Raw genomic sequence first — 57,671 nt, forward strand, 5'->3', positions numbered from 1 at the left:
ATTGATCGCTTCGATAGCAACTTTGAGCGCGCGGCGGCGATGATTGATCGCTTCGATAGCAACTTTGAGCGCGCGGCGGCGATGATTGATCGCTTCGATGACATCTTGAGCGCGCGGCGGCGATATGGTATTTTTCCAATCAAGAATAGCCCGACGAATGTCGGGCTATCTTCTGATATCATTAATAAATTAATTGGAGAAACTCTTCTTTTGTAATACCGCCCAAATATGTAGGAATGTCTACCGAATTGAGTGCGTCACTCATTGACTGCTTGTCGTATTGGACGCCTTTCAAACTTTCTTCAAGAACGGCTACATCGCCGACGCCGAAAAAGTCGCCGAAAATATTGACGTCTTCAATCAGTCCTTTATTCACTTGGAGACGCACATCGATGCCGCCTACCGGGAAACGGTGGGAATGTTGCATATTAAAATTCGGAGATTTACCGTAATTCCATTCCCAGTTGCCGTAGCGTTTTTTCGAGAGTGCACGAATATTTTCCCAATCTTCTTCCGTTAACTCCATATAGTTGATGTTTTCATTGCCATCGAAAATTGAATTCAGTACTTCCAAACGGAACTGTTCAATCGTCATCGGCTCTTTTAGGAATTCGGTAATGTTGGCCACACGGCTGCGAATCGATTTGATGCCTTTCGATTCGATTTTATCTTTTTTCACTTTGAGTGCCGAAACGACGCGCTCGATTTCTGTATCGAACATGAGCGTTCCGTGGCTGAACATACGGCCATTCGTTGAGAATTGCGCGTTACCTGAAATTTTACGACCATCTATCAATAAATCATTACGGCCGAGAAGTTCCGCTTTCACGCCCATGTTTGCAAGTGCTTCAACAACAGGTTCCGTGAACTTTTTGAAGTTACGGAACGAATCCCCATCATCTTTTGTGATGAAACTAAAATTCAAATTGCCTAGGTCATGATAAACAGCACCGCCGCCCGACAAACGGCGTACAACGTGAATACCATTAATATCGACGAAATCGGTATCTATCTCTTCAATCGTATTTTGGTTTCGCCCGATAATGATTGATGGTTCGTTAATGTAGAAAAGCAAAAAAGAATCTTTATCGATATCCATCGTCTTCAATACATATTCCTCAATCGCAAGGTTAATGCGTGGGTCTGTAATACCTTTATTATCAATGAAATACATACAAATCGCTCCTTAAAAATAGGTTCTTCTATATATGTTGACATAAAGAATCCTCTCAACAACGCTCGGCGCTCGGGGATGCCTCCCACAATAAGCCAGCAACAAGACCGCTGTCAGTCTTATTGCTTCGGCTACCCCTATGAGGCGCCTTCGCTGGAAATTTTATAGAATCATTCGTTCAACTTATATAGTTTATCATTTTTACTCATGAAACACCTTACAAAAAACTTTTCAGAATAAATCATCGAATTGGTTGACATTTATCCAACTGTTATAATACACTAGTAATAATACTTCTCGTTATAGTACAAAACTGAAAGGGAAAACGTGACGATCATCTAAAGTGGTAGTTATTTCCTCTAAGGTCAACTTGCAAAACAGATGGCAATGAAATCGAAACGCGTCATGATTGATACAGCAAAAATTGTAACATTCCTCACTTTTTTTTGGACAGTCTGTACTATTACAAAGAAGGAAATGAACGGCGTACTAATACAATATGGAATGGAGTTGAATAACTTATGGAAAACGTGATTGAGTTCTTTAAAAACTTACCTGCCAAGTCTTGCGCTACTTGTGGAGAAAAAATCGAAGAGCAACATGAGTGCTACAGCAATAAATGCGACAAGTGCAATATTATCTAATTTTTTTGCATAGACTGTACTATTACAAATTATTTTTATTGGTCAGTACTACTACAAAACGGATAGGAGATGAACGTAATGATGGAAAATGTTATCGAGTTTTTCAAAAATCTACCCCCGAAGACTTGTACCGCTTGTGGTGAAGAAATTGAAGAACAACATGAGTGCTACAGCAATAAATGTGACAAGTGCAATTGTCTATAATTGAATGCAAAAACAACCGTAGGAGCCATCATGCTCCTACGGTTGTTTTTTAATTTCCCGATCAAAACAGTTTTTTCACGACTTCTTTCATCGCCGCTACTCCTTGGTCAATGCAATCGGGTAAACCGACGCCATTGTACGAAGCGCCCGCCAGCAACACAGTCGGGAATTTCGTTCGCAATTCTACGCGCGCCGCCTCTATCCGTTGCTTGTGACCAACCCGGTATTGCGGTCGGTCTTCTTTCCAGCGGGTAATGACTGTGAAATCGGGTTTGCCTTTTATGCCGATAATTTTACTGAGGTCTGCAAGCACGATTTTTTCGATTTCACTATCTGATAGGTCAACAATTGCCTGATCGCCAGCACGTCCGACGAAGGCGCGCAACAACACTTTCCCATCTGGCGTTGTGGTCGGCCATTTGCGATGTGTCCACGTGCATGCTGTTATCGAATAGTCACTTGCACGGGATACGAGAAATCCAGTGCCTTCATTGTCTTGCACGACATGTTCTTCTGGAAAAGCTAGTGCCACTGTCGCAACGGACGTTGTCGGTATTTGCCTTACATCTTGCAATAGGCCGTGGGGTGCGAATAGACGCCCCGCCATTTCGTGTCCCGTTGTCATGATGACTGCATCCGCTTCGATGGTTTGTCCGTTATTCATTGTAAGAACGTTCTTGTCTCCGTTTTTATCAATCGCTTCCAGCCGGACACCTTTCATAACAGAACCTGGTTCCAGCTGTTGTTCGAGTGCATCCACAAGTGTTACGAGACCGTTCCGGAACGTATGGAAGGCGCCTTCTTTCTTCGCCGCAAGCCCATTATTCGCAGGTTTTTGTTGTGGAGTTGTTTTTTTCATGCCAAGAATAAGGCTACGGTGCCTTTTTTCTACCTCGTAAAACTGTGGATACGTCGACTGCAAGCTTAAGTGATCAATATCGCCCGCGTATACACCGGAAAGAAGCGGTTCAATCAAGTTCTCAACGAGTTCCGCACCGAACCGCCTGCGGAAAAAACGACCGAGGGACTGATCTTCTTTAATGCCTGAACGCGGAAGTACCAAATCCCCTGCTGCACGCATTTTTCCTGCCAGTGAAAACAAATCCGTCTTTAAAAACGGACCCATTTCCGTCGGAATGCCCATTACCGAGCCACCTGGAATCGGATGAAGTTTACCACCTACAAGGACATATGCTTGACCTGTCGCATTTCTCACAAGCTCGTTTTCGATACCAAGGTCTTTTGCCAACGTTCCCACACTTTTTTTTCGGATGAGAAAAGAATCAGGACCACGTTCAATGACAAAGCCATCACGTCGAACCGTCTGGATTTTACCGCCTAACCGGTTTGAGGCCTCTACAAGAATCACGTCAAGCGGAAGGTTTTTTTCACGTGCCTCTTTTTGCATATAGTACGCCGCGGAGAGACCTGTAATTCCCCCACCGACAATGACGACTTTTTTGTTTTGTTCGTTCGTGTCCATGAATTCATTCCTCCTGAAATTATTCCGCCGTTTCCAGTTTTTCAAACACTGCATCTACCATAGCGTCGATAAAGAGTGGATCTATGTTCGGCATTGCAGGTCGGTAATAAGACGCGTCGATTTCATCACAAACCACTTTGCACTCATGGTCATTATCGTATAGCACTTCCAAGTGATCTGAAACGAATCCAACTGGGGTGTACACGAATGCTTTATAACCATGTTCTGCATGTAGATCACGTGTTAAATCTTGCACATCAGGTCCTAGCCATGGTTCCGGCGTTTGTCCCGCACTTTGCCAGCCGACTGCGTACTTTTCGACGCCAGCTCCTGCTGCAATCATATCTGCCGTTTCTTTCAACTGATCCGCATATGGATCTCCGTTTGCCAAGATTTTTTCCGGCAATGAATGCGCTGAAACGATGTAGCAGGCATTTGCCCGTTCTTCTTCGCTCATACTGTCAAAGGTGTTACGCACCTTATCAACCCAGTAAGCGATGAATTTCGGTTGTTTGTACCAGCTTTCCACGGATGTGACTGTCATGCCTAGTTTGTCCGCCTCTTCTTTCACGCGGCCATTGTATGACTTAACCGAAAACGTTGAGAAATGGGGTGCAAGGACGATTGAGACAGCTTCTTTAATGCCATCTTCATGCATTTTCTGTACAGCATCTTCGATGAATGGCGCAATATGCTTCAAGCCGATATAGACGTTGAATTCGATGTCTTCCTGTACTTCATTCAGACGGTTACATAGCGCATTTGCTTGGTCTTCCGTAATTTTCGCTAAAGGGGAAATGCCGCCGATTGCTGCGTAGCGGTTCTGAAGGTCTTCCAATTGCTCGGGTGCTGGTGGACGACCATGGCGGATATGTGTGTAGTACGATTCGATATCTTCTTCTTTATTCGGCGTGCCGTACGCCATTACTAAAAGCCCCATTTTTTTCTTCATGTCAGTCACCTCTTCGTTTGAATCAGCGCGTTATTTACGCAACTGTGCACTATAGCTATGAATTAATTCTGTCAGTTTTTTCAAGGTTGCCGGTTTTACATCCGGGAATACACCGTGGCCAAGGTTGAAAATATGACTGCCATGTTCCACACCTTGTTCGATGATTGTTTTCGCACGTTCTTCAATAATGGACCAATCTGCAAGCAGCATCGACGGATCTAAGTTCCCTTGTAACGGTTTAGTCAATCCTCGTTCGCCCGCTTCTTTAATGGACAAACGCCAATCGAGGCCCACGACGTCCACAGGAAGGTCATGCCATTCGTTTGCCAAGTGACTTGCACCGACACCGAACGTGATAAGGGGTACATTCAGCTTGCGGAGTTCTGTGAAAATGCGTGTCATAACCGGCTTGATAAAGATACGGTAATCAGCCACATTCAATGCGCCAACCCATGAATCGAAAATTTGAATCACTTGTGCACCCGCATTGACTTGGGCAGTGATGTACGTAATCGTCATGTCCGCCAATTTGTCCATGAGTGCGAACCATGTTTCAGATTCCGATACCATGAAGGACTTTGTTAAATTATAACTCTTTGATGGACCGCCCTCAATCATGTAGCTTGCGAGGGTGAATGGTGCTCCTGCAAAACCGATAAGTGGCACATTCAATTGTTCCGTCGTCAATAGCTTGATTGTTTCCAGAACGAACGGGATATCATCTTGTGGGGATAATTCGCCAAGATTATGAACATCTTGGACTGTACGGATTGGATTCGAAATAACCGGTCCCACGCCCGATTTGATTTTCACGTCGATACCGAGACCGGATAAAGGGGTGACGATGTCTTTATATAGAACAGCTGCATCGACGTTATATTGGTCGACCGGCAACTTTGTGACGTATGCGCAAAGTTCAGGTTGATGGGTAATTTCTTCGAGTGAGTATTTCTCTTTTATTTTCATGTATTCGGGCTGAGAACGACCTGCTTGTCTCATGTACCAAACGGGCGTATGCTCGATTTTTTCTCCACGTGCTGCGCGAAGTAATGTATCATTGAACGTTGTCATGTGCTCGATTCCCACTTTCATTATTAATTTCAGTATTAGTATATCCGTTCTCAATATAGTCATTTTACGGAGTAAAGTATAGCGCTAGCCCTTGTTTGTCATTAAATTGTGCGCCATTCCCTATTAATTTGCCATAGATTCGTCAAAGTTTGTTTTAACCGCTCAAATAGGGGAAAATGAATATATAATTGGAGGAGGTATTTTATTATGAACATTTTTATCACATCAGGTACACCCGAATTCATGGAGAAGTTAAAAGAAGACCATACAGGAGAGGTAATGTTCGCACTGCATGGTGATGGTAATTCGTTACTGTTGCATGAGACGGATGGAAAAACGGTCTTTCAGACACCGCGCAAATATGAAGTGATCGGCACTTCAGGTACGCTTGAAGATAATGGCTATTTCGTCTTCAACAATATTCCTGTGACAGATGAAGGACGACCGGTTTTCGAAGACCGTTTTAACAACAGAGCAGGTGCTATTGAGTCAGAGCCTGGATTCGTAGCATTCCGCTTGCTTCGCCCTCTCGATTCGGACACGTATATCGTGATGACGGAATGGACGGGTGCATCTTCCTTCACGCGTTGGCAAAACTCCAATTCATTTGCACAAGCACATTCAGCTACCGAAAAGGCGGCAGGTGTTGACAAAACACCGCATATTTTCTCTAGTGCTTCTTATGTAACGACTTACCAGACGAAGAAAAAAGACTAAGACGCTTTGACCCGCTTGTTGGGTCGCGTCTTTTTTTATTGCTCGAGGCTAGATTGCAGGTTCCGAAATCGGTTGTTATACTTAACTCTTAAGCATTCAAACTATTTGGAACTTGAGAGGGGTAGTCGAGTGAAAGAGCAATTATTCGAGCGGTTGGATAATGCTTATGAGGATATGGTGATTATACGGCGCCATCTTCATATGCATCCTGAATTATCTTTTCAAGAAGTAAAAACTGCGCAATACATCCGTGATTTTTATATAAATCTTGGAGTGGAAGTGCGCGAAAATGTAGGCGGGAATGGCGTTGTCGCTCGTATTAAAGGCGGACGTCCGGGTAAAACAATTGCTCTTCGTGCCGATTTCGATGCCCTTCCGATTCAGGATGAAAAAGATGTGTCGTATAAGTCCACCGTTGCAGGTGTCGCACATGCTTGCGGCCATGATGGACATACCGCCACATTACTACAGCTCGCCAAAGCGATCCATGACATACACGAAGACCTTGCCGGTGAATATGTCTTCATCCACCAACATGCCGAAGAATATGCGCCTGGTGGTGCGAAGTCGATGATTGAAGATGGTTGTCTTGAAGGCGTAGACGCTATTTTCGGGACACATTTATGGTCTTTAACCCCATACGGTGCAATTGAATATTTAACAGGTCCTGTTATGGCAGCGGCCGATCGATTTGTACTTACAATTCAGGGCTCAGGCGGACATGGTGCGGCTCCCCATCAAACAAAAGATGCTATCGTTATCGGATCACAACTCGTTATGAACTTGCAGCAACTTGTATCACGCCGCGTCAATCCGATTGAATCTGCTGTCCTATCCGTTGGTTCATTCGTAGCTGAAAATGCTTTCAATATTATCGCAGACTCTGCAAAACTGGGAGGTACTGTTCGCACATTCAATCCTGAAATCCGTGACTTAATGGAACTTGAAATGAAACGAATTGTTGAAGGTACAGCTCTTTCAAATGACTGCACAATCGAATTCGACTATATACGCGGCTACCCACCCGTTGTTAATCATGCAGCTGAAACAGAATTTATAAAAACCATTATCGAACAATTGCCTGACGCAGAAGCTGTCGAAGCAGAACCTCAAATGGGAGGAGAGGATTTTGCCTACTATCTCGAAAAAGTACCCGGTACATTTTTCTTCACAGGTGCAAAACCAGTAGATCCTTATCCCCACCATCATCCTAAATTTGATTTTAATGAACGAGCGATGCTTCTTGCTGCAAAAGCACTAGGTGCCGCCGCAATTGACTATCAAAACAACTAACTATGCAACCGTTTTTAATCTGCACCACTGTAGATTAAAAACGGTTTTTCCATATAAAGCATCCAGGTCAAAATAACTGTATTTTATCAGTGATTCAAATTATTCAAAATAACAGTTGCATTAAAAATATTCCATTTTATAATTAACCATATACAAAAATAGGGGGCTTATAATTGGAAACTGTGAAACAAACTGCTAACTACGTCGTCTCCTTTGATACATTCATGGTACAACCGGTAATCCATAATAACAAAATATCGTCTCGTGTTATCGAACGAAATGGCGAACTTAGGATTCCTAGGAAGCCGCTCCATATCGTAAAAAGTTCATGTGTGTATTATGGCGGTTCTTTTCAAACTTCGTCGAATACTGCGAGGCTTGTGCTCGGAAAGAGACATAAAACGCCGATAATCGTCGCACATGATTTCGGAAAACCCTATATATTCCTGCCTACGATGTCACCATCCTCTACACAAAGTATCTGGGTTTCTTATCACGCAATTGATAATTTTGAACCAGACGATATGGGTTGCATCGTCCATTTGGAGAATAATCGTTCTTTCAAAGTGAATGTCTCCGAGAATACGATGCATCGACAATATTCTCTTGCAGCACTTTTAGAGAAAGATTATGCAAAAAAACAAAACCAGTTAAATCGTTCTTTCTTTTTGGGTTCATACGAAAAAAACAAATTCAATGATTGACTTGCATAATGAAAACACTTAGCAGCTCTTCTGTTCGATTGCGTAAACGGACATTCAAATAGCGTCGATGATCTTCATACCCGCCGTGAATGAATACATATTCCGTAAATGTATCATCCATTTTATTGCGAATGACTTTCATATCCCGGCGTCTTAAATAACTATGTGTTTCTTTCAATTCGGCACGTGCTAGCCTTGTCGCCTCTTCAACCATGTTAATATAAGGTCTTTTCAATTTGAAAGGACCTTTTTCAAAGGATTCACGATCCCTTTCCAAAATAACGAGAACCATCGGCAAGTAAATCATGTTCTCAAAATACGGCAATGCCTCTGCAGGTATTAAAGGCATCGAAATTCCTCCTTTCCATATTGAATTCGGTGTCTGTAACCGGCACCAGATGTGTTATTAACCAAGGAATAACCCAGGGAGATAATTGCTAGTGTGGGACAACAAATTTATTTATTTATTTCTCAGTCTGGAACAAATGTTCCCATACACTTATAATATGCTTCAATACACGAAAAATCAACCACCAAATTTATGGAAATAAGATGTATACAAACGCAAAAAAACACCCTCCGCTAGCTTAATAGCGAAGAGTGTTTAAAGTCTTATTTATTTTCATCGTTACCCATATAATGTACGGCTGAAATTTTCCACTTTCCATCATCTTTCGTTAGCACAGTCACTTGGCGCCCGCTTGGAGATGTCTTCAGTCCAGTTGATTTCTGCTTCATAGTTGTCTCAAGATTCGCGAATACTTGCGCTTTTTCTTCATCATATTTAACAATCGTCACATCAGATACTTGACGTTTAAGTTCATTTTGATTAAAAGCCTCCGTTAATCCCTTACGCTCTTCTTCCTTATCAAAGCTTTCTGTACGATCTGAAAGCGTTTCTATATAACCTTCAATATCCTGCTCATTAAATGTGTCGATATATGCATTGAACACACGTAAAATCTGCTCTTTCTCTTCTTGCGGAACCCCCGTCGCTTCTTCAATCGTATTACCTGACAGATTAAAGCCTATTCCCTTATCCTCTACGCCGTGATCAATCGCACCGTATGCATTTTTCGCTTCCCCGTCTGTGGCCGAACCTTGCGTAGAAGAATTGTTTTCTTCCTTGTTGCAAGCACCCAGTATAAGAATAAGCGTTAAAACTAGTAAAAAAGCTATTTTTTTCATCATAATTCCTCCTACGCAAGTAAAAAGGCCGCTCCAAACGGAAGGCCCTTCTCTTTTCTATTCGGTACTTCTCTTTATTTCACTTCAACCCAACCATTTTTAATGGCCGTAACTACGGCTTGCGTTCTGTCGTTTACAGACATTTTTTGCAGAATGCTTGAAACATGATTCTTAACCGTTTTTTCGGAAATGAATAATGATTCACCAATCATCCGGTTGCTTTGCCCGTCAGTTAGTAGTTGCAACACTTCACATTCACGCTTTGTAAGTAAGTGGAATGGCCGGCGGATATCATTTTGTTGAAACGACCCCTTATGCTCACGTTCACTTAACCGGCGGAATTCCGTTACAAGGTTATGCGTCACTTTGGGATGAAGATAAGAACCACCGGCTGCCACTACTTTGATGGCCTGTACAATGGCATCCGCGTCCATCTCTTTTAACATATATCCGAGAGCACCCGTTTTAAGTGCATGCGACACATACGACTCGTCATCATGAATCGACAGCATAATCACTTTTGCATTAGGATATTCACTAATTAGATTTTCTGTCGCATCCACACCGTTCATACGCGGCATGTTAATATCCATCAAGACAACATCCGGCATGTATTGTCGGTAAAGTTCATTTACCTCATTACCGTCATCTCCTTCAGCAACAACCTCAAAAGAGTCTTCAAAGTCCAAAATACGTTTTACCCCTTCACGGAATAATTGATGATCATCTACAATTAATATTTTAGCCATTTTCATTTCCTCCCAATGATTCTAATCGTCAATTATGTCATTTCTGAATGGAATACGGAAAAGTATGGTCGTTCCATTGCCTATAAATGAGGAAACATTCATCTCACCTTTCAACAAATCGATACGTTCACGCATCCCGATAAGACCGAATGACTTATCTTTCACTTCTTTTTGATCGAACCCTATACCATTATCTTTGATAATAATATTCATTATATCGCGAAGCCACTCAATATTCACCCAAATATCCTTCGCTTCTCCATGTTTCAACGCATTTGATACACATTCCTGCACCAACCTGAACACTGATACTTCGAAATTTGTATGGAATCGCTGCTCTTGACCATTGTTTTGAAAATGAATTTCGACGTCTTTTTCATATTCGCCAATTGTCGAAAGGTATTTTCGTAACGTCGGGATTAGTCCGAGATCGTCAAGCGCCATAGGGCGAAGATCGTAAATTATCCGACGCACTTCCAACAAAGCAGTTCTAACCATCCCTTTCAAATCCGTCAATTCAGCGAATGCACGTTCCGAACCTTTTTGTATAAACGTTTTTTCGATTAAACCAGTGCGTATCAGAACATTTGCCAACATTTGTGCAGGCCCGTCATGAATATCACGGGAAAGTCTTTTCCGTTCTTCTTCTTGCGCCTGAATAACTCGAATACTAAACTCCTGTTTATTCCTCGCGTTTTCAAGTGCCATACCCACATCTTTCAAATCTGATGTTAGGTAAGTGATAACGGTCGACACTTGAGTGATTAGTTCATCTGCTCTCCCAATCGTATCTAGAAGCGCTACTAGACGCCTATCCAGATCATCCCTGCGAATACGAAGCTGTTTCTCCTCCATCTGACTGACCGACAACCGTACGAGCAAGTCATTTGCAACCTCGTACGCTTGCCTAACCTGCTCTTCCGAGTAGTTAGCGAAGTTCTTCGATACATCGGCAAGGCGTCTTCGTGAATGGCGGGTCATCCCTTCCAAATAATCGACTTCAGTAATTACCCGGGAAATATTTTTTTTCACTTCTTCAAGCTCATTTTTCATTTCTTCAAAACTTTGGCGACTTTGTTCGCCTATAATGAAAATATCATTCTTTGACTGATCCATTGCACGAACCATACTGTTGAATATTGTTTCGAGCGAGTGGATATCCACTGCATTATCTTTCATTTAATCCTCCCCCATCCTAAACTTAGATAGTAAAGTAAAACGAGGAATGATGAATTCCATGCGCTCATCATATAGTATAGCATCATAGGACCAATTGAATATTAAAATTGTATTACAAGTGAGGGGTGTTCCGCAAATGCGAGCAAATTACTGTACAGTAAAAGGAAATGGCGAAAGCGAACTTATTATACAAAAGTCAAGATTCCTGTCATATGTCAGCCGCGCTGAAACAGAACACGAGGCTCTTGACTTCATCCAGTCGATTAAGAAATTGCATCCCGCCGCAACACATAATTGTTCGGCTTATATGATTGGTGAACAGGATGGAATCCAAAAAGCGAATGACGACGGCGAACCGTCCGGCACTGCCGGATTTCCGATGCTTGAAGTATTAAAAAAACAAGGTCTGAAAGACACGGTGGTCGTCGTGACACGCTATTTCGGAGGCATCAAACTTGGAGGCGGCGGTCTTATCCGGGCTTATGGACGTGCAACGACAGAAGGGATTGCGGCTACCGGTATTGTCGAACGGAAGAATCATTATTTAATGAAGGTGACAATTGATTACACATTTTTAGGGAAAATTGAAAACGAAGTAAGACAATCCTGCTATCCGCTAAAAGAAATCATGTACTCAGATGGAGTGGATCTTTTCATATACGTTCCTGTCGAACAACTGGAAGAATTCAGGACGTGGATACTGGAAATGACGAATGGACAAGGTGAACTATCGTCGATTTCTGATGAATTTCTCGAATTCAACACTTGAAATGGTATACGAATGACATAAATAATAGTATAATGTTGAGGATTGCTATTTTATATCAACTGAAACTTCCCTTGGTTTATTAACGTCTGTATCTACTGAAAGGCGCACTATCATTTAGGCGCCACCACTTAAAAGTTCGGTTATACGTGAATTCCGTTTAACCGAGTCCGGAGGAACTAAATATGAAAAGACGAGAGTATAAAAAAGATAAGAATAAGTCAGGTAAGCGACTGGCGCTAAAAATATCACTTTTTGTCGCCTTATCTGCATTACTTGTTGTCGTCGCCTATGGGGCATCTTTACAAAATAAAGCGGCTGACGCCGCAAACCGGGCATACGAAGCGTTACCGGGTCGGGATAAATCAGATATACGAGAAGCAAAAATAGAGCCGGCTCATGACAACGTCTCCATTCTATTCGTCGGTGTCGATGATAGTGAAACCCGGGGGCAAGGCGACGATCATAGTCGGTCGGATGCACTTCTTGTCGCCACTTTGAATCCTAAAGAGAAATCGGTCAAACTGTTGAGCATTCCCCGTGACTCTTATGTATACATTCCCGAAGTGGGTTACAAAGATAAAATCACACATGCGCACGCATTCGGCGGTACAAGTGCGACAATTGAAACAGTTGAAGAGTTACTTGATATTCCTATGGATTACTATATTAAGATGAATTTTAATGCCTTTATTGACATTGTCGATGCACTCGGCGGAATAGAAGCCGAAGTACCTTACGACCGTATTGAAAAAGATGAATTTGATAAAAATACCATTCAACTGAAAAAAGGCTTGCAGCATTTGGATGGCAGACATGCACTTGCGCTTGCACGTACACGCAAAGCTGACAGCGACATCAAACGCGGTGAACGCCAACAGATGATTCTTCAGGCAATTATGAAAGAAGCTACTTCCATCAAATCTATTACCAAATACGGTGACGTCATTGATGCACTTGGTGATAATATGAAAACGGACATGACATACGATGAAATGAAATCATTTTTGGCATATGTCAAAGGTGGTATGCCACAAGTGGACTCAATCAGTTTGAAAGGCTATGATGATATGTCGACAGGAACGTATTACTATAAGCTTGACGATACTGATTTAGCCAATGTAAAACAGCTATTACAAGCGCATCTCGGGCTTATTCCAGACTCCTCGAATTTGACTGACAGCAGTTCAAGTTTAAGTGGATCCGCCAATGAAATATCTGAAGACAATTTCAATGAGTAAATGTAAAGATGAGCCCCGTATCCCGGGCTCATCTTTTTTTTTGCATTAACGTACATAAAAGATAAAAAAAACAGCCATACTACTTTAATGAAAGTGTATGGCCTCAACAAATACATATTTTATTTTCCAATCATTCGGACAAGATTTAAAATCGGTCTGTAATTTGTACCCGCCAGGCCTATGAGCTCAACAAATAACTCGATAGCAATTAGCATAATGATTATGAGTATAATCGCTCCCCAGACAGTTGCTTGTGAAAACAACACTGCTGCAGCACCGAACAAAATTGCTATTCCATAAATGATTAATACCGTCTGTCTATGTGAAAACCCAGTCCGCAGCAAACAATGATGCAAATGGGATTTATCCGGTGCCGAAATCGGTTGCTTCATGCGGATACGACGAACAATTGCAAAAAACGTATCAGAAATTGGAACACCCAGCATAATAATTGGGATAATTAGTGAAACGACTGCAACGTTCTTGAACCCTAACAAAGCTAAAACCGATATCATAAATCCAAGAAAAAGTGATCCTGTATCTCCCATGAAAATCTTTGCAGGGTGGAAATTGTAAAAAAGAAAACCAAGTGAGCTGGCAGCAAGAATTGAAGCAGTTGCAGCAACAAAAACGTTTCCCATAATAACAGCCATCACTGTAATTGAAATAAGCGCTATGGACGAAACGCCTGCTGCAAGTCCATCTAATCCATCTATAAGGTTAACGGCATTTGTTATACCGATAATCCAAATAATTGTTATCGGAATGCTGAAATACCCAAAGTCAAATTGACCAATAAAAGGCAGTGTAATAAAATCAATCTGTAATCCGCCCCACGCAACCACTACGGTAGCTGCCGCTAATTGGCCAGCTAGCTTTGCTTTCGCTGTAATTTCAAGCATATCATCAAGAAAGCCTGTGGCAATGATAATAATTGCTCCAACGAGAATTGCGGTGGAATGCTCATCTGCAGGTCGTAGGATGGCGTATCCAATCATAAATGCGCCAAAAATTGCAAGCCCACCTATTCGTGGCATAATGGCCGCATGTACTTTTCGGTAGTTCGGACGATCAACCGCACCAATTCGAAATGCAAATTTTATGACGAGCGGAGTCAGTATAATGGATGCTACAAATGCAACAGCCAATGCAAGGAATAACATGTCCTTCCTCCCTCATATAATCGGTAATTTATCAAATCAACAGTATTATACCATGTTTAATGGACGAAAGCACCCTTCATAGAAATTATTTATCAACTTGAAGTTACTTCTACACTTACCTTTCCCCCATCCCCACGGTCCTATCCCGCGTATTTTCCTTCCTTATTGTAACAACGTTCATGTTAAGGTAGTCATTTGCCCACCTTTTTGATAAAATAGGGAGTGAATCCTGTAAAGGGAGCGGAAAAAGGAGCGTTCAAACATGTTATCATTATTCAAACGTTCATCTCAAACGAGCGAAAGACAACTACGAAGATACCGAAAAATTGTTCAACAAATAAATAAAATAGAATCAACATATGAAACGATGTCGGACGAACAGCTAATATGTATGACCGACAAATTCAAAGAACGTCTACTATCGGGGGAGACCATTCAATCGATTCTTCCGGAGGCATTTGCGGTTGTCCGTGAAGCTTCCAAACGAATTCTTGGCATGCGGCATTTTGATGTCCAATTGATTGGCGGACTCGTACTTACCGAAGGAAATATTGCCGAAATGCCAACCGGTGAAGGAAAAACGCTTGTCGCTTCCCTTCCCTCTTATGTACGCGCACTCGAAGGCAAAGGCGTTCACGTGATTACTGTAAATGACTACCTTGCAAAGCGCGACTTTGATCAGATTGGTCAAATTCACCGTTTTCTCGGCCTCACTGTTGGGCTGAATGTACCGATGATGCAAGGACCCGCTAAGCAAGCGGCTTATAACGCTGACATTACATATGGAGTCGGCACAGAGTTCGGCTTCGATTATTTGCGCGACAATATGGCACAACAGGTCGGACAAAAAGTGCAACGTCCCTACCATTTCGCCATTATCGATGAAGTCGACAGCATACTGATTGACGAAGCAAAAACCCCGCTCATCGTTGCAGGTAAAACGCAAGCAGATGCGGATCTTCACCATATTGCCGCACGTCTTGCAAAACGTTTCAAAGTGGAAGTGGATTACGATTTCGATGAAGATACAAAAGCGACTTCCCTAGCTGAAACAGGAATCGCAAAGGTTGAAAAAGCATTCGGCATCGAGAATTTGTACGAACTTGAACACCAAACGCTTTATCATTATATGATCCAGGCAGTACGGGCACACGTCATATTTAAACGTGATGTAGACTATATCGTAAGGGATGAAAAAATCGAACTTGTCGATATGTTCACAGGACGAATCATGGAAGGTCGTACCTTATCAGACGGCCTTCACCAAGCGATTGAAGCAAAAGAAGGCGTGCCGATTACAGATGAAAACAAAGCACAAGCACAAATAACCATTCAAAACTATTTCCGCATGTATCCAAAATTATGCGGGATGACAGGTACAGCAAAAACACAAGAAAAAGAATTCCGGGAAGTGTATGGTATGGAAGTGATTCAAATTCCGACCAACCGTCCGAAAGTCCGAATTGATGCACCTGACCGTGTATATAAGACAATAGATCAGAAATACAAAGCAATGGCTAAAGAAGTAGCTGAACGCCATGAAAAAGGACAACCCGTTCTTGTGGGAACAACTTCAATCCTACAGTCGGAAACAGTCGTCAACTATTTGGACGACTACAAACTCGATTACACTTTGCTCAATGCAAAAAGTGTCGAACAAGAGGTGGAACTCATTTCCCAAGCAGGACAAATGGGTCATATCACTGTCGCCACGAACATGGCGGGACGAGGAACCGATATTGTACTCGGGGAAGGCGTCGCAGAACATGGTGGACTTTTCGTACTCGGTACGGAAAAACACGAAAGCCGTCGGGTTGACAATCAGCTCCGTGGGCGTTCAGGTCGTCAAGGTGATCCTGGTGAAAGCCGTTTCTTCCTCTCTCTTGAAGATGACATGTTCAAACGTTTCGTACAAGATGACCTTGAGAAGTTCCAAAAGAAAGTGAACACAGATAAGGAAGGGCTTGTGTTAAATCCCGATGTCGATGAATTAACGGATCGGACACAGCGAATCGTTGAAGGCGTCCATTATTCAATGAGGGAATACAATCTGAAACTTGATGATGTCATCAATGATCAGCGTGAGGTCATCTATACTCTTCGGGATAAAGTAATTGAAAAAGAAAGCGTTCTAGGTCAGTTGAAAACAATGCTTGCTGAAACTGTCGAATTTGTTGTTCTGGATAGTTGCCGAGACGAGGATCCTATTGAAAATTGGGATTTCGAACGGATTGAGCGCACGATGAACGGTTTATTGTTGGAGCCTGTCGAAATTCCACGTTCGTTTGAAAAAACAGCGTCCATTTTGAAAGCCTATAAAGAGCCACTAGATGAGTTACTTGCTTATATTGAAACATTTGCTGAGAATGAGCAAGTCAACCAAATGATTCCACAAGTGATGCTCTCTCATATTGATACGATGTGGGTCAAACACCTTGAAGTAATGACCCGCTTAAAAGAAGGTATCGGACTCCGTTCCTACGGGCAAGAAGACCCAATGCGTATTTATCAACGTGAAGGTTTGGAACTTTTCGGTACACATTACCAGAAGCTACGCCGTAGTATCGCTGCCGAAGTAATCGGCTTCATGAAACTCATTACAAACCAACAGGAGGTACAAGAATGAAACTTTTCTCTATCTTTAACAAAGCCGAAAAGACTGGTTCGGATAGTACAATCAGCTCCGATGAAATCGTCGAGGGCGTAAACGAAACGACTGAAACGGATGAAGTGGAAACAAAACTTTCCCTTCATCCTGAATGGAACGTACCACAGGAACAAGAATATGTTTTCCGTTTTCTTTCAAATGAGCTTGAACCCCTTAAACCAAATCAGATTTCCCTTTCAGGAATCGACATTGATATCGAACCTGCAAACGGTAGCTGGCTTGTCAAAGCGTTCTTCCGTTCTTCCCTTGACCAACAGATTTCAGTTGGCTCTGTCGAACTAATGTTGCTTGATAAAGAAGGAAAAACGCTAGCGTCTGATGAATTCGATTTAAAAGAACTGGGTGATATCCCAGGACGTAGCGCAAGACCGTGGGTATTCGTTTTCACTAAAGAGAACATCTTCACAGAACAACCGCCTACAGAAAACTGGAAACTTGCATTCAACGTACAATCGATGATTCCCCACAAACTTGAATTGGAACAAGCTTGGGAAGACGGATTGACGGAAGATCAAAAGGACGGACTTGCAAAAGTTGTCGAAGGCCTTCCGAAACTCAAACCACGTGAAGTGAATATCAGCGGTTTCCAAGTTAAAGAACAAGAAGATGGCGGCATTGCAGCATCTATCTTCATTCGTAATGGACATTCGAAACAAATTAATATTGAGAAACTACCTTTGGAGCTGATAGATGCGAATGGCGATCTTGTTGCCAACGGATCATTTACACTTGATTCGTTGTCTGTAAAAGCAAACACGACGAAGCCGTGGACATTCATCTATCCAAAAGAGCTTGTTCAGAAGGAAACGCCTGACTTTTCCCGTTGGACAATTCGTGTCCCTCAACAGAATGATTAATCTATGAATAATCAAAGAGACTGTGTAACTTGTCGACGAATTGTCGGCTGCGTTACACAGTCTCTTTTTACATCGGATTGAAAGAAGTCCATTGAACCCCGCTTCGGCGCTTGGGAATGCCTCCCGCAATAAGCCAGACAGAAGTTCGCTGTCAGTCTAATTGCTTCGGCTACCCCTGAAGGCGCCTTCGCTAGTTCGTATCACATACCCAGCGCTTGAACACATCCGGATACAAGAGCAGATTCACAGTTTAAGATTCTCTACAAAGGGAAAACAGTGACTAACACACTAACTGCGGAGGTGAATAGAATGGAAGATAAAACCGACTTTTCTAAAAGAAGAACTTCAATAGATCAACCGGATGATGCAGAAAGTAACAATCTTCAAATTGAGCCGTTCGATAAAAACGAAAAGAAATTCACAGGAGATTCCGAGCTTCAGCATGCCGCGGGAGATTATGAGCCCATATACGAAGAGGATGTCATTCTATCTTTCGATAATCCTGAACGAGAGTTAGTAGAACCGAGCGAAGATGAACAACAGCATCTGGAAATTGAAGAAGAAGTAGAACGTGCAGACGAAATTGAGGAGTTCCGCGCGTCTTACGGAGCCTATGATCCAGACCGAAACTAAGCGAATCCCCCAAAAAAAATGCCCGCATTCCGTCATAGGAATGTGGGCATTCTGCATTCAATCAAACGTCAAGATCTGTAATAACCGTGACATCTTTATGTTCAAGTAGTTTTGTAATAGGCCATTCAGTTGTCACAGTGCCTTCAAGTAATTTTGAAATAGCAGCCCGTTTCTTTTCGCCAAATGCAAGCAATATCAATTTCTTTGCATTTGTGATGGATTGGATGCCCATTGTTATGGCTGTTTCAGGAATTGCTTCGTCGTTTTCAAAGTATTGGCTGTTAACGCCAAGTGTTGAATCTGTCAGTTCTGCCACATGTGTAACAGAGTCGAATGGTGTGCCGGGTTCATTGAACGCGATATGGCCATTTTCACCGACCCCAAGTAATTGGATGTCAAGTGGGTTTTCGTTAAGCATCGCTTCATAAGATGCACATTCTTCATCCAAGTCATCTGCTAAACCATTTGCAATATGTGTTTCTTTGAATTTCTTTTTATCGAAGAGATGTTCGTTCATAAAATAAGCGTAGCTGTTCGGACTTGCCGCCCCGATTCCAACATACTCATCCAAGTTGAATGTAATGACGCCTTTAAAATCAAGGTCGGATTCCACCCATTTTTTATATACAGGAATCATCGTACTTCCCGTTGCGAGACCAAGTACATTGAGCCTTTTGTTTTCGAGTTCTTCTTTAATCATCCCAAAAACATGTTCCGCCCCTTGTTCAGGTCCCTCAACTTTTACGAGATTTACATTATTCATTCAAATCAACTACCTTCCACTAAAAATTTAGCTTACATTTCATTGTAATTTTTACAGCCACTATGGTCAAATTTTAACTAAGTCTTATTATCAAAAATTGGACTGCGGCTTTCGATAAAGCGAAACTTCAATCAGTAGGGGTTTCGACAGTTAAATACATACGGAAGAAATCAACGTTACTTGCCTTCATAGTTCCGATTATATGCAGATGTAGTTCATCGCGTCACTCGGGGTGGGAACATCTACTATCATTCAGTTTGTCCCTTGGTCACTCGGTTATGCGGAAATAATTAGTGTATTATTTTGTCGGGCATTATTCACGTACTTTGACCTTCCACTTGTTTATCCGTATTACCGGAAAGTAAAACTTCCACTGATTGGGATTTAACTTAAGCTATCGAAAAAGCCATCAACCAAATTTCGTTTGGTTGATGGACTTGCTGACGCTTGCTTTACTCTATATGATTGGCTGCACGCTCCACTGCCGAAGCTACATTGAGGTGGACAGTTGGGTCGAGTGGATGTGGGACTAGATCCCCTGGCTTTGTGCTTTCGACAATTGCTAGTGCTGCCGCAATAAGCATTGGGTACGTGATTTTTTTCGCTTTTGCATTAAGGGCACCACGGAAAATGCCTGGGAATCCGAGTACATTATTTACTTGGCGACCATCTGCTGCAAATGCCGCCCCAGCCGCAAGTGCATCTTCAGGTGTAATTTCAGCGTTCGGATTGGAAAGCGCTAAAATTATTTGTCCTTTTTTCACCATTTCAGGTTTAATAAGACCTGCTACCCCAGTTGTTGCAACGATTATATCGCATGTCGCCATTAGCTCGTCCAGCGTATCGATAACTGTACCGCCATGCTTGGCAAGTCTTTCACATGCTACCTCATTTTGATCGATGCCGCGCATTTCCTTCACACCATAAGCCATAAGCATCCGGCTGATCGCAAGTCCAGCGGCACCAAGTCCGATTTGACCGACTACCGAATCCGACAGTTTAACGCCTTCCTGGTTACAAGCTGAAAGAACGGAAGCGAGCGTTACAACAGCAGTTCCGTGCTGATCGTCATGCATAACAGGCATATCAAGCTCCGCCTTAAGACGTTCTTCAATTTCAAAGCAATGAGGAGAGCCGATATCTTCAAGTAAAATACCGCCGAATCCTTTATGAATATGTTTTACCGTTTCGACAACTTGGTCAGGATTGCTCGTATCAAGCAAAATCGGGATACCGCTGATACCAGCAAATTGATCGAATAACACAGCTTTCCCTTCCATTACAGGCATTCCTGCAACAGGACCGATGTTCCCCAGCCCTAGAATTGCCGTTCCGTCTGTAACGATTGCAACAGTGTTCGATATACCAGTAAAATAGTCGGCTTGTTCGGGATCGTTTTTAATGACTTCACAAACGTTTGCGACACCCGGCGTGTAAACCCGACGTAAATCACCAAGTGAACGAATTTCCATACGTCCTTTCATATGTATTTTTCCGCCTTCGTGGGCTTGAAGTACTTCATCCGTTACCGCATGCACACTTATTCCCTCGCCAATAGCGTTTACCGCATCCACGATACGTTGTAAATGCACCTCACTCGCACATTGAACAGATATATCTCGAATTGTCGACAGCGTACCAACTTTGATTGTCTGGATATCGCCTATATCCCCTTCCAATTGCCCGATTGCAAGTGCGACTTTCGCAAAGTTCCCCGGCTCTGAAGGTGTCTCTATAATTAAATTCCGCATGAATTGAACTTGTTCCATTTTAAATAACCTCCTGGTTGTCTGACCTCTTCTCATTTTACACGGATTGAAGTAAACCGTAAAACAAATCGTGTTTTTTTGCGATCATAAGGTCGTTGTTCCTCTTAAGGTAAGTTCTAAATACTCACTCTAATTACTTCTAATCAACCTATACCTTTTATATCGACAGTTCAATCTGAAAACGAATGCGAAATATGTCGAATAAGTGATACTGAAATCTACTGAAAACATTCCCTTTACAGCGGTATTTCATCAATTTATTTGTATTTGAAAAATAAATGAATACGCACTTTTCCTAACTTAGCGCTATATTTATTAGACAATTGACCCTATTTCGCGATATACTAATCTATGAAGTACTTAGTTAATAAGTCTAGTTGGGAGATGTCGTTTTAATGTCTATACAGAAGAATTTTGTCATCGGTCTTATGCTCTTCGCTTTGTTTCTTGGAGCTGGCAATATAATATTCCCGCCCTTACTTGGTCAAATGGCTGGGGACGACCTTTTCATCTCTATGATTGGATTTCTGATTACTGGAGTCGGCTTGCCTTTGCTCGCGATTCTTGCCATAGCCAATGCTGGAGGCGGCTTGCAAACGATTGCTAACCGAGTTAACCCAGTTTTTGGAATAGCTTTCACAATGATTGTGTACTTGGCAATCGGTCCTTTCTTTGGTATTCCAAGAACGGCTACTGTTTCCTATGAAATCGGTATCGCACCGTTCTTACCGGACACTGTAGCAGTCTCCAATTGGCCACTTGCAGTATTTACAGTCGTCTTTTTCATCATTACAATAGCGCTTGCGCTAAACCCTGCGAAACTAGTCGATCGCATCGGTAAAGTTTTGACACCTGTTCTGTTCTTGGTTATTGGTGCACTTGCTGTGAAAAGCATTGTAACGCCGATGGGTGATATTGGACAGCCGCAAGGGGATTATCTGACGAAACCATTTTTCCGTAGTTTTGTCGAAGGCTATTTGACAATGGATGTTATTGCAGCCCTTGTTTTCGGTATCGTCATCATTAACACCTTTAAAGCGGAAGGCGTTACAGGAAGCCGTGCACAAATGAAAGCCATGATCTTTGCTGGTAGTATCGCAGCAATCGGTTTGGCACTCGTATACATATCGCTAGGCTACATCGGTGCAACTAGTACCAGTGTAATCGGCATTCAAGAAAATGGCGGAACCGTTTTAGCGCTTGCCTCAAAAGTGTTATACGGGTCTTATGGATCGATCATTCTTGCGATTACAATCATTTTCGCCTGTTTAACAACATCTATTGGTCTTGTATCAGCGTGTGCGCAATATTTCAGTGAAGTAATGCCCCGTTTATCATACAAGACATTTGTTTTCATCTTTGCGATATTCAGTGCATTATTCGCGAATGTAGGTTTAACTCAGCTCATTGCTATTTCAATTCCAGTATTATTAATGATTTATCCACTAGCTATCGTTTTAGTACTTCTATCTTTTGTAGACAAATGGTTCGGAAGAAAGCCGGTCGTCTATATTATGGCTTTAGTTCCAACCGCTTTCGTCAGCATCTTCGACGGCTTGCTCGGTGCATCTATCGATGTTAAACCGGTCACATCGATACTATCCAATCTACCACTTTATGAACAACAGATTGGTTGGCTTGTTCCTGCGATAGTCGGCGCACTTATCGGTCTTGTACTTAGTCCACTATTTAAAAAACGGATATAATTTTCAAACACTTCAGCGTTTCTGTTCGAGTGATGATATACTGAATACTTATTCATTTTGATAAGGAGTGTTTATTTTGAATTTCGATGAAATGTCTATGGAATCCATTTGGAATGAAATCGATGCACAATTGAACGGCAATCCAGAACCGATTGCAAAGATGAACACGTCTTATTCTTTCGACTTGTCGGGTGAAGACGGTGGTATGTTCGGCTTAAAATTGTCGGAAGGCAAAGCTGAAACAATTATGGGGGATCCCGGTGAAGTCGAGTGTGCGCTTAAAATGAGTGTAAAAGATTTCAAGAAATTACTTGCGGGTAATTTGAATTCCACAGCCGCCTTCATGATGAGCAAATTGAAGGTAAAAGGCAATATCGGGCTTGCACTTAAACTTGAAAGTTTGTTAAAAGAATATGCTTTCTGAATGAAATGAAACGACTTCCAATTGAAAAGGGAGTCGTTTTTTTATTTCCGAAAGTATTGAGTCGAAGCAAATCACTAAAAACTTTCGTTTGTTCAATTTAGTAACCTAGTATTCCAAGTCGAATCCCTCTATCATCTATTGTCAGTCGAGAAAGTAATGTATATACTAGTAATAGGAAGATTGGCAAAAAATCGTCATTGATGGAGTGAGATTTATGTTCAAGGATAATCGCTTTCTTGATTATAATATGTCGGGCTTCCGCAAGGATTTAATTGCTGGGATTACTGTCGGTATTGTAGCCATTCCACTTGGGATGGCTTTTGCAATCGCTTCAGGCGTTAAGCCTGAATACGGGTTGTACACGACCATTATCGCGGGATTCCTAGTCGCATTACTTGGGGGTTCACGCTATCAAATTGCGGGCCCGACAGGCGCATTCATTCCTATTTTACTTGCAATTGTTCTCCAATATGGCTATGAGGATTTGTTACTGGCAGGATTCCTAGCCGGTATTTTCCTTGTCATTATGAGCTGTCTGGGTGTGAGCAATCTGATTCACTTCGTCCCCCGGTCTGTGACAATCGGATTCACTACAGGAATAGCCGTTATCATCTTTATGGGGCAGTTGGCTAACTTTTTCGGACTTTCAGGTCTGGAAGATAAAGAATTCTTTCATGAAAACATGATTGATCTATTTAGACAGTTCCATACGATTAACCTATACAGTATCGTTGTTGCTTTGATTGGACTTGTGGTCATTTTCGTTTTACCGAAGATTGCACCTAAAATACCTGTACTACTCGTCGCTCTTGTGATTCCTACAATTCTATCTTTCTTCTTTTTCCCTGGTAAAATCGAAACAATCGGTACCGCATTTGGTGGTATCCCACAGACACTTCCAACATTCCAATTTCCACATATTACATTGACGAAATTAGTAGATCTTTGGCAGCCTGCACTCATCATAGCCTCACTCGGTGCCATTGAATCGCTATTATCTGCAGTTGTTGCGGATGGGATGAAAGTTGGAGAAAAACATGACTCCAAACGAGAACTATTCGGCCAGGGGATTGCTAATATCATTACGCCTTTATTTGGTGGTATCCCGGCAACCGGTGCAATTGCAAGGACGGCTACCAATATTCGATCAGGCGCGGTCAGTCCATTATCAGGCGTTGTCCAAAGTGTCTTTGTTCTATCTTTCCTCTTGATTTTTGCACCTTACGCATCGTACATCCCACTTGCAGCGATGGCACCTATTCTTATGTTCGTCGCTTGGAATATGAGTGCACGGAAAGCGTTCACCCATATCCTATCGGTTCGTTCGGGTGACTCAATCGTTTTAGTAACAACGTTCTTACTTACGATCTTCATCAACTTAACGATTGCTGTCCAAGTAGGGATATTACTTGCCGCCCTGTCATTTCTTAAGAAAATGAGCGGCAAGCTTGTACTAAAAGAAGCGGAACTATCTGATGTCGAGATTGTTACATTCGGCAAGGACGGCACTGATTCACTTACGAAGTTTATCGTGGATGGTCCTCTTTTTTTCGGAACAGCAAAAGTGTTTGAAGATGTATACCCTTCTTTACTTCCAGCGGGAACGAAGAAAGTCATACTGGACTTGAAGCATTTGTCTGTCATGGATGCCACAGGTGAAGCTATACTTTATACATTACTTGAAGACGCTGAAAAAGCAGGGATACAAGTGATCATCAAACGATTGCCGAAGGATAAACTATCCCTTTTCAAAAAGAGTGGCCTTTATGAACGCATCGGTGAAAAGAACTTTTTCATGTAAGCTGTATTTTAGAGGTGGAAAAAAGGCTATCCATTTACTGGATAGCCTTTTTGTTGATGTAGTTTATACAACAAGCATTGTTGTATTTTTATCCCCATCCGGCCTTTTCTTTTGGATAAACCAGATAAGTGCTAACAGAACAATACCGATTCCACTTGTCAACGGTTCGGGAATGATAAGCATCAACCCCGCTCCAAACAAGATGATCCGTTCCCACATTTTCGAATTGCGGACAAAATAGCCGATGACGGCACTACTTACACCAATCATTCCTAGTAACGCTGTTGCAACACCGAGTATGAGCATAATTGGCGTTGCATTAACGAAGAGAAGAATTGGATTATAGATGAACACAAATGGGATGATGAAAGCGGCAATTGCCAGTTTCACGGCTGTAACCCCGGTTTTAAACGGATTTGCTTTTGCGATACCTGCACCCGCATAGGCTGCAAGACAAACTGGTGGCGTAATGTCAGCCACAATGCCGAAGTAAAAGACGAACATATGTGCAGCAATTGGAGCGACTCCAAACTCATTAATCAATGCAGGAGCGGCAATCGTCGCCGTCACAACATAATTTGCTGTCGTCGGCAGTCCCATGCCAAGTATGATACAGGCAATCATTGTGAAAATTAGGGCAAGAATTAGATGCCCGCTTGACAAAGCGATGATTCCTGAGGCAAACTTGGCGCCCAATCCTGTCATACTGACGACCCCTGCAATAATTCCGGCTGTCGCCACTGCCGCAATAACCGGCAATGCAACCCTTCCACCTTGCTCGAGTACATAGATGATTTTCTTGAAATTCATCCGTGAATCTTTTCGTACGAGTGAAACAAGGAATGCAGCAAGAATCCCGTAAAGTGCTGCACGTTGCGGAGTAGAACCAGTCATGATTGTGCCTATAATTACAAAAAGTGGTGTTAGCATATATCCATTTCGAATTATTATTCTTCTAAAAATCGGTAGTTCAGCTTTCGGTAAACCAAAAATCTTCAATCTTTTAGCTTCAAAATGCGTTCCGATGAAAATACCAGTAAAGTAGAGAATAGCGGGTATAAAGGCTGCCAACATAATAGTTGAATAGTTGACGCCTAGATACTCCATCATAATGAATGCCGCCGCCCCCATCATCGGAGGCATTACTTGGCCGCCTGTCGAAGCGGCAGCTTCAGTCGCCGCAGAGAACTCGGGTTTGAATCCTGCTTTTTTCATCATCGGAATGGTAAATGATCCTGTAGCAACTGTATTTCCAACAGAGCTTCCGGAAACTGTACCCTGCAATGCGCTAGCAACTACTGCCGCTTTCGCCGTGCCGCCTGTATACTTTCCCGTTAAAGAGAAAGCCAGATCATTGAAAAACTTACCGATTGGTGTATTCACAAGCAGCACGCCGAAGAATAGGAAAAGAAATATGAACTTTGCTGAAATTTGAATGGGTGTACCGAACACACCGCTTTCCTGATACCATAAGTTTGTCACAATGCGATCGACTGAAAATCCAGGATGGGACAAAATATGTGTGGGAATGTAGTTTCCAAAAACCGCATAGAGTATTGCCGTGCTTGCCACGATAACAATCGGTAGCCCGACTGTTCTTCTCGTCGCTTCCAGTACAAGTGCAATCCCCAGTAATGATATAATCATGTCGAGTGTGCTATAGCCTGAAATCCTACTTTGTAAAATTGATTCGAAAAAGAATATTTTATGGTATGTCACATACATTGCTGTAAATGCTAGAACGATGTCATACCAGGGTACAGTCTTTTGCGTCTTTCTCCATGCTTTTCTTGCAGGATAAAGAAGAAATACAATTCCTAACGCCGTTCCGAGATGGACGGCACCCTGCTTTTGAGAAGGGAGTACACCGAAGTATCCCGTATACAGATGAAAGATTGTGAGCGAAACACCAAGAAATGTGATGACCCATGCCCACTTTCCAATTTCGGTACGGAACTGGTTCTCCTTATCATACTTCTCAAGAATATCTTGCGCATCGACGACTTTTTGTTTTTTCATACTTCACTCCCTTCCTCCCATTAACCGCTATGCAATCGTATTATTTCACATCGTCAAAACTTTTGATTTTAAACTTTTCTCTAGTAACAATTTGAATAACTTCAGGATAAATATGACCGATGAACGCTGCGTTTTTCACTTCATTCCCTTTAAAATCTGCTTCTCCCGCCAGCGCTTGTTGAGCCGGTACATGAACCGACATGCCAAGGTCCATATGACCATCGCGAATGGATGAAAGGTTTTCAACCGAAGCACCTGTTTCCGTATTGGTTACATTCACTTTATCGATATATTTATTCCAAAGGTTAGCCATCTCGCCTCCAAGCGGATAATACGTTCCTCCTTGACTACCTGTCCCGAGAATGAATTCTTCTTTCCGATTACTTGCATCCGCAGTGAGTTTTGCTACTTCGTTGTCAACTGTCAATCCTTGTTCTTCATAATATCTTTTAGCACCCGGATGAATTAAGAGCCCTTCAGCACCTCTCAGTGCATTTTCCAGTGTCATTTGTTTTGCTTGTGCATGTGTATTTTCACTTGCATTTTCGATCATACTCTTAGCAATTTCATAGCCAAGTTCCTCGTCAATCGTATCTGTATTGCCTAGTAAAATTGCATAGGCAGTGACAGTTTCAACGTCTTCTTTCAGAAAATCGTATGTTTCTTTCGGTATAGTAAGCCTTTTATAACCAGAATTTTTTTCAATATGTGCTATCGCTTCATCTGACAGGCTAAGCATTTTCACATCACCAGCCGAAGCTTGTAAACTTTCGATACTGGCAGCTGGAAGCCCGAGAATCCCGATGGAAATATCGATATTGCCGTCCTGTACGCCGTCAGCCGCATCCCCGAAACCTTCTTGGTATGCCTTGAAATCACCATCCTCAATGCCATACGCTTCTAAAATCAGCTTAGATACATTATTCGTTTCGCTAGCCGGAGGACCTATTGCAATATTCTTGGTTCCACTGCCGCATGCTGAAAGTGTAAGGATCATTAGCAACACACCAATCACTAAACCGTACATCTTCTTTTTCCCCAACTCGTAACCTCCCCGAATCATTTTTTATATTTGTAGGTAATTACTAAACGAAAGAAAAACGTTTCTCTATGGACCTCTCCTTTCACTTTAATGAACTGAAGGTCGTAACTTATTATAGTAATGGTATGAGGGAGGTGATTGAAGTATTCAGACTACTGGCAGGATTACAGAATGAAATCAAAAAAGACCTCCCCACCTCACGACAGTTCGTGAAGTAGGAAGGTCTTCCCTTATTAACTTACTAAATAAGACGCCTTCTTTAATGTAGCTGCAAGGACACGTGCTCCGATATCGAGCGCGTCACGGTTGAATGTCATCATTGGGTGATGGAGACCGGGTCCGAGGTCCGCTCCGATGCCAATCATCGCTGCTTTTAATTCGGGATGGCTGATTGTATAGAAATGAAAATCATCGCTGCCTGAAGTAATGACGGCAGGTGCATAATTTTCTTCACCGACCGTCTCCACAATCGATTCCTGGGCAATCCGTGTCGCTTCTTCCGATACTTCCGCAGCAGGCGTGTAATCGCTCCATTTCATAGCAATCGATACACCATGCAGTTCGCTTATTGCCTCAATCCCAGTTGTAATGCGCTCTTTCAATTCACTCAACACTGTATTGGACTGCGATCTTGCATCGATCGCAAACTCCGCCGTTCCCGGGATAATATTAAGACTATCCCCACCGGCTTGAATTTTCGTCAGTTTCGCAGAATACGCATCATACGGTGAGAAGTGGATGGTCTTTACAAACTGCGCAATCGCAAAAAGCGGATCAAGCGCATTTTTACCTTGATGTGGACGCGCACCGTGTGCATCTGCCCCTGTAATCTTTCCTTCAAGAAACACCGCCGCCCCGTGATGAATGGCAGGTGACACTTTACCGAACGGAAGCTCTTCTTGTGGACGTAAGTGTACGCCAAATAAATGCGACACTCCATCGATGGCTCCTCTTTCAATCATCGCGTTTGCACCATTCCCTTTTTCTTCTGCCGGTTGGAAGATAAAACGGATGCGACTCCCCACTTGCTGTTCCTGTAAATAAGACAGGGCTCCCAATACCATTGCAATATTCGCATCGTGACCGCAGGAATGATTTGCCTTGTATTCGCCATCCACTTCTTGCCATAATGCATCGATATCTGCACGCACTGCGATAATTCGATCTCCTTCACCGATTTCAGCAACTAAACCGGTTACATCGTCAAATGGTTGATGCGTTACATTGAGATCCGTTAAAATCTCCGCAAGTTTCGCTGTTGTTTCTACTTCTTTCCAACTCACTTCAGGATTAGCATGAAAGTGATCGAACCAAGCACCTATTCTCTTCTCTACTGTCAATTAAAACACTCCTCCCCTATCGCAATTCGGCTTCATTGTTAATGAATACTTCACATCTTTCAGAATAACCTATCACGAAAAAAAAAACAGCCAAGAAATACACTTGGCTGTAACTATCTTTAGTATTCTCTTTCCTAGAAAAAAGGTTTTTAAATTAGATTTTCCCAGCCTTATGATAAATCGACAACAAGGCTTGTAAAATGCTATCGAAAGAATTAGCGGTCACTCTTTGCTGAACTGCCACTTCATTAATTGAGAGCATCGTTGGGTCCAAAGCTTTCTTAAGTCCTTCTGCTAACGATACGGTATTCTTCGGTTCGACTAGAATGCCGGCTCCGTCGCTTAACAAGTACGAAAGACCCCCCACATCAGTTGCAACTACTTTTGTCCCTGTAGCCATCGCTTCCAAAGCGACAAGACCAAATCCCTCATGATGCGAGGGAAGGGCAACTATATCCGCGGCGGACATCCATCGCGCCAAGTCGGCCTGTCCAACAGCCGACTTGAAATGAATACCTTCCACTTTTCTTTCCTGGATAAACGACTGCAATTCCTCGACAAAAGCGGTATCTTTTTGAGATCCTACCAGATACAACGCTGCATTAGGTGTAGTCGACTTTACCATTTCAAATGCTTCGACAAGTTCCAACAGACCCTTTGCTTTAATAACATTCCCCACAAACAGAATAACCTTTTCTTCTATAGATAGATTTAGCTCTTCCCTTACTTCTTTTTTCGCAGCAGGTTTAAAAATGGTCGTATTAACGCCCATGCTCAAAATATGTACTTTACTTTCCGGAACGCCAAAACGCAGAATAACATCATTTTTCAGTTTCTCACCAACTACGATGACTGCCTCACCCTGCTGTAATATCTTTCTTGTAAAGTTCCTAATTCGAACATTCTTCGCGGCCATCTTATCGATATCACCGCCATGGACTGTAACAACATACGGAATCCCCAGCATTTTTTTACCTACTAGCGATAGTACCCCTGTTGGGAATGCGTAATGTGCATGTGTAAGTGCTAGTTGTTTCCGATTCTTCAACATGTATATGCATGAACGGAGAAACCACGACATGTATTTCTTTAATGCTGTTAGCTTCCCTTTATCGGGATTATCTATCGCAATAACATCGACAGCTTGTCCCGCCGATTGAAGAAGATCGACTTGATTCTTAACAAAAAGCCCAAATGTGGGATGTTGCTTTGATGGATACATATTACTAAAAACGACTATTTTTTTCATTTCATTATCATCCCATCTTTTTTCCTTACAAATTATACTTATTACCATTATCATTCGATTATAGCATACTGCCTCAAATTCAACCGTGTATGCCTTAGATTACACAAATGTATTGTACTATCGCTTTTGGGCGTATGTAAATAAGCCATTTGACATCTTACAAACCCCGTCAAATAGCCATTTTCGAACAACTAAATATCTTGTAATATTATTGTAATGTTATTGTAATCGAAATAGAGGTTTAGCTATGCTAAGATGTTCTCAGACATAGCACACTATAATGTATATGTGCGAAAGGGGATTTTGAGAACTTTATGAAACGTTTTTTATTTTTAGTTTTAGCAAGTCTACTTATTTCAACGTCCGTTCCAGCCATGGCATCAGCAAATTCATCTACTTCTCTTATAAATACGGCCCGTAATTACATGGGAACACCTTATTCATATGGTGGGACAACCCCATCAGGCTTTGATTGTTCAGGATACATCCAATATGTATTCAACAAAGCAGGACAATCTGTTCCAAGAACGACAGGTCAACAATATGCTTCAGGTAAAGTAGTTTCAAAAAGTAATCTTCAAACAGGGGATCTTGTCTTCTTCAATACAAGCGGAAGCGGTGTCTCCCACGTTGGGATTTATATCGGTTCTAGCAACTTCATTCATGCTTCTACAAGCAGAGGCGTTATGATTTCGTCAATTAACGATCCTTACTATTGGGGTAGCCGCTATATCGGAGCTCGACGTGTAGCTAATTTTACTTCTTCAGCTGTTACTCAAGTTTCTAAACAAAAAGCCGAAGTTAAATACGCAACTCGGGCAGAAATTGCTGAAATTCTGGCAGAAAAGCTCAACTTGAAAAATAATGGTTCAGAATCAGCATTTACTGACGTTTCATCAAATCATCCAAATTCAGCGGCAATCGTCTCTGTTGCAGCGGCTGGTATATTCACTGGTAACAGCTTAGGAGAATTTAACCCAGATGACTATCTTACACGCGCACAACTTGCCAAAGTACTTGTTGAAGCATTTAATCTTCAAGGAAAAACGGATTCCTCTTTTAAAGACGTTTCTGCAACATATTGGGCAAAAGGATATATAAATACACTTTATTATCACAACATCACAACTGGTTATGGAAATGGAAACTTTGGTATAAATGATAAAGTTACGGCAAACCAATTCAAGACTTTCATGAACCGTATCAAGAATTGATCCTTTAGAAACAAGTAATCCATTTAGTGAAATACAAATTGCATGTAGTACCTGAATTGCGTTCGCCCGCTTCTGATAGAGAAGCAGGCGAACGTTTTTCTATCCCAAAAATAACCTATATATGTTGACATAAAGAATCCTTTCAACAGCGCTTGGTGCTTGTGGTAGCCACTCAAAATTAGCGAGGGTCAGAAGACCGCTGTCAGTCATATTGCTTTGGCTACCCCAGTAAGGCGTCTTCGCTGGAGTTTATATAGAACCATTAGTTCAACATATATCGTATTGCTTATACAAATCACGTTCACGGAATTCAATGTCCTCAGAAAGTACTGACTCAAGTTAAATGATAGTACTTACGCATCACTTCTTTTTATCAGCGGTCGTATTTTCACCGTTTTCTGCGGTATCCTTAAATTGTTCTACTTGTTTCTCTATACTTTGCTTCGGCTCGAAATCAGGATAGGGCTCCTCTTTCGGCATTCCTGTGAATTCTTTGTTGTCTTGATTCTTTGATTGCTCTTGATGATTTTTTTCATTCATAATTAGTCGCTCCTTATTTGGTGATATACCTATTGGGATACCCTAAAAACTGCTTGTTAACCATTTTGGATTTTGACTTCGTTCAAAACTTAAAAAGCGAACAACAATGTCCATTAGACATTATTGTTCGCTTTTTACTTTTGTTATACCCTGAAATGTTTCATTTCAACCTGTAATTCTTCTGCAAGTTTTGCAAGTGTCTGGGCGCTTACCGATATCTCTTCTGTAACCGCCAATTGTTCTTCTGTAGCGGCGCTTGTGTCGCTTGCTCCGGCGGCGGCTTGCCCACTTAAGTTCTGGATTTCGTTTGCGCCGTTTGTCACTTCATCGGCCATTGCTTGTATTTCCTCAATGGCTGCCGATACTGTTTCGACTTTTGAGGCTACATCGCCAACAGCGTCCTGTATTTCTTCGAAAACGACACGTGATTGTTCAGTCGCTGTAATTCCTGCTTCGACACGTTCGCCTCCGGCAGTAATGGACGTGACTGCCCTTTGTGAAGCATTTCTGATCATCGTTACCATTGCCCCGATTTCAGATGCCGACGTTTTAGATTGCACCGCAAGTTTCCGAACTTCCTCCGCAACCACTGCGAAACCTTTTCCGTATTCCCCGGCACGCGCCGCTTCTATCGCAGCATTCAATGCGAGAAGATTCGTTTGCTCGGCAATGGCGGTAATAAGAGTTGTGATTGACTGTATTTCATCAGAATGGCTGGCCATTTCATTCATAATTTCAGAAGACTCCTGAATAGTAGAATGGATTGTTGACATTTGCGCTGATACTTCCCCTACCACGTTCGAACCTTTTGTAACAAGGTTCGTCACCATTTCCGCGGATTGTAGCATTTCTTCATTGCTACTGCCTATTTCAGCAACACCTAGCGATAACTCTCCCATAGATGAAACGGACTGACTGATAATCCGCTGTTGTTCTTCACTGCCAATCATCTGGTTTTCAGCGGATTTGGCAACCATTTCGGAGGTCGCATAGCTCTCTTCGGAACTTGCTGATAGCCTTTCCGATTGGACGGCCAATTGGAGTGCGGTTGTATTAATTTTCCGTACCATATTTGCGACATCCGTTCCCATTGTATTGAATGCAGTCGCCATTTCACCGATTTCATCTTTATTTTTCACTTTGAGCAAATCTATCGTTAGATTTCCTTTTGCAATTTCATTCAACCCTTCCGTCACAATACGGACGGGACGAGAAATACTGCGGCTAATAATAGTGGAAATGACAATTCCTGCAATGGTCGCAAACGCGACTAGTCCAATTATAAGATAGATAAGCCCCAACGTGAACGCATTTAGATCAGAACGTGTTTTCTTTAGCTCTGCATATTGGATATCCTTTATTTGTTCAGCTTTTTCCAATACTTTATCGCCCACTGTCGCTGACGCACGACCATACTCCACTGCTTTTAGTTCCTTTTCTTCTTCGATACTTTTAACGATGTTTTGTTGCAAGTCCAAAAACTTAGTGCGTGCCTCTTTCATTTCTTCCATAAGTACCTTTGTTTGTGCTTGTCCTAGAAGTCCATCTAATTTGTTAATCAATTCATCTGAGCGTGTCATATGTTCTGTACGTGCCTCTAAATAGGACTTATCTTTAAATAATAAATAACCACGCACATCATCTTGAATTTCATTTTGTTTTAAAATAAGTTCATCTACTGCATTCACTTTTTCAATGCGGTCGTCCAACAAGACTTTGTATTCCGAGTTTAAACGAAGTGAACTCCACAACCCCATTGCCCCTACAGCGACAAGTAACAATAGAATTGTCGCAAAGCCGAACCATAACTTCTTCGCCACAGTAAATTTCATCATATCCCCCCACTATCTTTATCCCTACTTGAATTATATAACTATTTATGCAGAATAGCATTACCTTTTTACCACTTCTAAATATACTGAGTTCGATGCACTCGCCTATTTTATAACGTCGAAAGCATAAGCATTGGTTTTGGTGACAATGAGTACGTTATTGATACCTATGTATAGTGAATCATATGGGCTTAGTTTGCAGAAAACGTTGGTAGGTTCGCGATTTTGTTGGGGGTGGCGATATGTTGTGTAGTGTGGCTAAATACTTTGTAGGGTCTTTTTCAGTTAACCCCGTGTATGCATAATTGCAATATAAATACGAGGCCCTCCGTTTGCGATTTCGCAAGCGAGGACCTCGTTGTTCTACTGCATTTTATTTCTTCGTTTTATTGGCAATCTCCATCGCGCGATTTGTTCCTTCTGCAGCTTGATCGAGTACTTCTTGTGGGTCCGCGCCTTGGTATAGATCCTCTAATGCTGTGACAATTTGCTGTCTGGATTCGGGGAATACTGAAATGAGTGCTCCTTGTGTTGCAATCCCCGGCACAGTGTCTTGCAGCTGTTCAACTGTTACTTTGAATTGCGGGAATTCAGCCCATTTTTCTTTTACGTTTTCTTCGTCATATGCTTTTGGATTGATGGCAAAATAACCGGTGTCGAGATGCCACTTCGCTTGCACTTCTGGTGTCGTCATGTATTTCATGAATTCCCATGCCGCCTCTTGCTCGTTTTCGGCAATTCCTTTTGACATCCAAAGAGATGCGCCACCTATGACGACTCCGTTGCGCTGCACTTCATCCGCATATGGAATGTACGCTACACCTACGTCAAACGGTGCATTTGCAATGGCACCTGCAACGCCTGCCGAGGAATCCATATACATCGCAACTTTTTGAGATGCGAAAGCTGCGCGGATATCGTCCCAGTTTGTTCCGAAGTTACCGAATGTACCTGCTTTATTCATTGTATCTAAGAAGTTAAATACGTTCAGCCCTTCAGGACCGTTGAAAAGGGCTTCTGTTGCGTCACCTGAGCGCCCATTGTCTTCATTGACATAGAGACCGCCCTGCGTTGCAACTAGTTGTTCAAAGAACCAGCCGTATGTCAGCATTGAAAAACCAAACATGTCGTCAGTTTTCAATTTTTCAGCAGTAGCTATCACCTCTGAAAAGGTTTCCGGTGCTTTTTCAGGATCAAGTCCTGCTTTCTCAAACGCTGTTTTATTGTAAATCATGACGGGTGTTGACGAGTTGAACGGCATTGAATAAAGCTCGCCATCCACTTTGTAGTAATTCAAGATGTTTTGTTCCAGTGTAGATAGGTCAAAATTATCTTTGTCGATGAATGATTGCACCGGCTCGATATAGCCACTATCGATCATATATTTCGTACCTACTTCAAACACCTGGGTAATCGCGGGTGCATCCTTTGTCCCGCCTACACTGCGGAGTTTTGTTAAGGATTCCTCATACGTACCTTGGAATTCAGCCTTCACTTCATACTTATCTTGCGACTCGTTGAATCCTTCTACAATTGCATCAAGTGACTCCTGGCCCGTTCCGGACATGGCATGCCAAAATTCGATGGAGACTTTACCGGCAGTTTCGTCTGTGCCCGGTTTGTCTTCATTCGATTTTTCGTCATTCGTATTACTGTCGCTATTCGTACATGCAGTTAATACAGCCAAACTTAAGATCAGAATCCAAAACAATGATGATTTCAATAGGTTTCTCATTCTTTTAAGCACCCCGCTCTTCATTTTTATGGACATCATTTAAGTGCACCTTGAGACAACCCTTTCTGCAATTGCTTTTGTCCGAGAAACAGCAATAACAGCGTAGGAATGATTACTACAATTACACCAGCCATGACCACCCCCCAATCTGTCGACATTTCTTGGGATTGCAATTGTTTCAAACCGATTTGTACTGTCCGTACTGAACTATTTGTCGTAATCAGCAACGGCCATAGATACATATTCCATGTAGTGAGGAAACCATATGCCCCGAGTGTGACCAGGCTTGTTTTCGACACGGGTAAAATGACACGCCAGAAAAAGGCGAACCGGCTCAAGCCAGCAATTTGTGACGCTTCATGCAACTCTTTCGGAATGGTCTTGAAATGCTGTCTGAGTAAAAACGTACCGAAAGCAAGCGCGAAAAATGGAATCGTGAGGCCCTGATAGGTATTAAGCCAATCCAACTTCTGGATAGTGAAAAAGTTCGGTATCATCGTCGCTTCCCATGGAATCATCATTGTTGAGATGAACACGAAGAAGATGAAGTCCCGCCCTTTGAACGGCATGAATACAAATGCGTATGCTGCCAGACTACAAACTAAAAGCTGGCCGAACATGACGCCGACAGATACAACAAAGCTGTTCACCAAGTATTTGACTAACGGAAGTCTGTCAAATACCTTGAAATAATTATCCAAACTGAATGATTGCGGGAAAAACTTCCCTTGTAAAATTTCCGGTCCCGTCATGAATGAAATCATGAACGCATACAATACCGGGAAAAACACAAGCAGTGAAGTGACTGTTAATAGAAAGTAAATCCAGATCTTTTTCGGCAAACTAATTGTCATTGGTAATGCACCTTCCTTTCACCAAACTTGAATTGAAGGATGGTGACAATAAGAATGATTATGAACAGAATGACTGCCTGCGCACTGGCGGTTCCGAATTGATAATTGATGAATGCTTCACGGTAAATCGAATAGACAATCAGATTTGTCGATTGGGAAGGACCGCCTTTCGTCAAAATATCAATTTGCCCGAATGACTGGAATGCATTGATGAGCGATATGGTGATGATGAAAAATAATGTAGGTGACAGCATCGGTATCGTTATCCGGCGCAATCTGTAAAAATACCCTGCTCCATCTATTCGGGAACTTTCGTACAGATGTTCATCGATATTTTGTAGACCACCTAGTAAGATAAGAAACGAAAAACCGGTATTCATCCAAATCGTTGAAATGGATACTGAAATCAACGCCCATTCCGGGTCTAGAAGCCACTGAATCTGCGGAAAATTCAACACGCTGAGCACACGATTGAAGACGCCTACACTCGGATGAAACAAAAACAGCCAAATCACAGAAGATGCCGCAACCGAAATACCCATCGTTGACGAATAAACCGTTCGAAAGAAGCCGATTCCTTTTAACTTTTCATTCGCCAAAAGCGCGAAAAACAATGCGATAATAATTCCAATCGGCACGGTATATAAAACAAACAACACCGTAGCTTTCATGCTATTTAAAAATGCAGATGACTCTAGTAAGTAAGCAAAGTTTTCAAAACCGACATGAAGGGCGGCTTCCCCATTTTGATTCGTTAGGAAGAAACTTAGGTAAATCGTTCTGAACATCGGGTAGAATACGAACACCGAAAAAAGGATGACAGATGGCAACAGGTAGAGAAACGCCGTTCTGGCATTTCCCGTTCTTCTCCAAATCCCCGGCTTCACATGCGTATTCATAGAAGTACCTCTTTGCCAAAAACAAAGTTACCAAGATCTGTCGGCTTTTTGATCAATTCACCTGTGTCTGCTTCAAAAATACAAAGTGATCCGGTATCTATGAGAATCGGAATTCTATCTCCACTATCGATATGCCATTGACCGCTCCATTTAGCCATCCACTCATTGCCGCCCAATTCAAATGAAAATACCGTTTCGTTTCCTAAAACTTCTACATTCGTGACTTCCACATAGAACTTATCAGCTTCAGGTGTATCTTTTGTTGCGGGTCGTAAATGTTCCGGCCTTATGCCTGCAATCAGTTCGGAACTTGGATGGCTATAGTTTTCATTAGCAGGAAGGGCTAAATGCCAGGTATCCCCGATGAGTAGCGTAGATGACACGCTATCGTTCTTTGCACTTGCTAAATTCATAGGAGGTGAACCGATGAACGTAGCTACAAATGGATTGGCAGGATTATTATAAATGTCAATTGGTTTACCGACTTGTTGAATTTTTCCTTCGTGAAGAATCATGATGCGATCTCCCATTGTCATCGCTTCGACTTGATCATGCGTTACGTAGATCATCGTGATACCGAGCGTTCGCTGAATCCGTCTGATTTCCATACGCATATGCGCACGTAATTTTGCATCTAGGTTTGATAGCGGCTCATCCATTAAACAAATGGGCGATTCACTTACAATGGCACGGGCCAATGCGACACGCTGCCGCTGACCACCTGATAGTTCACGAGGTTTACGTTGCAGAAATTCCGTAAGCCCCAGCATTTCTGCTACATCTTCTGCTCGTTTTTGTTGAACAGGCTTTTTCACTTTTTTCACATCAAGTCCGAATGCAATATTTTGTTGGACCGTAAGATGGGGATAGAGCGCATAGTTTTGAAAGACCATCGATAATTCGCGTTTATTGGGCGGCAAACCATTCGCCACTTTGTCGCCGATTTTAAGCGTGCCGCTCGTAATTTCCTCTAACCCTGCAATCATTCGAAGCATTGTACTTTTTCCGCAACCAGAAGGGCCAACAAGTACGAAAAATTCTCCAGGTTCAATCGTCACGTTTATACCGGAAATGACGTCAATTTGTTTATCGTATGATTTAGACAGGTCAATAAGTTCCACTCTCTTCACGCGATTCAGCTCCTTTTGTCAGTAAACCGGGTTATCACTTTCCACATTATTCACATTACTCTGTTACTCTATATATATATGTTTCGATAGAAGGAGGCGTTTCACCTTCCTATTTACAAAGTCTTTACAATTAGATTGGGAGGTACATTTGCAATGAAAAAAATTTTTTTATTCATTGTTCTATTATTTGCCTATGGTTGTATATTTCCATCGGCAAATCGAGCCACTTTACCGGACGATGAATTCCTCGTTATCGCCCACCGTGGTGCTTCCGCTTATGCGCCCGGACACACACTTGCAGCTTATGAACTTGCGCAGCGAATGGGGACGGATTATATCGAACTTGATTTGCATTTGACTAAAGACGGAAAACTTGTCGCTTTACATAATACGGTAGTTAATCTACGGGACAAAGAACATTTGGTGGCAAACATCAATTTCGACGAACTTCAGCTTTATTTCCCAGGAAATGAGTTCAACAAAAATAACCCGGAGTATGCATTACCTGAATTCGAACGGCTGCCCGTTGTCGATTTTGAAACAATTCTTGACCATTTTGGGGACACGGTGAATTATTACATCGAAATAAAATCCCCGAAATCGTATCCAGGTATAGAAAAGAAGGTCGTCCGCCAGTTAAGGAAGCATGACCTCATAGGCAGGGATGACCTACTACCGAAAGTAATCATCCAATCCTTTGGAGAAACTAGTCTCCGAAAAATATTCGCTATGGAACCTTCCATTCCGTTAATTAAACTATATGCATTCGACAAAATAGCTTCATTATCAAAAAAGGAACGGCAGCAACTCGTGCAATATGCGGCTGGCGTGGGGGTGAACGCAAAGACAGTGACAAATGCATTCGTCGAAACCATGCATCAAGAAGGATTGCATGTCCATCCTTATACAGTGAATAATGAAAAAATGATGCGAACGCTCAAGGAACTTGGCGTAAATGGCCTATTTACGGATAAACCCGATTTGGCGATTCGTGTAAAAAAGAACAAAAGCAGTATGGACTCTGATTGAGTTCCATACTGCTTATTTAATGTTTATGCTTTTATAGGTTCACGTAACGTCATTTTCAATACTTTGCCGCTCGCATTCCGTGGAAGGGTGTCAAGAAACTCAATTACAGCCGGAATTTTGAAAGAGGCAAGTCGTTCTTTGCAAAAATCGATGACAGCTTGTTCCGTAAGTGTCTTGCCTTCTTTTAATACGACGAAAGCTTTAGGAACTTCACCATAAATTTCATGCGGTATGCCAATGATTGCTGCCTCAAGCACCTCCGGAATCGCATACAAGGCTTCTTCCACTTCTACTGGATAGATATTTTCTCCACTGCGGATGATCATATCTTTTTTACGGTCGACTATATATAGTAAGCCTTCTTCATCAAAACGACCGAGATCTCCGCTATACATCCAACCATCCTTCAATGATCGTGCCGTTTCATCATCGTTTTTCAAATAACCTTTCATTACTTGGGGTCCTTTCACAACAATTTCACCGACTTGCTCCACGTCCAGCTGGCGCCCAAACTCATCAACCACTTTAACCTCGGTTTGTGGAAGCGGTTCGCCCACTGACCCGATTTTGGATATAGCAAAATGATCTTTCAGCGTCGTTGCAGCTGGGGAATTTTCCGTTTGCCCATACAAGTTCTGCACATTTACCTCCGGGAACAACGCTTTCACTTTTTTCACCAGTTCATAAGGCATCGGCGCGGCCCCGTAGCAGAACAGTCGCATATCGGGCAACTTCGCTTCTTTTAGGGCAGGTGTGTTAAGAAGAATGCTGTACATTGCAGGTACGCCAAAAAAGATTGTCGCATGTTTCTGCTCCATGGTGCGAATTGTCGCTTCAGGAGAGAATGCCTCTTCAATAATGACCATTCCCCCTTTAAAAATGACGGGAATGCTAAACACATGGCTCGCTGCACAATGAAAGAGCGGCGTTACAATATGCATTCGGTCTTGGGCGGTCATCTCCATCGATTCACTCCAGATTTCCGCTACCGCCGAAACATTTCGATTCGTCAACATAACCCCTTTGGGACGTCCAGTCGTACCTGACGTATAAAAGACAACGGCTGTATCATTGTCTGTCGCTTCATGTATTTTTGCGGAACGTGGGTTGCCGTCAATGATTTCTTCGAATTTCCCGGGTAATTGTCCGATGACGATTTGATCTTGTAAAGCGGGCAACTTGCCTTTTAGTGAATCCATTACATGTGCAAGCCGCTCATCATAAATAATCCCGCGTGCCTCCGAATGGGTCAAAATATACGCTGTTTCCGTGGCAGTTAGCTTTGTATTAATGGGCAACACAGTGAATCCTCCAATTTGGCAGGCATAGTAACCAATCAAAAACGAATCGGAGTTCATCAAATAAAGTGCGAGAATGTCATTTTTTCCATAACCTAGTTCTTGAAAGTAACTCGCCAAGTTTTCTGCTTTTCGGTAAAAGTCTCCATATGAAGTTACTTTTCCTTTAAATGAAGTGATGCACTTTTCAGGGTTCGATTTGGCAACCAGTTTCAACTTCTCCGCTATATACATCCGCAAATCCCCTTTCTTCTTACTTTTATAGTATACAGTTACTAGACTATTATGAGTAGTTCAATAACCATTTGCGAGGGTACTACAATTGATTGCTTCGACAACTCGATTGGGCGCGCGGACACTCCCATTGATCATTTCGGCAACATGTTTGAGCGCGCGGGTACTATCTTCGATCGCTTCAGCAACACTTTTGAGCGCGCGGGTACTATCCTTGATCGCTTCAGCAACATATTTGAGCGCGCGGGCACGCTGTTTGATCGCTTCGACAACCCGATTGAGCGCGCGTGCACGCTGTTTGATCGCTTCGGCAACATCTTTGAGCGCGCGGGCACTATCTTCGATCGCTTCGGCAACATCTTTGAGCGCGCGGGCACTATCTTCGATCGCTTCGGCAACATCTTTGAGCGCGCGGGCACGCTCTTTGATCGCTTCGACTACATCTTTGAGCGCGCGGGCACGCTGTTTGATCGCTTCGACAACCCGATTGAGCGCGCGGGTACTATCTTTGATCGCTTCAGTAACACTTTTGAGCGCGCGGCAAAAAAACTACCCATTAAGTCTGCGTTACTAGACTCAATGGGTAGTTTTGATGATTCATCTTAAACTAACGCGGATAGTTGTTCATTAAAACACTTTACTGCGTTGGTGGTATCCACTGTATGGCCGAGCTCATTCAAAGTCTCACCAATCAATTCAACCGCTTTTTCCAGCATGGCTTCTGTTGTGTTGCCCATATGGCCGATGCGGAAGGCTTTACCCGCTAAATGTGCGAGAGCGCCTGCTACGATGATGCCTTTTTTTGCAAGTGTTCGCCGAAATGCGGCATCATCCACGCCTTCAGGGTACACTATACAACTGAGTGTCGAGGCAGCAACTTCCTCGACAGCCAGCGGTTTCATGCCGTATTCTTTAAGGGCAGTACGCACCGCTTTACCGAATGCGTTGTGACGTACTACTCTTTTATCCATGCCTTCTTCAAGAACAAGGCGCATGCCTTCAACATAACCGTAAATTAAGTTTACTGGCGGCGTGGCAAAATAGTTGGCTGGGTCATGCATGACAGGAATCCAATTTTGAATGTCGCAATAATAGGCAGAGACACGTTCAATTTGTTTCCGTGCAGTTAACGCGGTTTGATTGAACGTAACGATTGCCAAGCCCGGTGGTACGCCGATTGCTTTTTGTGAACCTGATAGCACAACGTCAATCTTATAGTCCGGGTTGCCATATTCCTTGCTCATATCCTCATCCATCGCAGCTGTTGCGCAGACACCATCCAAAATTACGAGCGCTCCGTGTTTTTTTATGATCGGAACGAGCATATCCAGATCAGCTACAACACCAGTGGACGTATCAGCATGTGTGATTGTAACTGCCTTATACGCCCCCTGAGCTAGCTTCGCTTCCACTTCTTCTGGTGATACCTGCTTGCCCCATTCCGCCTGCAGCACATCGACTTCGATTCCGAAAGCCTCTCCCAGTTTAATGAAACGATCCCCAAAGTAACCTTGGCTAAGAATTAAGAGCTTCTCACCTGCCGCAACTGTATTAACAAGTGCCATTTCCATGGAAATCGTCCCCGAACCGGCAACGACAAACACTTCACCATCCGTTTTCAACATCGTCCGGGTCTGTTCAATCGCTTGTTTATAAATAGCAACAAACCGTGGATCGGTATGCCCCCTTGTTTCACCTGCCATCGCATCATAGATTGAATCGACAACTGGCGTCGGACCAGGTATCAGCAACATCTCTTCATTACGCATTATATTCCTCCTTACATATGTCAAAACAGAATTGATTTGCATTTACATAATAACTTCGAGAACAAACGCAAAACCCCTTTGATTCATGTCGCCCATTCACGCCAATGAAAAGCGGCTTTATCCCTCACATGTGAGAATAAAGCCGCATCCCTATTATTCTTCATTCATGCCTATGCAACGTTCGCATTCATATAGCTGGGACTCGACCTGCTCAACAATTTCACAACCGCATTCACGACAGATTTTGCTTGGCAGTTCTTTTCTATTGTTAGTTGTTTGCATAATGGATCTCCTCCAATTTATATTTTTTAAGCAAATTGAGCGACTTCCGTTGACCCTTTCATAGCAGTGGTAGACGATTGTCCGCCGGAAATGACTTGTGATACTTCATCGAAATAGCCTGTGCCCACTTCACGTTGGTGACGTGTCGCTGTGTAGCCTTTTTGTTCATTAGCAAACTCAGCTTGTTGCAATTTTGAGTATGCAGCCATGCCATTGTCTTTGTAGTCATGCGCTAAGTTGAACATGCTGTGATTCAATGAGTGGAAACCGGCAAGTGTGACGAATTGGAATTTATAACCCATTTTACCAAGTTCGACTTGATACTTCGAAATTGTTTCTTCATCGATGTTCGCCTTCCAGTTGAATGAAGGTGAGCAGTTGTAAGCAAGCATTTTTCCCGGGAATTCAGCATGGATGGCATCCGCAAATTGCTGTGCTTCTTCGAGTGATGGATGCGACGTTTCACACCAGACAAGGTCTGCGTATTTCGCATAGGCAAGGCCACGTGCAATTGCTTGGTCAATACCTGGTTTTGTACGGAAAAATCCTTCAGGTGTGCGTTCGCCTGTGATGAAATCCTTATCGACTGGGTCGATATCACTTGTGATCAAATCAGCTGCATCCGCATCCGTACGCGCAATAAGAAGCGTCGGTACACCGAGAACGTCTGCCGCAAGTCTTGCTGCAATCAGGTTGCGAATTGCATTTTGTGTCGGCAATAAAACTTTACCGCCTAAATGGCCACATTTTTTCTCAGAAGCCAACTGGTCTTCCAAGTGAACGCCTGCAGCTCCGGCTTCAATCATGCCTTTCATCAGTTCGTAAACGTTAAGCGGTCCGCCAAAACCTGCCTCGGCATCTGCTACGATTGGCGCGAACCAGTCAAAACCATCATCGCGTCCTTCTGCATGATCGATTTGATCTGCACGTTGAAGTGCTTGGTTGATGCGTTTTACAACTGAAGGGACACTATTTGCCGGGTAAAGACTTTGGTCAGGATACATTTGTCCGGAAAGATTTGCATCCGCAGCCACTTGCCAACCACTTAGATAGATTGCTTGTAGGCCTGCTTTTACTTGTTGGACAGCTTGATTGCCCGTAAGTGCACCGAGTGAGTTAATGAAATCTTCTTCATGTAGTGATTTCCAAAGTCGTTCAGAACCTTTACGTGCCAGTGTGTGTTCAATTTGTAGTGAGCCGCGTAATTTCACAACTTCTTCAGCTGTGTAACCCCGCTCAATTCCTTGCCACCTGCTATCCTCTGCCCAGCTCTTCTCCAATTGTGCTACCTGATCTTGTCTTGTCATTATTCCATCCACACCTTCCGAGTTAGTTGAATTTCATAGATTTCAAAAATAATTCTTTCTTTCTGTGCCACAACAGTTATAGTTGTTATATAGTAATATATAACAGTAAATTTAGAATGTCACGACAATTCGATAAAAGGGTGTTTTTTACGGACAGGACCAAAAAGAGGGTGACGAAATGAGAAAAGTCAGATATCATTATTTAGAAAAAGGGGAAAAATGAATGAAAAAAAAAGCATTGCATCAATTTACTGTATTACTGGAGGATTGGATCCCAAAAGACGCATCCATCGCGATTGCAGTGGGCCAGAAATATGTTTACTACCGCGTAGGAACGCATGATATCCATTTGAAGGAAGGGCAAACTGTTCAGGCTAGTAGTTTAGCCTGCCGTATCATTCAAAAACGCCAGAAGCTGGATTCATTAATGGACAACACGCTTTACGGAACACCTTATTTCGGTATCGGCTACCCAATTGAGATTGAAGGCCAGCCTGCTGCATTGGTTGTCATCTTGCCGCCCAACTACCATGTGTTGAAAAATGGTCCCTTCCGCTATCTTACGGGAAAGAAAGACGAAGATTGGAGTCCGATTCCTATTGAAAAGGTTATGTATATGGAAAGTTTGCAGAAGAAAACATGGTTTTACGCGGATGACGAGCAATACAGTACAACTTACACATTGAAAAATCTACATTTACGATTGCCTGACTCATTTATACGGATCCATCGATCTTATATCGTCAACATTTCATTCATACAACGAATTTCAAGAGACATCACATCGAGTTTTATATTGATATTGAAAGATAGCACTGAGTTACCCGTTAGTCAGACTTATATGAATGAGGTGCGAAAAATTCTTGGATTTTAAAAGTTAGTGAACTAGATTTCGCAGTTTGTAAGAACTTTGTGGAACTAAAGCGGCTGATTGATATCTATATAACTGAATATAATCCGCATCCTATCAGAGGAATTTAAAAAAGATGACACCGGCACAATACCGAGGTCATCTCCTAGCAAGTTAAACTTTATTTGTTGAACTTATGATTTCACCGTAATCTTTAGAGAAGGCGCCTACTGGGGTAGCCGAAGCGATAAGACTGATAGCGGTTTTCTATCAGGCTTATCGCGGGAGGCATCCCCAAGCGCCGAGCGTTGTAAGTGAGACTTTTTAGTTCAACCAATAATAGTGGTTCTTTTTATTAAGTGTCCGTATTACAAAGTACAGTTCATACTGACAGAAGGGAATCCTTTTCCTCTATTATGCTTTCTTCCGATTCAGCCATTTATATTTAAGCGCTAATAGGTAGATGACAAATGAGAATCCAAAAGTTAAAACAACAAATAACCAACCTTGCGAATTCAATACGAGTATTGGAGCAAATGTGATCAGCAATATTTCCACGGGAGCAATAGGGATATACGCAAGCCCGTAGTCATCCAGTGTCTTACTTTCTGAATTAGGATCGACTATTCTAAGAAGTGCCATTCCCATCGCAACTGTACCCGTTGTCCATCCCCAAGTGAATATTCCTTTTTCAAACCAATGTTGAGCAAAGAATTTCTTGGAGAAAATCGCAAAAAACACGTACGCATACACTAAACCAAATGCAAACAATAAAATCAATGGCACAGCATAGTCGAGAACGACGGAAATACTAATTGAACCAATTCCGAATGCTACAAGGACATCCGTCGCACTTCCGCTAATACGGTTCACTACATCCGTACTCACGTATTTCTCTGTTTTCGTTGCGTTCAGTATTTTCTTCACAACTAACCCAACAAGAAATGCTAACGAGAATGCTGGTATGACAACATTCGGTATTAACAAAGCGCCCCACTGACTTAAGTAATATCCGCCCATCGCGATAATTGAAACGATTGCCATATGGAAAATGTACGGATCAATGGAAATTGACGATACTGTGTCCGTTTGAGAATTAACTCTTGATTCTGGTGGAATAAGTCCTGTTCTCAACTCATCCGGCAAATCATCAAACGAAGCTAAAAATGATGTATGCCCTTTTGAAGAACCGCGTTTAATGAAGATTATGCCGATAAGGATTGCACTAATAATACCGACTGTGGCAGAAGTCATTGCTAATGAAGTAGCTTCTTCCCACCCATTTTGAGCAAATGTAGCGCCAATAGCTGCAGCCGTACCATGTCCTCCTACGAACCCTGCTGCAAGTAACAAACCAAATCCGGCATGCAGTCCATCCCAAAATGGATTGAGTAATAGAATTGCAAACAGCAATCCTCCACCCCACATTAAAAGCATCGCAATTTGTGAGTACGACCACATACTGCCGACCCGTGTCTTAATAGCATTCCAGTCGATTCTCGGTGAAAGAAGTGGAAGTGTACCAAAAATAATCGCAATTAATATGGCGGGATACGTTCCCATTTGATCAGAGAAGGGTAACAGTCCAAACCCATTTGGACCAAATATCAATGCAAGAATACCAGCAATAATACTTGCGGGTAAAAACATTCGTTGGATGAAACCAACTTTCGCTCTAATAATCGTTCCTGCAATTAAAAGCAATGATATCAAACCGATATCTGTGAATAAAGCCCATGGTGAAAATTCCATCATTACCCTCTCCTATCTCTACCTCATTTCATTAACGTTAAAAATCTCTTTCCCTCAACATTTATGTAACCGATTACATGAAATTCGAACAAAGCATGATTTTTATACTCCTCATAATATATCATCTCTCAAAGTACTCGTAAATATTACCGAGAACTCAGAATTTGTTGATGAATTCACAAAACAATATACTTATAAGTCCTTTTGCACATAGAAAAAGCTTTTTTGCGTCAATGACACAAAAAAGCTTTTTTTTAATTTATTTCTAAAGTCACACTACTCGATTAAAGACTCTTATGCACGCTGAAGTTCCTCGTAACTGGCGATATGCGCTTCATATTGAATTGTCAATGCAATTTCATCCCAGCCGTTCAACAGCATTTCCTTATAATAAGGATCGATGGTGAATGAATAACGTTTACCATCAAGTCCGATAACTGTCTGCTCCTCTAAATTCACTTCTACTGCGGAGGCATGTTGTAGCCCGTTTGCCAGCAGCTCCTCCACTTCGGAAACGTTCAACTTAATCGGCAGCAATCCGTTTTTCATGCAGTTATTATAAAAGATATCCGCAAAACTAGGCGCGATGACAACGTTGAATCCATAATCCAGAATCGACCAGGGTGCATGCTCCCGGGAAGATCCACAACCAAAGTTTTCGTGTGCGACTAGGATTTTCGAATCTTTGAACCGTTCATCATTGAGGACAAAATCTTTCACTTCATTGCCATCCGCGTCAACGCGCCAATGATAAAACAAATATTGCCCGAATCCCGTTCGTTCAATCCGTTTCAAAAATTCTTTGGAAATGATTTGATCGGTATCGACATTTTTTCGATCGAGCGGTGTTATAACACTTACAACTTTATTGATGGGTTCCATTTGTCATTCCTCCTTCCTCTACACAAGAGTGGCTTGCATTTCGCGTACATCGACAAAACGACCTGCAATTGCGGAGGCAGCTGCCATCGCGGGACTCATGAGATGCGTTCGGGCCCCTGCGCCTTGCCTACCTTCAAAGTTTCGGTTGGATGTCGATGCACAGCGTTCGCCTGCCGGTACGACATCATCATTCATCGCTAGACACATACTGCAACCTGATTCCCGCCATTCAAAGCCGGCCGCAAGAAAAATGGCATCGAGCCCTTCTTGTTCCGCCTGTTGTTTAACAGTACGTGAGCCCGGTACGACAATCGCCGTCACGGAAGGATGGACTTTCTTGCCCGCGATCACTTTCGACGCGGCACGTAGATCACTCAATCTGGCATTTGTACATGAACCGATGAATACATGCTGAATATCGATGGACGTAAGTGGCGCTCCTTCTTGCAACCCCATGTATACCAACGCTTTTTTCAACGCTTCTTTATCCGATTCTGAGTCGAAGTCTGCTGCGTATGGGACATGTGAGGAAATACCGGAGCCCATTGACGGATTCGTTCCCCAAGTGACAAATGGTTCGATTTCGTTTGCGGCGATTTCGACGACCGTATCGTAATTCGCTCCTTCATCCGTTGCGAGTGCCAGCCATTTTGCTGCCGCCTCCTCAAATGCACAATCTTGCGGAACGTATTTACGGCCTTTCAAGTATGCAACCGTCGTTTCGTCAGGACTGATCAAACCGGCTTTCGCACCTGCTTCAATCGACATATTGCAGACAGTCATGCGTTCTTCCATCGTCAGATTACGGATCGCCTCTCCTGTAAATTCAATTATGTGACCCGTCCCCATGTCAATGCCGAACTTCGCGATTATCGCCAATATAATATCCTTTGCGGTGACGCCGAAACCAAGTTGCCCGGTAATCCGGACCTCCATCGTTTTCGGTTTCGCTTGCCATAATGTCTGTGTCGACAAGACATGTTCCACTTCACTTGTTCCGATACCGAAGGAGATGGCCCCGAATGCACCATGTGTCGATGTATGACTATCCCCGCACACAATCGTTTTACCGGGTTGCGTCAAGCCGAGTTCAGGGCCAATAATATGGACAATCCCTTGGTCGGGATGGTCCATATTGGCTAACGGGATACCGAATTCATCGCAATTGGTCTGGAGCGTATCGATTTGCTTCTTGGCAATCGGGTCTTTAATGGCATCTCGATTACGTGTAGGCACATTATGATCCATCGTCGCAAAACAAAGATCAGGTCGACGTACTTTCCGCTTTGCCAGTCGCAATCCTTCAAATGCTTGGGGAGAAGTCACTTCATGTAGTAAATGAAGATCGATATAGAGCAGATCCGGTTTCCCCTTTTCTTCATAGACTATATGTTGGTCCCAAATTTTTTCGATAATATTTTTCGCCATATGTTCTTCTCCCCTCAGTTGAATTCACGCTTATACATATGAAAACATGATGCTGTTTGAAACAAACTGCGTATCAATCTCGTCTATCACTTTTTCCGTCCATTCTTTTGTTGATAAAACCCGTTTTCCCGGTTCAACTAGGTCTGCGGTAAAGAACCCATCTTCAAATACTGTATTTACGGCCTCTTCGATAACCGCCGCTTCCTCGTTCATACCGAAGGAATACCTCAACATCATCGCCGCTGACAAAATAGCGGCGGCAGGATTGGCAAGACCAAGTCCAGCAATTTCAGGTGCGGAACCATGGACCGGTTCGTAAAGACCAAACCCATCTGCGCGGATGCTGGCAGATGGTAGTACGCCTAGGGAACCCGTGATGACAGATGCCTCATCGCTTAAAATATCGCCAAACATATTTTCTGTTACAATGACGTCGAATGCGCCTGGATTAGTAATGAGCTTCATAGCCGTTGAATCGACAAGCATATGCTCCACTTCTATGTCGGGATACGCTTTTTTCTTCTCTTCAACCACTTCACGCCATAATTTACTCGATTCCAATACGTTCGCTTTATCAACAGATGCAACTTTGCTTTTGCGAAGACGGGCAAGTTCAAATGACTTTTCCACAATGCGCTCAATTTCTTCACGTGTATAGACCAGTGTATCGACCGCCGACTTTTCAGTATGGCGACTTGGCTCTCCAAAATATAGTCCGCCTGTCAGTTCCCGCACGATTAGCATGTCAACGTTTTTCGCTACTTTTTCTTTTAGAGGAGATGCATGGAGTAAAGATGGCACGGCCTTGACTGGTCGCAAATTCGCGAAAAGGTCAAAGTGTTTGCGAATTGCAAGCAACCCTTTTTCCGGTCGCAATGCCGAAGGGTTCTGATCCCATTTAGGTCCCCCTACTGCTCCGAGAAGTACCGCGTCACTCGCTTCACAAAGTGCAACAGTTTCTTCCGGCAAAGGATTGTTACATGTATCAATTGCAGTGCCGCCGATAGCTCCATAATTCATTTCGAATGTGTGCTCGAAGCGTCTGCCGATTACTTCAAGCACCTTTACTGCTGACTCGATTACTTCTGGACCAATTCCATCACCTGGTAAAACAGCTACTCTTTTTTCCATTGTACTTCTCCTCCTTTTAAATTCGGTGTCAGTAACTGGCACCGGGCGTGTTATTGATATAGGTTGAATCAAAGAATTCCATTGAACCCGCTACGGCGCTCGGGAATGCCTCCCGCCAAAAGCCAGACAGCTTCGCTGTCAGTCTTTTGGCTTCGGCTACCCCTTTTAAGGCGCCTTCGCTCATTTTATAGATATATACATTTGTTCATCCTACTTAGTAAGCAACCGTCTCTTTCACTGGTATCTTACTTTTAACCAGCTGTCTGTTTATCGCATTCAAATAGGCTTTTGCTGAGGCTTCTAAAACGTCTTGTGCAACGTCGCGTCCAGTGGATATTTCATCATTGAAACTTAAGTTGACGACTGCTTCTCCTAGTGCGTCCCGTCCTTTTCCGATAGAAGTCACACGGTAATCGAGAATATGCACTTTTCCTTTAACAAGCAGCTCCAATGAGTTGAATATCGCTTCGACGGAACCCGCACCGGTTGCGGCCGTTGTAACGGTTTCGCCGCTTGGTACAACTGCTGATACAGTTGCGGTAGGAACATTCGCTGTTCCGTATTGCACTTGGACGTTCGTTAGTTCGTAGATTGGTGTATCTTCATAGTGAATTTGTTGATCTGTGAATAAAATGAAGAGATCGTCTTTTGTAATTTCTTTTTTACTGTCTGCCAGTTTCTTGAATTCCTCAAATGCTTCGTTGAGTTTTTCATCACTTAACTCAAAGCCCATCGAAATGGCGCGGTCTTTAAATGCATGCCGGCCGGAGTGCTTGCCTAGTGCAAGTGGAGCGGTAGTTTCACCGATTAGTTCAGGCGTGATTATTTCATAGGTTTCACGATTTTTCAGCATGCCATCTTGGTGAATACCTGATTCATGTGCGAATGCGTTTTTACCGACGACTGCTTTATTCGGCTGAATCATTACTCCTGTCAATTGGCTGACTAGCTGACTAGTACGTTTTATTTCTGGTAAATGAATGCCTGTATTAAAGCCATAAAAGTCTTTTCGGATATGTAGTGCAACTGCGATTTCTTCAAGTGCGGCATTGCCAGCACGTTCACCAATCCCATTAATCGTACCTTCAATTTGATCGGCGCCGTTTTCAATGGCAGCAATCGTGTTAGCAACCGCCATTCCTAAATCATCATGGCAATGCGCGGATAATTTCACGTTGTCGATACCCGTTACATTTTCTTTCAAGTATTTGAATAATGCGCCGTATTCAGCGGGTGTTGCATAACCAACCGTGTCGGGAATATTGATGGTCGTCGCGCCGACTGCAATGACTCGATTGATAATTCTGACAAGGAACTCCGGATTGGAGCGTGATGCGTCTTCAGCAGACCATTGGACGAGCGGGAAAAACTTTCGTGCATGCTTGACGGCTTCCACTGCGATGTCGATGACTTGGTCAGGCGTCTTCTTTAATTTGTATTGCATATGAATTGGTGAAGTGGCTAGAAATACGTGCAGATGCGGTTGTTCAGCTCCGCGAAGTGCTTCCCAAGATGTTTCGATGTCGCTTTTCATAGCACGGGCAAGGCCTGTTACTGTTGAGTTTTTCACGATTCCAGCTATTCGCTGGACTGCTTCGAAATCACCCGGGGAGGAAGCAGGAAATCCTGCTTCAATGATCGTCGCCCCGAATTTTTCAAGTTGTCTCGCAATCTCGAGTTTCTCTGCCGTGTTCAGATTAATACCGGCAGATTGTTCCCCGTCCCGAAGTGTTGTATCGAAAATGTCAATTTGTCGCACTTGCCACCACTTCCTTCTGTTTGGCTTTGCCGCCTTCATTAACAAATGGCATCATTTCACGCAGTTTACGTCCCACTGTCTCGATTTCATGTTCTGCTTCCGATTTTTCATAAGCATTGAATTGTGGACGACCATTTTCGTTTTCTTCGATCCAACCTTTTGCAAACTTTCCTTCTTGGATATCTGTTAGAATGTCTTTCATACGTGCCTTCGTATCGGCATCGACTACGCGTGGACCTGACACGAAATCGCCCCATTCCGCTGTATCGGAAATTGAATAACGCATACCGGACATACCGCCTTCATACATCAAGTCGACAATCAATTTCAGTTCGTGCATCGTTTCAAAATACGCAAGTTCCGGTTGATAGCCCGCTTCCACGAGTGTTTCAAAGCCAGCTTTTACGAGGGATGTCAAGCCACCGCAGAGTACAGCTTGTTCGCCGAACAGATCCGTTTCCGTTTCTTCTTTGAATGTTGTTTCTAGAACACCCGCACGTGCTGCCCCAATCGCTTTTGCATACGCAAGCGCAACATCTTTCGCGTTGCCTGATACATCTTGTTGAACTGCGAACAATGCCGGTACACCTGCGCCTGCTTCATACGTTCTGCGGACAAGATGACCCGGTCCTTTTGGTGCAACGAGGAACACATCTACGTCGGCAGGAGGCACGATTTGGTTGAAATGAACGTTGAATCCATGTGCGAAAACGAGTGATTTTCCTGCAGTCAACGCCGGTTCGATTTCTTCGTCATATACTTTTTTCTGTCTTTCATCCGGTAGTAGCACCATGATAACGTCCGCTTGTTCCGCCGCTTCCTTAACAGTCGCTACGTTTAAACCGTCCTCTTTAGCCTGGTCGAACGATTTCCCTTGACGTACGCCGACGACAACGTTGAATCCCGAGTCCTTCAAATTTTGTGCGTGTGCATGACCTTGTGAACCGTATCCGATTACTGCAACTGTTTTGTCCTGTAGAAGTCCTTCGTTGATATCCTGGTTGTAATACATTTTAGCCATAATTAATTTCCTCCTCTAATTTGGGTTTGGTTTTTCATTTCAAAATGGAAAGCTGTGGTGATTGGACTTTCTGTGTTTCGCGTACAAAGGCCGTGGCCCCCGTTCTTGTGAGTTCTTTGATGCCATACGGTTTGATCAAATCGATGAATGCTTCAATCTTTTCGGGATTACCGGTCACTTGATAAGTGACGACATTTTTCCCAGTATCGATGACGGTAGCGCGGAACGGTTCGATAATGCTGTTCATTTCACTTCTCAAATGCGGCGGTGAAACAACTTTAATGAGGGCGAGCTCACGCATAACAATCGCCTTATCTGTAATGTCAGCCACTTTCAAGACGTCAATCTGTTTTTGAAGCTGCTTGACGAGTTGTTCGATTTTCCGTTCATCTTCCACATGGACAATGAACGTCATTTTCGACCGACCCGACTGCTCCGTGTGCCCGACTGTAATGCTTTCAATATTGAATTGCCTTTTCATAAGCAATCCCGTGACCCGGTTCAACACGCCACTTTGGTTAATGACCGTTACCGTTATGACTCGCCTCATACTTTACTCACCCCAATCATTTCACTTAGTCCCCTGCCCGGCGCAATCATCGGAAAGACTTTTTCAAAACTTTTCACGCGGCAATCGATCAAAACAGGTTCGTCAGATAGCAGTGCCTCGCAGAACACGGCTTCCGCTTCTTCAATTGTGTTGATGCGGTACCCTTTAATGTCATACGCTTCGGCAAGTTTAACGAAATCAGGTTGAACGGGAATGAGCGATTGCGAATAGCGTCCTTCGTAAAACGTTTCCTGCCACTGGCGTACCATTCCCAGCACTTCATTGTTTAAAATGACGACTTTTACCGGAATACGCAATTCTTGTAATAAAGACAATTCCTGTGCTGTCATTTGGAAACCACCGTCACCGACGATTGCGATGACGCGGGCATCCGGTTTTGCCAGCTGCGCGCCGATTGCTGCCGGGAAACCGAAGCCCATTGTGCCCAGCCCCCCTGAAGTGACCCAATGATTCGGGTTGTTTAAAGGGTAATATTGTGCTGCCCACATTTGGTGCTGGCCGACATCCGTCGCGACGATTGCATTTCCTTTTGTTACTCGGTGAATGATTTCAATCGCTTGTTGGGGCAATACACATTGCTCATCTTCGTCATACCAAAGTGGAAACTGTTCTGTTAATTCACCCAAATAATTGCGCCACGTTTGTGTTTCGGGTGAATCGAATTGTTGTTTCAGCAATGCCTGCAATGCTTCTTTTGCATCTGCAACAATTGGGATTTCCGTTGGTACGTTTTTACCGATTTCAGCAGGGTCGATATCGATATGAATGACCCGCGCATGAGGGGCGAACTTTTCCAAGTTCCCAGTCAAGCGGTCATCGAAGCGGGCACCGATATTAATCAGCACGTCGCATTCACTGAGCGCCATGTTTGCTGTGTACGTTCCATGCATCCCAGCCATTCCAAGGAATAGATGATGATTGCCATGGATCCCTCCCAAACCAAGAAGTGTGTTGGTTATAGGAAGTTGATGTTTTTCTACAAACTCTTTCAATTCGTCCATTGCGCCGGCGTGAAGGATTCCTGCACCTGCGAGAATGAGCGGTTTTTTTGCCTGTGCAATCACCTGTGCCGCTTTTTGTATTTGTAAAAAGTTCGGCGTAGTCGTCGGCTGATAGCCTGGTAGATTGACTTCTTCATCAACCGCAGTTTCATGGTCGAAGATTCCAGTTGAAATGTCTTTTGGAATATCGACAACAACTGGACCGCGGCGACCAGTTGACGCAATATGGAATGCTTCTTTAATGATGCGTGGCAAATCCGCCAAATCATTTACCTGGTAGTTGTGCTTTGTGATGGGTTGTGTAATCCCGACAATATCCGCTTCTTGGAAAGCATCCGTTCCAATCACTGAAGTGGCTACCTGGCCAGTTAACACGACGAGTGGCAAAGAATCCATCATGGCATCCGTAATTCCTGTGACAAGATTTGTCGCACCCGGACCAGATGTCGCAAGAACGACACCTGCTTTACCCGACACTCGCGCATAGCCTTCCGCAGCATGGATTGCACCTTGTTCATGACGGGCGAGCACATGTGAAATGGGATTTTTGTACAATGCATCATAAATTGGTAGAACGGCCCCTCCTGGATAACCGAAAATCATCTCCACGCCTTGATCTTTTAATGCTTGAATCAGGACGGCGGCACCCTCTTTCGGTTTACCAGCTTGCTGTTCGGGTACTTCATCAACCGTTTCTACTACTCCCACTTGCAATGTTTGCATCTCTGCACTCATCTGAAACTCCTCCTGACTTTTCTGGTTTGTGAAAAAATTTATAATAAAAAAAGCCCTTCCATCCCACGCAAAGAAATATTTTCTTTACATAGGGATGAAAAAAGCTTTTCATGGTACCACCCTTGTTCGTAGCAAACTCGCTACCTTATGAACAGACAAAGTCTATTCGGTCATAACGAGCATAGAAGATTCTACGCCCGGGATTGCCTAATCGGTTACCCTTTCAGCAATCCACTCCGAGGTGATGTCGCAAACAGTTGTATTGCCGGCTTCCAGCATGACCGACTCTCTGGGAATACTAGGTTCTGTTCACTTTTGCCTCATCGATGATTTAGCAGTATTCAGTTGTTAGATTTTCATGACGCCGCCTGTACTGGCAGATGTAACAAGTTTGGAATATCTGGCTAGATAGCCTTTTTTAATTTTCGGTTCAAACGGTTTTAGATGTACGCTGCGTTTTTCCAATTCTTCAGCTGATACTTCAAGCTCAATCGTACGGTTTGTTAAGTCAATCGAGATGACATCGCCATCTTCAACTAACGCAATGGGTCCACCTTCAGCTGCTTCGGGAGAAATATGCCCGATCGAGATGCCGCGGGATGCCCCTGAAAACCGTCCATCCGTAATGAGCGCCACTTTCGTTGCCAGTCCGCGACCTGCAATTGCTGCAGTCGGTGCAAGCATTTCCGGCATACCCGGTCCGCCTTTCGGACCTTCATATCGGATGACAACAACATCGCCTTCTTTTACCGTTCCGTTATCGATGCCTTCTTGTGTCGCCTCTTGAGATTCAAACACAATGGCCTTTCCTCGGAACGTTTTAATCGATGGATCAACTGCCCCTACTTTGATGACGCCGCCGTCGGGAGCAATATTGCCGAACAGGACGGACAAGCCGCCTACAGGACTATACGCATTTTCTTTCCGGCGAATGACTTGTTCATTCAAAATCGGTTTGTCTTTGACATTTTCATAAAGCGATTTTCCGGTTATCGTTATGCGGTCCGGATGAACGGCGCCGTCGATTTCGCAGAGTTCTTTAATAATGGAACTGACCCCGCCGGCAAGATGAACATCGTGCATTGTATAATCGGATGCGGGACTGATTTTGGCCAAGTAAGGAATCCGTTTGGCAACTTCATTTATTTCCCTGACGTTGTATTCAATTTCCGCTTCATGTGCGATAGCAAGTGTATGAAGGACTGTATTTGTCGAGCCACCCATTGCCATGTCAAGCGCAAATGCGTCATCGATTGTTTCTTTTGTGATGATGTCACGCGGCTTGATATCTTCTTTCACCATGCGCACGAGATGTTCCGCAGCCTCTTTAATGAGTCTATGGCGTTCATCGGATGTAGCGACGATTGTGCCGTTACCTGGAACAGTAACGCCGAGCATTTCCATTAATGAGTTCATGGAGTTTGCTGTGAACATTCCTGAACATGATCCGCATGTCGGACATGCACTTTGTTCAATATCGAGCAGTTCCTCCGCTGTCATCGTTCCTTGTTTATAGGCACCAACACCTTCAAATACAGAAACAAGCGATAAAGGCTTGCCATCTGCCGAAGTGCCGCCTTCCATCGGTCCGCCCGAGACGAACACTGATGGGACATTCG

52 protein-coding genes (1 of these 52 running past the window's edge) are annotated in these 57,671 nt (G+C 43.1%); 18 read left to right on the plus strand and 34 right to left on the minus strand.

Features of this window, described 5'->3' with window-relative positions:
- Positions 1–216 (plus strand): hypothetical protein (locus FILTAD_RS15780; RefSeq protein WP_160117565.1); only part of this gene is annotated, 216 nt, incomplete at its 5' end.
- On the opposite strand, the gene lplA is transcribed toward FILTAD_RS15780, so the two are convergent.
- Complete coding sequence (gene lplA, locus FILTAD_RS05270; RefSeq protein ID WP_124069470.1) at positions 182–1,174, minus strand: lipoate--protein ligase; 993 nt, start codon at positions 1,172–1,174, stop codon at positions 182–184. The two genes, FILTAD_RS15780 and lplA, sit on opposite strands and share 35 nt — an antisense overlap.
- A 521-nt stretch (positions 1,175–1,695) precedes the next feature.
- Here lplA and yhfH (FILTAD_RS05275) point away from each other — a divergent pair.
- Together yhfH (FILTAD_RS05275) and yhfH (FILTAD_RS05280) are read left to right on the plus strand one after the other, a co-directional pair.
- Positions 1,696–1,818 (plus strand): protein YhfH, encoded by a 123-nt coding sequence (gene yhfH, locus FILTAD_RS05275; RefSeq protein ID WP_124069471.1) that lies wholly within the window; start codon positions 1,696–1,698, stop codon positions 1,816–1,818.
- An 81-nt stretch (positions 1,819–1,899) separates the two neighbouring features.
- Entirely contained in the window at positions 1,900–2,022 is a 123-nt protein-coding gene (gene yhfH, locus FILTAD_RS05280) for a protein YhfH (RefSeq protein WP_427854286.1), read from the plus strand.
- A gap of 61 nt (positions 2,023–2,083) precedes the next feature.
- Here the strand turns inward: yhfH (FILTAD_RS05280) and hemY are convergent, their stop codons facing one another.
- The 3 genes from hemY to hemE are packed head-to-tail and all read right to left on the minus strand — an operon-like array spanning position 2,084 to position 5,528.
- Entirely contained in the window at positions 2,084–3,505 is a 1,422-nt protein-coding gene (gene hemY, locus FILTAD_RS05285; protein WP_124069473.1) for a protoporphyrinogen oxidase, read from the minus strand.
- A 19-nt stretch (positions 3,506–3,524) separates the two neighbouring features.
- Positions 3,525–4,457 carry a ferrochelatase gene (gene hemH / locus FILTAD_RS05290; protein WP_124069474.1) on the minus strand — a complete coding sequence of 311 codons (933 nt, stop codon included), beginning with the start codon at positions 4,455–4,457 and terminating at the stop codon, positions 3,525–3,527.
- A 30-nt stretch (positions 4,458–4,487) separates the two neighbouring features.
- Positions 4,488–5,528, minus strand: a complete 1,041-nt coding sequence (hemE, locus tag FILTAD_RS05295; RefSeq protein WP_124069617.1) for a uroporphyrinogen decarboxylase — start codon at positions 5,526–5,528, stop codon at positions 4,488–4,490.
- A gap of 207 nt (positions 5,529–5,735) precedes the next feature.
- Between hemE and FILTAD_RS05300 the strand changes: the two genes are divergently transcribed.
- From FILTAD_RS05300 to FILTAD_RS05310, 3 genes are all read left to right on the plus strand, one after another.
- Positions 5,736–6,245 (plus strand): antibiotic biosynthesis monooxygenase family protein, encoded by a 510-nt coding sequence (locus tag FILTAD_RS05300; RefSeq protein WP_124069475.1) that lies wholly within the window; start codon positions 5,736–5,738, stop codon positions 6,243–6,245.
- A gap of 129 nt (positions 6,246–6,374) precedes the next feature.
- On the plus strand, positions 6,375–7,538 hold the full coding sequence (locus FILTAD_RS05305; RefSeq protein ID WP_282432570.1) for a M20 metallopeptidase family protein: 1,164 nt from the start codon (positions 6,375–6,377) through the stop codon (positions 7,536–7,538).
- A gap of 182 nt (positions 7,539–7,720) precedes the next feature.
- Positions 7,721–8,242 (plus strand): competence protein ComK, encoded by a 522-nt coding sequence (locus tag FILTAD_RS05310; protein ID WP_238988162.1) that lies wholly within the window; start codon positions 7,721–7,723, stop codon positions 8,240–8,242.
- On the opposite strand, the gene FILTAD_RS05315 is transcribed toward FILTAD_RS05310, so the two are convergent.
- From FILTAD_RS05315 to FILTAD_RS05330, 4 genes are all read right to left on the minus strand, one after another.
- Entirely contained in the window at positions 8,232–8,591 is a 360-nt protein-coding gene (locus tag FILTAD_RS05315; RefSeq protein WP_124069477.1) for a YhjD family protein, read from the minus strand. The genes FILTAD_RS05310 and FILTAD_RS05315 overlap by 11 nt on opposite strands.
- A 263-nt stretch (positions 8,592–8,854) precedes the next feature.
- Positions 8,855–9,430: a YybH family protein gene (locus FILTAD_RS05320; RefSeq protein ID WP_160117566.1), complete on the minus strand. Its 576-nt coding sequence runs from the start codon at positions 9,428–9,430 to the stop codon at positions 8,855–8,857.
- A gap of 74 nt (positions 9,431–9,504) precedes the next feature.
- Positions 9,505–10,179, minus strand: a complete 675-nt coding sequence (locus FILTAD_RS05325; protein ID WP_124069479.1) for a response regulator — start codon at positions 10,177–10,179, stop codon at positions 9,505–9,507.
- Between the two features lie 21 nt (positions 10,180–10,200).
- Complete coding sequence (locus FILTAD_RS05330; RefSeq protein WP_124069480.1) at positions 10,201–11,358, minus strand: sensor histidine kinase; 1,158 nt, start codon at positions 11,356–11,358, stop codon at positions 10,201–10,203.
- Between the two features lie 136 nt (positions 11,359–11,494).
- Between FILTAD_RS05330 and FILTAD_RS05335 the strand changes: the two genes are divergently transcribed.
- Together FILTAD_RS05335 and FILTAD_RS05340 are read left to right on the plus strand one after the other, a co-directional pair.
- Positions 11,495–12,127, plus strand: a complete 633-nt coding sequence (locus FILTAD_RS05335) for a YigZ family protein (protein ID WP_124069481.1) — start codon at positions 11,495–11,497, stop codon at positions 12,125–12,127.
- A gap of 182 nt (positions 12,128–12,309) precedes the next feature.
- The gene (locus FILTAD_RS05340; RefSeq protein WP_124069482.1) at positions 12,310–13,365 is read left to right on the plus strand and encodes an LCP family protein; all 1,056 of its coding nucleotides are present in this window, start codon (positions 12,310–12,312) and stop codon (positions 13,363–13,365) included.
- A 119-nt stretch (positions 13,366–13,484) separates the two neighbouring features.
- Here the strand turns inward: FILTAD_RS05340 and FILTAD_RS05345 are convergent, their stop codons facing one another.
- Positions 13,485–14,528 (minus strand): glycosyltransferase family 4 protein, encoded by a 1,044-nt coding sequence (locus tag FILTAD_RS05345; RefSeq protein ID WP_124069483.1) that lies wholly within the window; start codon positions 14,526–14,528, stop codon positions 13,485–13,487.
- Between the two features lie 262 nt (positions 14,529–14,790).
- Between FILTAD_RS05345 and secA2 the strand changes: the two genes are divergently transcribed.
- The 3 genes from secA2 to FILTAD_RS05360 all read left to right on the plus strand — a co-directional run bounded on the left by secA2 (position 14,791) and on the right by FILTAD_RS05360 (position 18,686).
- Complete coding sequence (gene secA2 / locus FILTAD_RS05350) at positions 14,791–17,154, plus strand: accessory Sec system translocase SecA2 (protein WP_124069484.1); 2,364 nt, start codon at positions 14,791–14,793, stop codon at positions 17,152–17,154.
- Positions 17,151–18,053: an accessory Sec system S-layer assembly protein gene (locus FILTAD_RS05355; protein WP_124069485.1), complete on the plus strand. Its 903-nt coding sequence runs from the start codon at positions 17,151–17,153 to the stop codon at positions 18,051–18,053. Before secA2 ends, FILTAD_RS05355 begins: the two co-directional genes overlap by 4 nt.
- 309 nt (positions 18,054–18,362) lie before the next feature.
- Positions 18,363–18,686 carry a hypothetical protein gene (locus FILTAD_RS05360; protein ID WP_124069486.1) on the plus strand — a complete coding sequence of 108 codons (324 nt, stop codon included), beginning with the start codon at positions 18,363–18,365 and terminating at the stop codon, positions 18,684–18,686.
- A gap of 61 nt (positions 18,687–18,747) precedes the next feature.
- Here FILTAD_RS05360 and FILTAD_RS05365 read toward each other — a convergent pair whose 3' ends face one another.
- Both FILTAD_RS05365 and FILTAD_RS05370 read right to left on the minus strand, forming a co-directional pair.
- Positions 18,748–19,449 carry a glucosamine-6-phosphate deaminase gene (locus FILTAD_RS05365; protein WP_124069487.1) on the minus strand — a complete coding sequence of 234 codons (702 nt, stop codon included), beginning with the start codon at positions 19,447–19,449 and terminating at the stop codon, positions 18,748–18,750.
- Positions 19,450–19,901: 452 nt separating this feature from the next.
- Positions 19,902–21,218 (minus strand): NAD-dependent malic enzyme, encoded by a 1,317-nt coding sequence (locus FILTAD_RS05370; protein WP_124069488.1) that lies wholly within the window; start codon positions 21,216–21,218, stop codon positions 19,902–19,904.
- A 395-nt stretch (positions 21,219–21,613) separates the two neighbouring features.
- Here FILTAD_RS05370 and brnQ point away from each other — a divergent pair, with 395 nt between their 5' ends.
- The 3 genes from brnQ to FILTAD_RS05385 all read left to right on the plus strand — a co-directional run bounded on the left by brnQ (position 21,614) and on the right by FILTAD_RS05385 (position 25,149).
- The gene (gene brnQ / locus FILTAD_RS05375; protein ID WP_124069489.1) at positions 21,614–22,924 is read left to right on the plus strand and encodes a branched-chain amino acid transport system II carrier protein; all 1,311 of its coding nucleotides are present in this window, start codon (positions 21,614–21,616) and stop codon (positions 22,922–22,924) included.
- Positions 22,925–23,000: 76 nt separating this feature from the next.
- Complete coding sequence (locus FILTAD_RS05380; RefSeq protein ID WP_124069490.1) at positions 23,001–23,348, plus strand: SCP2 sterol-binding domain-containing protein; 348 nt, start codon at positions 23,001–23,003, stop codon at positions 23,346–23,348.
- 214 nt (positions 23,349–23,562) lie between these two features.
- The gene (locus FILTAD_RS05385; RefSeq protein ID WP_124069491.1) at positions 23,563–25,149 is read left to right on the plus strand and encodes a SulP family inorganic anion transporter; all 1,587 of its coding nucleotides are present in this window, start codon (positions 23,563–23,565) and stop codon (positions 25,147–25,149) included.
- Between the two features lie 63 nt (positions 25,150–25,212).
- Here FILTAD_RS05385 and FILTAD_RS05390 read toward each other — a convergent pair whose 3' ends face one another.
- From FILTAD_RS05390 to FILTAD_RS05405, 4 genes are all read right to left on the minus strand, one after another.
- Positions 25,213–27,168: a TRAP transporter permease gene (locus tag FILTAD_RS05390; protein ID WP_124069492.1), complete on the minus strand. Its 1,956-nt coding sequence runs from the start codon at positions 27,166–27,168 to the stop codon at positions 25,213–25,215.
- 40 nt (positions 27,169–27,208) lie between these two features.
- Positions 27,209–28,210, minus strand: coding sequence for a TAXI family TRAP transporter solute-binding subunit (locus FILTAD_RS05395; RefSeq protein WP_238988154.1), 1,002 nt, complete (start codon positions 28,208–28,210; stop codon positions 27,209–27,211).
- 233 nt (positions 28,211–28,443) lie between these two features.
- Positions 28,444–29,550, minus strand: coding sequence for an amidohydrolase (locus tag FILTAD_RS05400; protein ID WP_124069494.1), 1,107 nt, complete (start codon positions 29,548–29,550; stop codon positions 28,444–28,446).
- A gap of 154 nt (positions 29,551–29,704) precedes the next feature.
- Entirely contained in the window at positions 29,705–30,799 is a 1,095-nt protein-coding gene (locus tag FILTAD_RS05405; protein ID WP_160117567.1) for a glycosyltransferase, read from the minus strand.
- Positions 30,800–31,113: 314 nt separating this feature from the next.
- Here FILTAD_RS05405 and FILTAD_RS05410 point away from each other — a divergent pair, with 314 nt between their 5' ends.
- Complete coding sequence (locus tag FILTAD_RS05410; protein WP_124069496.1) at positions 31,114–32,013, plus strand: C40 family peptidase; 900 nt, start codon at positions 31,114–31,116, stop codon at positions 32,011–32,013.
- Between the two features lie 360 nt (positions 32,014–32,373).
- On the opposite strand, the gene FILTAD_RS05415 is transcribed toward FILTAD_RS05410, so the two are convergent.
- From FILTAD_RS05415 to FILTAD_RS05440, 6 genes are all read right to left on the minus strand, one after another.
- On the minus strand, positions 32,374–32,553 hold the full coding sequence (locus FILTAD_RS05415) for a hypothetical protein (protein WP_124069497.1): 180 nt from the start codon (positions 32,551–32,553) through the stop codon (positions 32,374–32,376).
- 143 nt (positions 32,554–32,696) lie between these two features.
- Positions 32,697–34,385 (minus strand): methyl-accepting chemotaxis protein, encoded by a 1,689-nt coding sequence (locus tag FILTAD_RS05420; RefSeq protein ID WP_160117568.1) that lies wholly within the window; start codon positions 34,383–34,385, stop codon positions 32,697–32,699.
- 373 nt (positions 34,386–34,758) lie between these two features.
- On the minus strand, positions 34,759–36,108 hold the full coding sequence (locus FILTAD_RS05425) for an ABC transporter substrate-binding protein (protein ID WP_415579412.1): 1,350 nt from the start codon (positions 36,106–36,108) through the stop codon (positions 34,759–34,761).
- A 47-nt stretch (positions 36,109–36,155) separates the two neighbouring features.
- The gene (locus FILTAD_RS05430) at positions 36,156–36,974 is read right to left on the minus strand and encodes a carbohydrate ABC transporter permease (protein WP_415579411.1); all 819 of its coding nucleotides are present in this window, start codon (positions 36,972–36,974) and stop codon (positions 36,156–36,158) included.
- Positions 36,971–37,873 carry a carbohydrate ABC transporter permease gene (locus tag FILTAD_RS05435; protein ID WP_124069500.1) on the minus strand — a complete coding sequence of 301 codons (903 nt, stop codon included), beginning with the start codon at positions 37,871–37,873 and terminating at the stop codon, positions 36,971–36,973. Before FILTAD_RS05435 ends, FILTAD_RS05430 begins: the two co-directional genes overlap by 4 nt.
- Positions 37,870–39,003, minus strand: coding sequence for an ABC transporter ATP-binding protein (locus FILTAD_RS05440; RefSeq protein ID WP_124069501.1), 1,134 nt, complete (start codon positions 39,001–39,003; stop codon positions 37,870–37,872). Before FILTAD_RS05440 ends, FILTAD_RS05435 begins: the two co-directional genes overlap by 4 nt.
- A 153-nt stretch (positions 39,004–39,156) precedes the next feature.
- On the opposite strand from FILTAD_RS05440, the gene FILTAD_RS05445 reads away from it, so the two are divergent.
- Positions 39,157–40,032: a glycerophosphodiester phosphodiesterase family protein gene (locus tag FILTAD_RS05445; protein ID WP_124069502.1), complete on the plus strand. Its 876-nt coding sequence runs from the start codon at positions 39,157–39,159 to the stop codon at positions 40,030–40,032.
- 23 nt (positions 40,033–40,055) lie between these two features.
- Here the strand turns inward: FILTAD_RS05445 and FILTAD_RS05450 are convergent, their stop codons facing one another.
- Positions 40,056–41,564 (minus strand): class I adenylate-forming enzyme family protein, encoded by a 1,509-nt coding sequence (locus tag FILTAD_RS05450; protein WP_124069503.1) that lies wholly within the window; start codon positions 41,562–41,564, stop codon positions 40,056–40,058.
- 147 nt (positions 41,565–41,711) lie between these two features.
- On the opposite strand from FILTAD_RS05450, the gene FILTAD_RS05455 reads away from it, so the two are divergent.
- Positions 41,712–42,170, plus strand: coding sequence for a hypothetical protein (locus tag FILTAD_RS05455; protein ID WP_148085382.1), 459 nt, complete (start codon positions 41,712–41,714; stop codon positions 42,168–42,170).
- On the opposite strand, the gene FILTAD_RS05460 is transcribed toward FILTAD_RS05455, so the two are convergent.
- The 3 genes from FILTAD_RS05460 to aceA all read right to left on the minus strand — a co-directional run bounded on the left by FILTAD_RS05460 (position 42,167) and on the right by aceA (position 44,922).
- The gene (locus FILTAD_RS05460; RefSeq protein WP_124069505.1) at positions 42,167–43,333 is read right to left on the minus strand and encodes a pyridoxal-phosphate-dependent aminotransferase family protein; all 1,167 of its coding nucleotides are present in this window, start codon (positions 43,331–43,333) and stop codon (positions 42,167–42,169) included. The genes FILTAD_RS05455 and FILTAD_RS05460 overlap by 4 nt on opposite strands.
- A 153-nt stretch (positions 43,334–43,486) precedes the next feature.
- Positions 43,487–43,615 (minus strand): protein YhfH, encoded by a 129-nt coding sequence (gene yhfH / locus FILTAD_RS05465; RefSeq protein ID WP_124069506.1) that lies wholly within the window; start codon positions 43,613–43,615, stop codon positions 43,487–43,489.
- Between the two features lie 26 nt (positions 43,616–43,641).
- Positions 43,642–44,922 (minus strand): isocitrate lyase, encoded by a 1,281-nt coding sequence (gene aceA, locus FILTAD_RS05470; protein WP_203229658.1) that lies wholly within the window; start codon positions 44,920–44,922, stop codon positions 43,642–43,644.
- A 223-nt stretch (positions 44,923–45,145) separates the two neighbouring features.
- Here aceA and FILTAD_RS05475 point away from each other — a divergent pair, with 223 nt between their 5' ends.
- On the plus strand, positions 45,146–45,796 hold the full coding sequence (locus FILTAD_RS05475; protein WP_124069507.1) for a LytTR family DNA-binding domain-containing protein: 651 nt from the start codon (positions 45,146–45,148) through the stop codon (positions 45,794–45,796).
- 390 nt (positions 45,797–46,186) lie between these two features.
- Here FILTAD_RS05475 and FILTAD_RS05480 read toward each other — a convergent pair whose 3' ends face one another.
- The 9 genes from FILTAD_RS05480 to ilvD form a co-directional block, all read right to left on the minus strand.
- Positions 46,187–47,527 carry a sodium/glutamate symporter gene (locus FILTAD_RS05480; protein WP_238988155.1) on the minus strand — a complete coding sequence of 447 codons (1,341 nt, stop codon included), beginning with the start codon at positions 47,525–47,527 and terminating at the stop codon, positions 46,187–46,189.
- 291 nt (positions 47,528–47,818) lie between these two features.
- On the minus strand, positions 47,819–48,406 hold the full coding sequence (leuD, locus tag FILTAD_RS05485) for a 3-isopropylmalate dehydratase small subunit (protein ID WP_124069509.1): 588 nt from the start codon (positions 48,404–48,406) through the stop codon (positions 47,819–47,821).
- Between the two features lie 18 nt (positions 48,407–48,424).
- Positions 48,425–49,834 carry a 3-isopropylmalate dehydratase large subunit gene (leuC, locus tag FILTAD_RS05490; RefSeq protein ID WP_124069510.1) on the minus strand — a complete coding sequence of 470 codons (1,410 nt, stop codon included), beginning with the start codon at positions 49,832–49,834 and terminating at the stop codon, positions 48,425–48,427.
- A gap of 30 nt (positions 49,835–49,864) precedes the next feature.
- Positions 49,865–50,965 carry a 3-isopropylmalate dehydrogenase gene (gene leuB / locus FILTAD_RS05495; RefSeq protein ID WP_124069511.1) on the minus strand — a complete coding sequence of 367 codons (1,101 nt, stop codon included), beginning with the start codon at positions 50,963–50,965 and terminating at the stop codon, positions 49,865–49,867.
- Positions 50,966–51,179: 214 nt separating this feature from the next.
- Entirely contained in the window at positions 51,180–52,724 is a 1,545-nt protein-coding gene (locus FILTAD_RS05500) for a 2-isopropylmalate synthase (protein ID WP_124069512.1), read from the minus strand.
- Entirely contained in the window at positions 52,711–53,745 is a 1,035-nt protein-coding gene (ilvC, locus tag FILTAD_RS05505) for a ketol-acid reductoisomerase (protein ID WP_124069513.1), read from the minus strand. The genes FILTAD_RS05500 and ilvC overlap by 14 nt, the downstream gene beginning before the upstream one ends.
- A gap of 34 nt (positions 53,746–53,779) precedes the next feature.
- Positions 53,780–54,295 carry an acetolactate synthase small subunit gene (gene ilvN / locus FILTAD_RS05510; RefSeq protein WP_124069514.1) on the minus strand — a complete coding sequence of 172 codons (516 nt, stop codon included), beginning with the start codon at positions 54,293–54,295 and terminating at the stop codon, positions 53,780–53,782.
- Positions 54,292–56,052 carry an acetolactate synthase large subunit gene (gene ilvB / locus FILTAD_RS05515; protein WP_203229659.1) on the minus strand — a complete coding sequence of 587 codons (1,761 nt, stop codon included), beginning with the start codon at positions 56,050–56,052 and terminating at the stop codon, positions 54,292–54,294. Before ilvB ends, ilvN begins: the two co-directional genes overlap by 4 nt.
- 348 nt (positions 56,053–56,400) lie before the next feature.
- Positions 56,401–57,671: the 3' portion of a dihydroxy-acid dehydratase gene (gene ilvD / locus FILTAD_RS05520; RefSeq protein ID WP_124069515.1), read on the minus strand. Its footprint extends 397 nt past the window's final position; the window shows 1,271 of its 1,668 coding nt (coding positions 398–1,668); its start codon lies off the right edge, out of view; its stop codon occupies positions 56,401–56,403.

Origin of the sequence: Filibacter tadaridae (genome assembly GCF_900609045.1) — a bacterium.
In the GTDB taxonomy this organism is placed as follows: Bacteria; Bacillota; Bacilli; order Bacillales_A; family Planococcaceae; genus Sporosarcina; species Sporosarcina tadaridae.

What these genes read in the sequence shown, in the direction of transcription:
- FILTAD_RS05435 (WP_124069500.1), bottom strand. Translation starts at nt 37,873, where the DNA reads ATGAATACGCATGTGAAGCCGGGGATTTGGAGAAGAACGGGAAATGCC.
- hemE (WP_124069617.1), bottom strand. Translation starts at nt 5,528, where the DNA reads ATGACAACGTTCAATGATACATTACTTCGCGCAGCACGTGGAGAAAAA.
- FILTAD_RS05415 (WP_124069497.1), bottom strand. Translation starts at nt 32,553, where the DNA reads ATGAATGAAAAAAATCATCAAGAGCAATCAAAGAATCAAGACAACAAA.
- FILTAD_RS05475 (WP_124069507.1), top strand. Translation starts at nt 45,146, where the DNA reads ATGAAAAAAAAAGCATTGCATCAATTTACTGTATTACTGGAGGATTGG.
- yhfH (WP_124069471.1), top strand. Translation starts at nt 1,696, where the DNA reads ATGGAAAACGTGATTGAGTTCTTTAAAAACTTACCTGCCAAGTCTTGC.
- yhfH (WP_124069506.1), bottom strand. Translation starts at nt 43,615, where the DNA reads ATGCAAACAACTAACAATAGAAAAGAACTGCCAAGCAAAATCTGTCGT.
- brnQ (WP_124069489.1), top strand. Translation starts at nt 21,614, where the DNA reads ATGTCTATACAGAAGAATTTTGTCATCGGTCTTATGCTCTTCGCTTTG.
- hemH (WP_124069474.1), bottom strand. Translation starts at nt 4,457, where the DNA reads ATGAAGAAAAAAATGGGGCTTTTAGTAATGGCGTACGGCACGCCGAAT.
- ilvB (WP_203229659.1), bottom strand. Translation starts at nt 56,052, where the DNA reads ATGAGTGCAGAGATGCAAACATTGCAAGTGGGAGTAGTAGAAACGGTT.
- leuB (WP_124069511.1), bottom strand. Translation starts at nt 50,965, where the DNA reads ATGGAAAAAAGAGTAGCTGTTTTACCAGGTGATGGAATTGGTCCAGAA.
- FILTAD_RS05370 (WP_124069488.1), bottom strand. Translation starts at nt 21,218, where the DNA reads ATGGAACAAGTTCAATTCATGCGGAATTTAATTATAGAGACACCTTCA.
- ilvN (WP_124069514.1), bottom strand. Translation starts at nt 54,295, where the DNA reads ATGAGGCGAGTCATAACGGTAACGGTCATTAACCAAAGTGGCGTGTTG.
- FILTAD_RS05420 (WP_160117568.1), bottom strand. Translation starts at nt 34,385, where the DNA reads ATGAAATTTACTGTGGCGAAGAAGTTATGGTTCGGCTTTGCGACAATT.
- FILTAD_RS05330 (WP_124069480.1), bottom strand. Translation starts at nt 11,358, where the DNA reads ATGAAAGATAATGCAGTGGATATCCACTCGCTCGAAACAATATTCAAC.
- leuD (WP_124069509.1), bottom strand. Translation starts at nt 48,406, where the DNA reads ATGGAACCCATCAATAAAGTTGTAAGTGTTATAACACCGCTCGATCGA.
- ilvC (WP_124069513.1), bottom strand. Translation starts at nt 53,745, where the DNA reads ATGGCTAAAATGTATTACAACCAGGATATCAACGAAGGACTTCTACAG.
- secA2 (WP_124069484.1), top strand. Translation starts at nt 14,791, where the DNA reads ATGTTATCATTATTCAAACGTTCATCTCAAACGAGCGAAAGACAACTA.
- leuC (WP_124069510.1), bottom strand. Translation starts at nt 49,834, where the DNA reads ATGGCGAAAAATATTATCGAAAAAATTTGGGACCAACATATAGTCTAT.
- FILTAD_RS05345 (WP_124069483.1), bottom strand. Translation starts at nt 14,528, where the DNA reads ATGTTATTCCTTGCATTGGCTGTTGCATTTGTAGCATCCATTATACTG.
- aceA (WP_203229658.1), bottom strand. Translation starts at nt 44,922, where the DNA reads ATGACAAGACAAGATCAGGTAGCACAATTGGAGAAGAGCTGGGCAGAG.
- FILTAD_RS05450 (WP_124069503.1), bottom strand. Translation starts at nt 41,564, where the DNA reads ATGTATATAGCGGAGAAGTTGAAACTGGTTGCCAAATCGAACCCTGAA.
- FILTAD_RS05460 (WP_124069505.1), bottom strand. Translation starts at nt 43,333, where the DNA reads ATGCGTAATGAAGAGATGTTGCTGATACCTGGTCCGACGCCAGTTGTC.
- FILTAD_RS05480 (WP_238988155.1), bottom strand. Translation starts at nt 47,527, where the DNA reads ATGATGGAATTTTCACCATGGGCTTTATTCACAGATATCGGTTTGATA.
- FILTAD_RS05315 (WP_124069477.1), bottom strand. Translation starts at nt 8,591, where the DNA reads ATGCCTTTAATACCTGCAGAGGCATTGCCGTATTTTGAGAACATGATT.
- FILTAD_RS05355 (WP_124069485.1), top strand. Translation starts at nt 17,151, where the DNA reads ATGAAACTTTTCTCTATCTTTAACAAAGCCGAAAAGACTGGTTCGGAT.
- FILTAD_RS05360 (WP_124069486.1), top strand. Translation starts at nt 18,363, where the DNA reads ATGGAAGATAAAACCGACTTTTCTAAAAGAAGAACTTCAATAGATCAA.
- FILTAD_RS05300 (WP_124069475.1), top strand. Translation starts at nt 5,736, where the DNA reads ATGAACATTTTTATCACATCAGGTACACCCGAATTCATGGAGAAGTTA.
- FILTAD_RS05340 (WP_124069482.1), top strand. Translation starts at nt 12,310, where the DNA reads ATGAAAAGACGAGAGTATAAAAAAGATAAGAATAAGTCAGGTAAGCGA.
- FILTAD_RS05405 (WP_160117567.1), bottom strand. Translation starts at nt 30,799, where the DNA reads ATGAAAAAAATAGTCGTTTTTAGTAATATGTATCCATCAAAGCAACAT.
- FILTAD_RS05390 (WP_124069492.1), bottom strand. Translation starts at nt 27,168, where the DNA reads ATGAAAAAACAAAAAGTCGTCGATGCGCAAGATATTCTTGAGAAGTAT.
- FILTAD_RS05410 (WP_124069496.1), top strand. Translation starts at nt 31,114, where the DNA reads ATGAAACGTTTTTTATTTTTAGTTTTAGCAAGTCTACTTATTTCAACG.
- hemY (WP_124069473.1), bottom strand. Translation starts at nt 3,505, where the DNA reads ATGGACACGAACGAACAAAACAAAAAAGTCGTCATTGTCGGTGGGGGA.
- FILTAD_RS05335 (WP_124069481.1), top strand. Translation starts at nt 11,495, where the DNA reads ATGCGAGCAAATTACTGTACAGTAAAAGGAAATGGCGAAAGCGAACTT.
- FILTAD_RS05320 (WP_160117566.1), bottom strand. Translation starts at nt 9,430, where the DNA reads ATGAAAAAAATAGCTTTTTTACTAGTTTTAACGCTTATTCTTATACTG.
- FILTAD_RS05455 (WP_148085382.1), top strand. Translation starts at nt 41,712, where the DNA reads ATGTTTGAGCGCGCGGGTACTATCTTCGATCGCTTCAGCAACACTTTT.
- FILTAD_RS05385 (WP_124069491.1), top strand. Translation starts at nt 23,563, where the DNA reads ATGTTCAAGGATAATCGCTTTCTTGATTATAATATGTCGGGCTTCCGC.
- FILTAD_RS05325 (WP_124069479.1), bottom strand. Translation starts at nt 10,179, where the DNA reads ATGGCTAAAATATTAATTGTAGATGATCATCAATTATTCCGTGAAGGG.
- yhfH (WP_427854286.1), top strand. Translation starts at nt 1,900, where the DNA reads ATGGAAAATGTTATCGAGTTTTTCAAAAATCTACCCCCGAAGACTTGT.
- lplA (WP_124069470.1), bottom strand. Translation starts at nt 1,174, where the DNA reads ATGTATTTCATTGATAATAAAGGTATTACAGACCCACGCATTAACCTT.
- FILTAD_RS05430 (WP_415579411.1), bottom strand. Translation starts at nt 36,974, where the DNA reads ATGACAATTAGTTTGCCGAAAAAGATCTGGATTTACTTTCTATTAACA.
- FILTAD_RS05365 (WP_124069487.1), bottom strand. Translation starts at nt 19,449, where the DNA reads ATGAATAATGTAAATCTCGTAAAAGTTGAGGGACCTGAACAAGGGGCG.
- FILTAD_RS05445 (WP_124069502.1), top strand. Translation starts at nt 39,157, where the DNA reads ATGAAAAAAATTTTTTTATTCATTGTTCTATTATTTGCCTATGGTTGT.